At 66.2% G+C, this 55,958-nt stretch carries 58 protein-coding genes and 1 other RNA gene (2 of these 59 running past the window's edge); 26 read left to right on the top strand and 33 right to left on the bottom strand.

Features of this window, described 5'->3' with window-relative positions:
• The 5 genes from smc to KHN93_RS08470 form a co-directional block, all read right to left on the bottom strand.
• On the bottom strand, positions 1-2,957 hold the 5' portion of the coding sequence (gene smc, locus KHN93_RS08490) for a chromosome segregation protein SMC (RefSeq protein WP_104559178.1). 547 nt of this gene lie to the left of the window's left edge; the window shows 2,957 of its 3,504 coding nt (coding positions 1-2,957); the start codon lies at positions 2,955-2,957; its stop codon lies beyond the left edge, outside the window.
• A 206-nt stretch (positions 2,958-3,163) separates the two neighbouring features.
• Positions 3,164-3,613 carry a 50S ribosomal protein L9 gene (gene rplI, locus KHN93_RS08485; protein ID WP_016904199.1) on the bottom strand — a complete coding sequence of 150 codons (450 nt, stop codon included), beginning with the start codon at positions 3,611-3,613 and terminating at the stop codon, positions 3,164-3,166.
• A gap of 270 nt (positions 3,614-3,883) precedes the next feature.
• The gene (rpsR, locus tag KHN93_RS08480; RefSeq protein WP_005991243.1) at positions 3,884-4,114 is read right to left on the bottom strand and encodes a 30S ribosomal protein S18; all 231 of its coding nucleotides are present in this window, start codon (positions 4,112-4,114) and stop codon (positions 3,884-3,886) included.
• A gap of 11 nt (positions 4,115-4,125) precedes the next feature.
• Positions 4,126-4,560, bottom strand: a complete 435-nt coding sequence (gene rpsF / locus KHN93_RS08475; protein WP_006451585.1) for a 30S ribosomal protein S6 — start codon at positions 4,558-4,560, stop codon at positions 4,126-4,128.
• A 260-nt stretch (positions 4,561-4,820) separates the two neighbouring features.
• Positions 4,821-5,159, bottom strand: a complete 339-nt coding sequence (locus KHN93_RS08470) for a HesB/IscA family protein (RefSeq protein ID WP_016904198.1) — start codon at positions 5,157-5,159, stop codon at positions 4,821-4,823.
• 207 nt (positions 5,160-5,366) lie between these two features.
• Here KHN93_RS08470 and asnS point away from each other — a divergent pair, with 207 nt between their 5' ends.
• Genes asnS through KHN93_RS08445 form a run of 5 tightly spaced genes read left to right on the top strand, consistent with a single transcriptional unit; the run spans position 5,367 to position 8,279 of the window.
• Positions 5,367-6,761 (top strand): asparagine--tRNA ligase, encoded by a 1,395-nt coding sequence (gene asnS / locus KHN93_RS08465; protein WP_039511777.1) that lies wholly within the window; start codon positions 5,367-5,369, stop codon positions 6,759-6,761.
• A gap of 1 nt (position 6,762) precedes the next feature.
• Complete coding sequence (locus tag KHN93_RS08460; protein WP_104594749.1) at positions 6,763-7,017, top strand: hypothetical protein; 255 nt, start codon at positions 6,763-6,765, stop codon at positions 7,015-7,017.
• Positions 7,014-7,319, top strand: coding sequence for a hypothetical protein (locus KHN93_RS08455; RefSeq protein WP_047125582.1), 306 nt, complete (start codon positions 7,014-7,016; stop codon positions 7,317-7,319). The genes KHN93_RS08460 and KHN93_RS08455 overlap by 4 nt, the downstream gene beginning before the upstream one ends.
• Positions 7,316-7,642: a hypothetical protein gene (locus KHN93_RS08450; RefSeq protein ID WP_024939855.1), complete on the top strand. Its 327-nt coding sequence runs from the start codon at positions 7,316-7,318 to the stop codon at positions 7,640-7,642. Before KHN93_RS08455 ends, KHN93_RS08450 begins: the two co-directional genes overlap by 4 nt.
• 1 nt (position 7,643) lies before the next feature.
• Positions 7,644-8,279 carry an FMN-binding negative transcriptional regulator gene (locus KHN93_RS08445; RefSeq protein WP_184352675.1) on the top strand — a complete coding sequence of 212 codons (636 nt, stop codon included), beginning with the start codon at positions 7,644-7,646 and terminating at the stop codon, positions 8,277-8,279.
• 116 nt (positions 8,280-8,395) lie between these two features.
• Here the strand turns inward: KHN93_RS08445 and KHN93_RS08440 are convergent, their stop codons facing one another.
• The 8 genes from KHN93_RS08440 to KHN93_RS08405 form a co-directional block, all read right to left on the bottom strand.
• Positions 8,396-9,109 (bottom strand): LuxR C-terminal-related transcriptional regulator, encoded by a 714-nt coding sequence (locus KHN93_RS08440; protein WP_051750062.1) that lies wholly within the window; start codon positions 9,107-9,109, stop codon positions 8,396-8,398.
• Positions 9,110-9,484: 375 nt separating this feature from the next.
• Positions 9,485-10,354: a hypothetical protein gene (locus KHN93_RS08435; RefSeq protein ID WP_212579621.1), complete on the bottom strand. Its 870-nt coding sequence runs from the start codon at positions 10,352-10,354 to the stop codon at positions 9,485-9,487.
• A 168-nt stretch (positions 10,355-10,522) separates the two neighbouring features.
• A complete protein-coding gene (locus KHN93_RS08430) occupies positions 10,523-11,266 on the bottom strand; it encodes a hypothetical protein (protein ID WP_212579386.1) in 744 nt (247 codons plus the stop codon).
• Between the two features lie 219 nt (positions 11,267-11,485).
• Positions 11,486-11,959, bottom strand: a complete 474-nt coding sequence (locus tag KHN93_RS08425; RefSeq protein ID WP_212579385.1) for a hypothetical protein — start codon at positions 11,957-11,959, stop codon at positions 11,486-11,488.
• On the bottom strand, positions 11,960-12,220 hold the full coding sequence (locus tag KHN93_RS08420) for a hypothetical protein (RefSeq protein ID WP_212579384.1): 261 nt from the start codon (positions 12,218-12,220) through the stop codon (positions 11,960-11,962).
• 47 nt (positions 12,221-12,267) lie between these two features.
• A complete protein-coding gene (locus KHN93_RS08415; RefSeq protein ID WP_039511773.1) occupies positions 12,268-12,888 on the bottom strand; it encodes a DUF2589 domain-containing protein in 621 nt (206 codons plus the stop codon).
• Positions 12,889-12,938: 50 nt separating this feature from the next.
• A complete protein-coding gene (locus KHN93_RS08410) occupies positions 12,939-13,469 on the bottom strand; it encodes a DUF2589 domain-containing protein (RefSeq protein WP_039520615.1) in 531 nt (176 codons plus the stop codon).
• Positions 13,470-13,511: 42 nt separating this feature from the next.
• Entirely contained in the window at positions 13,512-14,048 is a 537-nt protein-coding gene (locus KHN93_RS08405) for a glycoside hydrolase family 108 protein (RefSeq protein WP_047124985.1), read from the bottom strand.
• A 155-nt stretch (positions 14,049-14,203) separates the two neighbouring features.
• Here KHN93_RS08405 and can point away from each other — a divergent pair, with 155 nt between their 5' ends.
• From can to KHN93_RS08365, 8 genes are all read left to right on the top strand, one after another.
• A complete protein-coding gene (gene can, locus KHN93_RS08400) occupies positions 14,204-14,866 on the top strand; it encodes a carbonate dehydratase (protein ID WP_016902447.1) in 663 nt (220 codons plus the stop codon).
• 85 nt (positions 14,867-14,951) lie between these two features.
• The gene (locus KHN93_RS08395) at positions 14,952-15,482 is read left to right on the top strand and encodes a 3-hydroxyanthranilate 3,4-dioxygenase (RefSeq protein ID WP_024939857.1); all 531 of its coding nucleotides are present in this window, start codon (positions 14,952-14,954) and stop codon (positions 15,480-15,482) included.
• Between the two features lie 199 nt (positions 15,483-15,681).
• On the top strand, positions 15,682-17,823 hold the full coding sequence (locus tag KHN93_RS08390; protein ID WP_212579383.1) for an FUSC family protein: 2,142 nt from the start codon (positions 15,682-15,684) through the stop codon (positions 17,821-17,823).
• A 34-nt stretch (positions 17,824-17,857) separates the two neighbouring features.
• Positions 17,858-19,129 (top strand): kynureninase, encoded by a 1,272-nt coding sequence (gene kynU / locus KHN93_RS08385; RefSeq protein WP_039520603.1) that lies wholly within the window; start codon positions 17,858-17,860, stop codon positions 19,127-19,129.
• Positions 19,130-19,301: 172 nt separating this feature from the next.
• A complete protein-coding gene (locus KHN93_RS08380; protein WP_104570515.1) occupies positions 19,302-20,669 on the top strand; it encodes an FAD-dependent oxidoreductase in 1,368 nt (455 codons plus the stop codon).
• 106 nt (positions 20,670-20,775) lie between these two features.
• Positions 20,776-22,221 (top strand): exodeoxyribonuclease I, encoded by a 1,446-nt coding sequence (gene sbcB, locus KHN93_RS08375; protein WP_039527995.1) that lies wholly within the window; start codon positions 20,776-20,778, stop codon positions 22,219-22,221.
• Positions 22,218-22,904, top strand: coding sequence for a DUF2461 domain-containing protein (locus tag KHN93_RS08370; protein WP_024940671.1), 687 nt, complete (start codon positions 22,218-22,220; stop codon positions 22,902-22,904). Before sbcB ends, KHN93_RS08370 begins: the two co-directional genes overlap by 4 nt.
• A 124-nt stretch (positions 22,905-23,028) precedes the next feature.
• Positions 23,029-23,595 carry a DUF2939 domain-containing protein gene (locus KHN93_RS08365; protein WP_039527997.1) on the top strand — a complete coding sequence of 189 codons (567 nt, stop codon included), beginning with the start codon at positions 23,029-23,031 and terminating at the stop codon, positions 23,593-23,595.
• 67 nt (positions 23,596-23,662) lie between these two features.
• Here KHN93_RS08365 and KHN93_RS08360 read toward each other — a convergent pair whose 3' ends face one another.
• From KHN93_RS08360 to KHN93_RS08315, 10 genes are all read right to left on the bottom strand, one after another.
• Positions 23,663-24,406 (bottom strand): spermine/spermidine synthase domain-containing protein, encoded by a 744-nt coding sequence (locus KHN93_RS08360; protein ID WP_212579382.1) that lies wholly within the window; start codon positions 24,404-24,406, stop codon positions 23,663-23,665.
• Entirely contained in the window at positions 24,403-25,368 is a 966-nt protein-coding gene (locus KHN93_RS08355; RefSeq protein ID WP_024940674.1) for a 5'-nucleotidase, read from the bottom strand. Before KHN93_RS08355 ends, KHN93_RS08360 begins: the two co-directional genes overlap by 4 nt.
• A gap of 175 nt (positions 25,369-25,543) precedes the next feature.
• Positions 25,544-26,320, bottom strand: coding sequence for an NAD kinase (locus tag KHN93_RS08350; RefSeq protein ID WP_016902458.1), 777 nt, complete (start codon positions 26,318-26,320; stop codon positions 25,544-25,546).
• Positions 26,321-26,519: 199 nt separating this feature from the next.
• Positions 26,520-28,655, bottom strand: a complete 2,136-nt coding sequence (rlmKL, locus tag KHN93_RS08345) for a bifunctional 23S rRNA (guanine(2069)-N(7))-methyltransferase RlmK/23S rRNA (guanine(2445)-N(2))-methyltransferase RlmL (protein WP_212579381.1) — start codon at positions 28,653-28,655, stop codon at positions 26,520-26,522.
• Positions 28,652-28,843, bottom strand: a complete 192-nt coding sequence (locus tag KHN93_RS08340; RefSeq protein WP_080591332.1) for a hypothetical protein — start codon at positions 28,841-28,843, stop codon at positions 28,652-28,654. The genes rlmKL and KHN93_RS08340 overlap by 4 nt, the downstream gene beginning before the upstream one ends.
• A complete protein-coding gene (locus KHN93_RS08335) occupies positions 28,822-30,435 on the bottom strand; it encodes an ABC-F family ATP-binding cassette domain-containing protein (protein ID WP_212579380.1) in 1,614 nt (537 codons plus the stop codon). The genes KHN93_RS08340 and KHN93_RS08335 overlap by 22 nt, the downstream gene beginning before the upstream one ends.
• A gap of 413 nt (positions 30,436-30,848) precedes the next feature.
• A complete protein-coding gene (locus tag KHN93_RS08330) occupies positions 30,849-31,805 on the bottom strand; it encodes an SAM-dependent methyltransferase (RefSeq protein ID WP_212579379.1) in 957 nt (318 codons plus the stop codon).
• A gap of 160 nt (positions 31,806-31,965) precedes the next feature.
• A complete protein-coding gene (locus KHN93_RS08325; protein ID WP_024940677.1) occupies positions 31,966-32,472 on the bottom strand; it encodes a GNAT family N-acetyltransferase in 507 nt (168 codons plus the stop codon).
• 40 nt (positions 32,473-32,512) lie between these two features.
• Positions 32,513-33,040 carry an alpha/beta hydrolase gene (locus tag KHN93_RS08320; RefSeq protein ID WP_039520578.1) on the bottom strand — a complete coding sequence of 176 codons (528 nt, stop codon included), beginning with the start codon at positions 33,038-33,040 and terminating at the stop codon, positions 32,513-32,515.
• Positions 33,037-33,528 carry an MOSC domain-containing protein gene (locus tag KHN93_RS08315; protein WP_212579378.1) on the bottom strand — a complete coding sequence of 164 codons (492 nt, stop codon included), beginning with the start codon at positions 33,526-33,528 and terminating at the stop codon, positions 33,037-33,039. Before KHN93_RS08315 ends, KHN93_RS08320 begins: the two co-directional genes overlap by 4 nt.
• Before the next feature lie 23 nt (positions 33,529-33,551).
• On the opposite strand from KHN93_RS08315, the gene KHN93_RS08310 reads away from it, so the two are divergent.
• Positions 33,552-34,127, top strand: a complete 576-nt coding sequence (locus KHN93_RS08310; protein WP_212579377.1) for an N-acetylmuramoyl-L-alanine amidase — start codon at positions 33,552-33,554, stop codon at positions 34,125-34,127.
• A 53-nt stretch (positions 34,128-34,180) separates the two neighbouring features.
• Here the strand turns inward: KHN93_RS08310 and KHN93_RS08305 are convergent, their stop codons facing one another.
• The 4 genes from KHN93_RS08305 to KHN93_RS08290 form a co-directional block, all read right to left on the bottom strand.
• Positions 34,181-35,134: a DUF1684 domain-containing protein gene (locus tag KHN93_RS08305; RefSeq protein ID WP_167704182.1), complete on the bottom strand. Its 954-nt coding sequence runs from the start codon at positions 35,132-35,134 to the stop codon at positions 34,181-34,183.
• An 88-nt stretch (positions 35,135-35,222) separates the two neighbouring features.
• Positions 35,223-36,095 (bottom strand): sulfurtransferase, encoded by an 873-nt coding sequence (locus KHN93_RS08300; protein WP_212579376.1) that lies wholly within the window; start codon positions 36,093-36,095, stop codon positions 35,223-35,225.
• Complete coding sequence (locus KHN93_RS08295) at positions 36,092-36,889, bottom strand: CoA pyrophosphatase (protein WP_104594765.1); 798 nt, start codon at positions 36,887-36,889, stop codon at positions 36,092-36,094. The genes KHN93_RS08300 and KHN93_RS08295 overlap by 4 nt, the downstream gene beginning before the upstream one ends.
• A gap of 118 nt (positions 36,890-37,007) precedes the next feature.
• Positions 37,008-37,706 (bottom strand): FKBP-type peptidyl-prolyl cis-trans isomerase N-terminal domain-containing protein, encoded by a 699-nt coding sequence (locus KHN93_RS08290; RefSeq protein ID WP_016902469.1) that lies wholly within the window; start codon positions 37,704-37,706, stop codon positions 37,008-37,010.
• A 163-nt stretch (positions 37,707-37,869) separates the two neighbouring features.
• On the opposite strand from KHN93_RS08290, the gene KHN93_RS08285 reads away from it, so the two are divergent.
• Genes KHN93_RS08285 through nth form a run of 3 tightly spaced genes read left to right on the top strand, consistent with a single transcriptional unit; the run spans position 37,870 to position 39,750 of the window.
• Complete coding sequence (locus KHN93_RS08285; RefSeq protein ID WP_054592283.1) at positions 37,870-38,652, top strand: enoyl-CoA hydratase-related protein; 783 nt, start codon at positions 37,870-37,872, stop codon at positions 38,650-38,652.
• A 10-nt stretch (positions 38,653-38,662) separates the two neighbouring features.
• Complete coding sequence (locus tag KHN93_RS08280) at positions 38,663-39,043, top strand: hypothetical protein (protein WP_212579375.1); 381 nt, start codon at positions 38,663-38,665, stop codon at positions 39,041-39,043.
• Positions 39,040-39,750: an endonuclease III gene (gene nth, locus KHN93_RS08275; protein ID WP_115510846.1), complete on the top strand. Its 711-nt coding sequence runs from the start codon at positions 39,040-39,042 to the stop codon at positions 39,748-39,750. Before KHN93_RS08280 ends, nth begins: the two co-directional genes overlap by 4 nt.
• 207 nt (positions 39,751-39,957) lie before the next feature.
• Here the strand turns inward: nth and KHN93_RS08270 are convergent, their stop codons facing one another.
• From KHN93_RS08270 to KHN93_RS08260, 3 genes are all read right to left on the bottom strand, one after another.
• On the bottom strand, positions 39,958-41,526 hold the full coding sequence (locus tag KHN93_RS08270) for a SulP family inorganic anion transporter (RefSeq protein WP_039520556.1): 1,569 nt from the start codon (positions 41,524-41,526) through the stop codon (positions 39,958-39,960).
• An 11-nt stretch (positions 41,527-41,537) separates the two neighbouring features.
• The gene (locus KHN93_RS08265) at positions 41,538-42,218 is read right to left on the bottom strand and encodes a carbonic anhydrase (RefSeq protein ID WP_016902474.1); all 681 of its coding nucleotides are present in this window, start codon (positions 42,216-42,218) and stop codon (positions 41,538-41,540) included.
• Between the two features lie 113 nt (positions 42,219-42,331).
• Positions 42,332-42,652 carry a hypothetical protein gene (locus KHN93_RS08260; RefSeq protein ID WP_212579620.1) on the bottom strand — a complete coding sequence of 107 codons (321 nt, stop codon included), beginning with the start codon at positions 42,650-42,652 and terminating at the stop codon, positions 42,332-42,334.
• Between the two features lie 336 nt (positions 42,653-42,988).
• Between KHN93_RS08260 and KHN93_RS08255 the strand changes: the two genes are divergently transcribed.
• The 9 genes from KHN93_RS08255 to rnt all read left to right on the top strand — a co-directional run bounded on the left by KHN93_RS08255 (position 42,989) and on the right by rnt (position 51,684).
• Positions 42,989-44,239 (top strand): OprO/OprP family phosphate-selective porin, encoded by a 1,251-nt coding sequence (locus tag KHN93_RS08255; protein ID WP_039511734.1) that lies wholly within the window; start codon positions 42,989-42,991, stop codon positions 44,237-44,239.
• A gap of 197 nt (positions 44,240-44,436) precedes the next feature.
• Positions 44,437-45,456 (top strand): phosphate ABC transporter substrate-binding protein PstS, encoded by a 1,020-nt coding sequence (pstS, locus tag KHN93_RS08250; RefSeq protein ID WP_039520551.1) that lies wholly within the window; start codon positions 44,437-44,439, stop codon positions 45,454-45,456.
• A 187-nt stretch (positions 45,457-45,643) separates the two neighbouring features.
• Positions 45,644-46,735 carry a phosphate ABC transporter substrate-binding protein PstS gene (gene pstS / locus KHN93_RS08245; protein WP_016902478.1) on the top strand — a complete coding sequence of 364 codons (1,092 nt, stop codon included), beginning with the start codon at positions 45,644-45,646 and terminating at the stop codon, positions 46,733-46,735.
• A 112-nt stretch (positions 46,736-46,847) separates the two neighbouring features.
• Positions 46,848-47,822, top strand: coding sequence for a phosphate ABC transporter permease subunit PstC (gene pstC / locus KHN93_RS08240; RefSeq protein WP_006450306.1), 975 nt, complete (start codon positions 46,848-46,850; stop codon positions 47,820-47,822).
• The gene (gene pstA, locus KHN93_RS08235) at positions 47,822-48,685 is read left to right on the top strand and encodes a phosphate ABC transporter permease PstA (protein WP_039511726.1); all 864 of its coding nucleotides are present in this window, start codon (positions 47,822-47,824) and stop codon (positions 48,683-48,685) included. Before pstC ends, pstA begins: the two co-directional genes overlap by 1 nt.
• 22 nt (positions 48,686-48,707) lie before the next feature.
• A complete protein-coding gene (gene pstB, locus KHN93_RS08230; protein WP_016902480.1) occupies positions 48,708-49,538 on the top strand; it encodes a phosphate ABC transporter ATP-binding protein PstB in 831 nt (276 codons plus the stop codon).
• A gap of 128 nt (positions 49,539-49,666) precedes the next feature.
• Positions 49,667-50,377, top strand: coding sequence for a phosphate signaling complex protein PhoU (phoU, locus tag KHN93_RS08225; protein WP_005994733.1), 711 nt, complete (start codon positions 49,667-49,669; stop codon positions 50,375-50,377).
• 123 nt (positions 50,378-50,500) lie between these two features.
• Positions 50,501-50,899, top strand: coding sequence for an RcnB family protein (locus tag KHN93_RS08220; RefSeq protein ID WP_104559149.1), 399 nt, complete (start codon positions 50,501-50,503; stop codon positions 50,897-50,899).
• A gap of 137 nt (positions 50,900-51,036) precedes the next feature.
• The gene (gene rnt, locus KHN93_RS08215; protein WP_102252196.1) at positions 51,037-51,684 is read left to right on the top strand and encodes a ribonuclease T; all 648 of its coding nucleotides are present in this window, start codon (positions 51,037-51,039) and stop codon (positions 51,682-51,684) included.
• A 206-nt stretch (positions 51,685-51,890) separates the two neighbouring features.
• Here rnt and KHN93_RS08210 read toward each other — a convergent pair whose 3' ends face one another.
• The 3 genes from KHN93_RS08210 to rlmB all read right to left on the bottom strand — a co-directional run.
• A complete protein-coding gene (locus KHN93_RS08210) occupies positions 51,891-54,923 on the bottom strand; it encodes a ligand-binding sensor domain-containing diguanylate cyclase (RefSeq protein WP_104559148.1) in 3,033 nt (1,010 codons plus the stop codon).
• Positions 54,924-55,183: 260 nt separating this feature from the next.
• Positions 55,184-55,259, bottom strand: a non-coding RNA gene (locus KHN93_RS08205) — sX9 sRNA.
• A gap of 67 nt (positions 55,260-55,326) precedes the next feature.
• On the bottom strand, positions 55,327-55,958 hold the 3' portion of the coding sequence (gene rlmB, locus KHN93_RS08200) for a 23S rRNA (guanosine(2251)-2'-O)-methyltransferase RlmB (RefSeq protein ID WP_024940443.1). 121 nt of this gene lie beyond the right edge of the window; the window shows 632 of its 753 coding nt (coding positions 122-753); the start codon falls outside the window, past its right edge — the gene reads right to left on this strand; its stop codon occupies positions 55,327-55,329.

Genomic DNA, 55,958 nt, shown 5'->3' with positions numbered 1-55,958 from the left:
GCGTCCAGATATTCCGAGCGCTGCGCCGCTTCGCCGTACTCCTGGATCGCGGCCAGGTTGACCGGTTCCAGCCGCCGCATGCGGCCGTCGATCTGGCCAACTGCGGCTTCCCACTCGGCCACGTTCGCGGCTTCCGGCAATCCATTGACGACGTCCTCGAGCACGAAGCCGGCTTTCACCACGGCGGCCTCCAGTTGCTCTGCGCTGAGCACCAGCGCCTGCTGGTCGAGCTTGCGCTGCGAGATGCGCTCGCGCTGGGCCAGCGCCTGTTCGTCTCGCTGCTGGCGAGTCTGCTCGTAGCTGCGCAGCTCGCCATCGATGCTCTCCAGCATGGTGCGCGCTTCGCTCAGCACGCGCTCGGTGCGCACACGCTCGCTCAACGCGGCCTGGTGCTCGTGCTCCAGCGTTTCCACCGGCGAGTCGCCGTCGCTGAGCTGGGCGACCAGGTCCTCCAGGCGCGTATCGAGCTGGCCGCGCTGGCTGTCCATGCGTTCCAGCGTCTGGCTCAGCGAGGTGATCTGGGTACGTTGCGATTCCAGCGTCAGTGCCAATGCATGCATCGCATCGCGCACGCCACGTGCGGCATCGCGGGCCTGATCGCGCGCATCGGTGAGCTGACGGCGTTCGTTCTCCAGCGCCTCGCGAGTGCCTTGCAGGTCGCCCATCAGGGTCACCGCGTCTTCGAGCTTTGCGCGCGCCTCGCGTGCCTGTTCGCGGCTGGTGTCCAGCGTTTCCAGCAGCTGCGACAATTCGTTTTCGATGCGTTCGATGCGCGTGCGCGCGGCATCGACCTTGCCCTGCTGACTCTGCAGCTGACCGGCCAGTTCGGACACGCTGCGGTGCGCCATATACAACTGGCGCTGCGCATCTTCGCGTTGCTGTTCGGCCGCCAGCAATTGCTCGCGGAAGCTGCCCAGGCGCTGCTCGAGTTCGGCCTCGCGCTCCTGCAGCGTTTCGATCTGCGCACGCAGCTCCTGAATCTCGCGCTCGCGCAGCAAGGCGCCCTGTTTGGCGGCACCGGAGCGCGACACCCGCACCCAGCCCTCGCCCAGTCGCTCGCCGCTGCGGGTGATGACCGAATCGCCTTCGGGCAGGCTGCGCTGCAGCGTACGCGCGGCCCCCAGATCCTCGGCCGCGTGCAGGCGCGCGAGCAGGCGACGGATCGCGATCGGCCCCTGCACCTTGGCCGCCAGCGAGGTCGGCGCGAAGCTCGCGTTGTCGCTGGCACCGGACACCAGCGCGATGCGACCCTCGCCCAATTCGCCCAGCGCATCGACCAGTTGCTCCGGCGCATCCACCAGCACGCCTTCGATCAACTGCCCCAACGCGCCTTCCACCGCGTTTTCCCAGCCGCTTTCGACCGTGATGCGCTCGCCGACACGTGCGGCAGAATCCAGCCCGCGTGACTTCAGCCACGCCACTGCGGCGCCCTGCTCCTGGCCGAGTGCGGCCTGCTGCAGGGTTTCCAGCGACGACAGCCGGCCACGCGCAGCCTGCGCCTGCTTGCGCACGTCGGCCAGTTCGCCCTGGCTGGCGCGCTGTTGTTCCTGTAGCCCGCCGAGCGCGTGCTTGCGCGCTTCGACCTGCTCGGTCAGCCCGTCCAGCGAAGTCTTCTGGGTTTCGTGGCGCAGCTCGATCTGCTCGAACGCCTCGGCCAGCGCATCCAGGTCCAGCCCCGCGCGCTCATTGACCAGCGCTTCGCGGCGGCGCTCGGCCTCCAGCGACTGGCGATCGAGATAATCGACGCGCGTGCGCTCCACTTCGCCGGCACGCGAGGCTTCGCCGGTGTCGCGGTTATGGGTTTCCCAGCGCTGCTGCCAGTCGGCCAGGCGCGCTTCGGCCTCGCGTAGCGACTCCTGGCGGAATTCGTGGTCTTCGCGCAGCTGTTCCAGTTGCGGTTCGGCAGCGTCCACCGCCTCGCGCAACACCGCCAGCCTGGCCGAATCGCCGCTGATGTGCTGGGTCAGCTCCTGCAACTGGCTCTGCGCCTCGTCGCGCGCCTTGTGCAGGCGATGCGAGAGCTCGCGCTGATGCTGGATCTGCTGCTCGATGCGCGCCAGCGCGCCACCAACCTGATAGACATCGGCCTGCGCCTTGGCCACCGCTTCGGCGGCTTCCTCGCGACGCGCGCGCCCGGTTTCGATCCGCGCCTCGGCATCGCGCTGTTCGGCGATCAATTGCTGCAGCCGGGTCTCTTCCTGATTCAGTTTTTCGCGCAGGCCCTGCAACCGGCCATCCAGGCCGCGGTATTCCAGCGCCTTCCACTCGGCGTCCTTGATCCGGCGCTCTTCCTGCAAGGCCTGATACTGCTCGGCCTGGCGCGCCTGGCGCTGCAGATGCGCCAGTTGCTTGGTGATCTCTTCGCGCAGGTCGCCGAGGCGATCGAGGTTCTCGCGGGTATGCCGGATGCGCGTTTCGGTTTCCTTGCGGCGCTCCTTGTACTTGGAAATGCCGGCGGCTTCTTCCAGATACACGCGCAGGTCTTCCGGGCGCGCCTCGATGATCTGGCTGATCATGCCCTGCTCGATGATCGAGTAGCTGCGCGGCCCCAGGCCGGTGCCCAGGAACAGGTCGGTGATGTCGCGGCGCCGGCACTTGGTGCCGTTGAGGTAGTAGGCGCTGTTGCCGTCGCGACTGACCAGGCGCTTGACCGAGATCTCGTTGAACGAGGCGAACTCGCCGCTGATGGTGTGATCGGAATTGTCGAAGATCAGCTCCACCGTCGCCTGCGACACCGGCTTGCGCGCCGAGGAGCCGGAGAAGATCACGTCGGTCAGCGAGTCGCCACGCAGGCGGCTGGCCGAACTTTCGCCCATCACCCAGCGCACCGCATCGATGATGTTGGACTTGCCGCAGCCGTTGGGACCGACGATGCCGGTCATGTTGGTGGGCAGGTGCAACGTGGTCGGGTCGACGAACGACTTGAAACCGGACAGTTTGATCGTGGACAGGCGCATGGGACTGAAGGTTCCGGGCACCGCACGGGCGAGGCCGGCAGGCGCTTTTCCTGTGAAGCCGCCCCTAAGCCCTTGATCCACAAGATCTATGGGCCGTGGAACCGGCAATGGAGCATGAGTATAGCGGCCCTGGCATCGCTGGCGTGGCCGCAGAAAGACGAAGGGCGCCTAACCAGGCGCCCTTCGGGTACAGCGTGCAGCGTGGATCAGGCGTCGGATTCGACGATGACCTTGACCGAGGTTTCCACATCGGCGTGCAGGTGCAGCACAACGTCGTACTCGCCGACATTGCGGAATGCGCCTTCGCCCAGGATCACTTCGCTCTTTTCCAGCGGCAGGCCGGCGGCGGTGAACGCCTCGGCGATGTCGCGCGGACCGACCGAGCCGTACAGCTTGCCTTCGGTCGACGCATGCGCGCCGATGGTGACGCTGGCGCCTTCGAACTTGCCGGCGCGGCTCTGTGCATCGGCCAGGATGGTGTTGGCCTTGGCTTCGTAATCGGCACGCTTGGCTTCAAACGCTTCGACGTTGGCAGCGGTGGCCGGAACGGCCTTGCCCTGCGGCACGAGGAAGTTGCGGCCGTAACCCGGCTTGACGCTGACCTTGTCGCCCAGGCCGCCGAGGTTGGTCACTTTCTGCAGAAGAATCAGATCCATGGTGGTGCTCCGTTATTCGTTAGCGCCGGCGCTTTGGCCGACGCAACGTTTGCTGTCCGAATAGGAGAAGCCGGGAATCGGGATTGGGGAATCGGGAATCGTAAGAGCCCGACCGGCACCGCACCTTTAATTACCGGACTTCTATCAAGTCAAGAGCCCGCATAGTGATGTGCGGGCCGTTGTGAGGACTCACATGCGGCCGCATGGCCTATTGCGAGAACTCACTTCATTCGTGCGGACCGCTTTGAGCGCCCCGCAACTAACGACTGATTAAACGTCGTGATTGTCCGTGTACGGGATCAGCGCCAGGAAACGCGAGCGCTTGACGGCCGTGGCCAGCTGACGCTGGTACTTGGACTTGGTGCCGGTCACGCGGCTCGGCACGATCTTGCCGTTCTCGGTGAGGTACTGACGCAGGGTGTTGAGATCCTTGTAATCGATCTCTTTCACGCCCTCGGCGGTGAACTTGCAGAACTTGCGACGACGGAAGAACTTAGACATGACAGCGCTCCTTAAGCGGCTTCGGCGTTGTCGCCGTCGGTATCTGTGGCGGCAGGTGCAGCATCGCCCTCATCGTCATCACGACGACGACGCTCGCTACGCTCGGGCTTGTCGCCCTTCTCGTCCTTGCTCTTCATGATCAGCGACTGCTCGGTGTCCGGGCCGTCGCGCTTGACGACCAAGTGACGCAGCACCGCATCGTTGAAGCGGAAGCTTTCCACCAGCTCGCTCAGCACGGCCTGGTCGACTTCGATGTTGAGCAGCACGTAGTGCGCCTTCACCAGGTTCTGGATCGGGTAGGCCAGCTGACGGCGGCCCCAGTCTTCCAGACGGTGGATGGTGCCGTTACCGCCCTCGATCAGCGACTTGTAGCGCTCGATCATGGCCGGGACCTGCTCGCTCTGATCCGGGTGGACCAGGAACACGACTTCGTAATGACGACTCATGTTGTATTACCTTTCGGATGTGGCCACGTGGGCCGGACAGCTCCCCGGTGACCCGCGCAAGGCGGCCGGTGGAGCAAGGATTCCCGCCCGGAACCGGGCAGGAAGCAGGAAAGTATGGCAGTTCAGGCGCTTAGCCGCAACCGGGCCGAGCCAGCGGCCAAGCCTAGGAACGTGACATCTGCGCGGCGACTGCTTGAGCCCCTCTCCCGCCGGGGCGATAAGGCACCGCTTGCGCGCCACTGGCGCGCGCACCAGCGAGCTCAGCGATGCTCGGCTTCGGTCGTAAAGCTCTCCCCGCAGCCGCACTCGGCAGTCGCATTGGGATTGCGGAAGGTGAAGGTCTCGCTCAGGCCGTGCTTGCCGAAATCGATGCAGGTGCCATCGACCAGCGGCAGGCTGACCGGGTCGACGAAGATGCGCACGCCCTCCTGCTCGAACACCGCGTCGTCGTCACGTTTCTCGCGCGCCAGGTCGGTGACATGGCCCCAGCCCGAGCAACCGGTCTTGGTCACGCCAAAGCGCAGACCCAGCGTCCCCGGGGTCTGCTGCACGAAACGCTGCACGCGCTCCAGCGCGGCGGGGGTGAGGCTGATGGCCATGGGGGGTGCTCCGGAAACGATGGGGGCAAGTATAGCGAGGCTGCAATCACGGGGGCTGCAGCCGCTGCGACGACGTGTTCCCCAAATGGGGCCATGTCCGGCCTTGGACAAGCGCAACCACCCGCAAGCGGTTCAGATGCTCGCGCCAGCGCGCCCGCAGCCAGTAAACTCGCAGACCATTCAAAGTCGCTACGGCGAGGACAAGTCATGACGGTGGTCAGCGTTGAACATGCGCTTGCGGGAAAACTCCCGGAAGGCGGCGAAGTCACGGTACGGGGGTGGGTGCGCACGCTGCGCGGATCTGCCGGACTGGCCTTCATCAACGTGACCGATGGCTCCTGCTTCGCTCCGATCCAGGTGGTGGCCAACGATACCCTGCCCAACTTCGACGAGATCAAGCGCCTGACCAGCGGTTGCTCGCTGATCGCCAAGGGCGTGCTGGTGAAGTCGCAGGGCAAGGGTCAGTCGTTCGAGATCCAGGCCAGCGGCGTGGAGATCGTCGGCTGGGTCGAAGACCCGCTGACCTACCCGATCCAGCCCAAGCCGATGTCGCCGGAGTTCCTGCGCGAAGTGGCGCACCTGCGCCCGCGCACCAACCTGTTCGGCGCGGTCACCCGCATCCGCAACTGCCTGGCGCAGGCGGTGCACCGCTTCTTCCACCAGAACGGCTTCAACTGGATCAGCACCCCGATCATCACCACCTCCGACGCCGAAGGCGCCGGGCAGATGTTCCGCGTCTCCACGCTGGACATGGTCAACCTGCCGCGCGATGCCAGCGGCGCGGTGGATTTCAGCCGCGACTTCTTCGGCAAGGAAACCTTCCTGACCGTGTCCGGCCAGCTCAACGTGGAGGCCTACTGCCTGGCGTTGAGCAAGGTCTACACCTTCGGCCCGACCTTCCGCGCCGAGAACAGCCACACCACGCGCCATCTGGCCGAATTCTGGATGATCGAGCCGGAAATCGCCTTCGCCGATCTGGCCGAAGACGCGCGCCTGGCCGAGCAGTTCCTCAAGTACCTGTTCCGCGCGGTGCTCGATGAGCGTGGCGACGACCTGGCATTCCTGGCCGAGCGCGTGGACAAGAACGCGATCGCCAAACTCGAGGCCTTCATCAATGCCCCGTTCGAGCAGATCGACTACACCGAGGCGGTGAAGCTGCTGCAGAACTCGGGCAAGAAGTTCGACTTCCCGGTCGAGTGGGGCCTGGACCTGCAGACCGAGCACGAGCGCTGGCTGACCGAGGAACATATCGGCCGCCCGGTGGTGGTGACCAACTACCCCGAGCACATCAAGGCCTTCTACATGCGCCTGAACGACGACGGCAAGACCGTCGCGGCGATGGACGTGCTGGCGCCGGGCATCGGCGAGATCATCGGCGGCAGCCAGCGCGAAGAGCGCCTGGATGTGCTGGATGCACGCATGGCGCAGTTCGGCCTGGACCAGGAGCACTACAGCTGGTACCGCGATTTCCGTCGCTACGGCTCGGTGCCGCATGCCGGCTTCGGCTTGGGGTTCGAGCGCCTGGTGGTTTACGTGTGCGGGCTGAGCAACATCCGCGACGCCATCCCCTACCCGCGCGCGCCGGGCAGCGCCGAGTTCTGATGTGAGCCTGCTGGCCGCCGCCACGCTACAGTTGCTGGCCTTCGCGGCGGCGTTGCTGGGCGCCGGCATCGCCGGGGTGCGCGGCGTCCGGCTGGCGCAGCTGGCAGCCGCACATCCGGGTGCCAGCGCGTGGTGGCAGGGTGACACGGCACGCAGGTCGATCATCCACGCCGTGCGTCCGTTATGGTGGACCATCGCTGCGCTGGTGATCGGCGCAGCACTTCCCCAACTCGCACTGATGCTGGCGGGCACATGACCCTGTTCTTCGCACTGTGTTTTGTCGGTGTGGCGGTTGCCGGCCTCACCGCCTTGCTGATCTTCTGGCCGCTGACGCTGGTGCACCTGCGCGACCGTCATCCCGAGGCGCTGGCCAGCTTCGGCGAGCCGGCCTTCATCAGTCCTGCGGCGCTGCGCTGGTTGCTGGCGCGGCGCTACCGCAGCCATCGCGACAGTGCGCTGTCCGGCCTGGCCACGCCGGCCTGGCTGTCGCTGCTGACCATCTTCTTCGGCCTGGGCATGGCAGCCCTGCTCGGCCTGCTTTCCAAGGTAATGCCATGAATACACCGCAAGACACCGCACACGACGACCACGATTCGTGGTGGCTGGCCACGATCGGCCGCACGCTGATCTGGGCGCGCCTGCGCGTCAAGCAGGCCGGTACCGCCGAAGTCCTGGACAGCGACGGCAAGATCCTGCCCTACGACAGCGAAGACAGCGCCCGCGCGGCCTTGTTCGATGCCGAATTCGTCGCGCTCGACGGACTGGACGAAGAAGACGCGCTGATGCGTGGCTTCTCGCTCGACGAAGTGTCGCCGCCGCGCGGCGACGACGATGCGGACCTGCGCGAACGCATGGTGCTGACCCTGGGCGGTCGCGCCTGACATGTACACCCCGCGCGCGTTCGCGCAGACCGATCTGGCACTGCTGGACTGGCTGATCGCGCGCGACCCGTTCGTCACCCTGATCAGCCACGGCGAGGACGGACAGCCGGCGATCTCGCATCTGCCGGTGCTGTACCGACGCGATGACCAGGCAGTTGTCATCGAAGGCCACTGGGCGCGCCCCAATCCGCAGGCACGCAGCCCCGGCGATGCGGTACTGGTGGTGCAGGGTCCGCACGCCTATGTGTCGCCCAGCTGGTATCCGGACAAGGAAGCGGCCGCACGCGTGCCGACCTGGAACTACGCCGTGGCGCATCTGCATGGACGCTGCGAGCAGGTGAGCGATGAGGCGGCGCTGGGCGAGCTGATCGGTCGCATGAGCACCCACTTCGAACAAAGTGTCGGCAGTGACTGGCTGTTCGAGATGGAACGCGACAGCCACCGCCGCCAGTTACGCGGCCTGGTCGGCTTCCGCTTCGTTCCCAGCCGCATCGAGCTGACCTTCAAGCTCAGCCAGAATCATCCCGCCGTCAATCAGCGCAGCGTCAGCCAGTTCCTGGCGCAGCAACCCGACCAAGCCTCGAACGCGATCGCAGCGTTGATGCAGGCGGCAATGAATGCCGATACGACGCGCTGAGACGGCCTCAGTCGCGCATTGGAAAGACGGATCACCACAGGGTTGGGACGCGTCGGCCACATTGCCGGCCGACGCCGGCGTGCCTGGCACCCTATTTCCCCGAAGACTGGTGCAACTCAGCCAGCACGGCGCGATCGCTGCGGCACAAGCGCTTCAGAGGGATCGCTGCCACAGCCGGATGCGGGATCAAGTGGAGAAAGTCCTTGCGCGATTGCATAGCGGGTGAGCTGGGCAATACTTTGAATATTGAGTTTCAACATGCAGTTTTCGCGATGCGTGCCCACCGTTTTCACGCTCAAGTGCAAGCGCGTGGCGATCTGCCTGGTCGACAGGCCTTCGGAGTAGAGCTGCACGATTTCGCGCTCACGTGAGGTCAGCCGGGTATACGCAGAATCGTCTTTGGCGGCTCGACGCAGTCCTGCGATCAACGAACGCGACATCTGCGGACTGATATAGATCTGATCCTGACCAACGAGTTGAATCGCACGCAGCAACTCGGCGAAGGTACTGGTTCGCGCCAGATAGGCTTTTGCGCCAGCTTCGAAGACCGCGCTGGCACGCATGCAGGCGTCGGACGGAGCAATGCAGATTGCCCGGCTGCCGGGACTGCGTTGAATCAAACGTCGCGTCAGATCGATGCCATTGAGGCCAGGGAGCAGGACATCCACCAGGACGATATCCGGCTGCTCTCTGGCAGCGATCTGCAGACACGCCAGTCCGTCTTCGGCATGCCCCACCACTTCGAAACCCGGAACCTTTTGCAGCAAAGCGACCATGCCTTCCACGAGGATGGTGCGATCAGCAGCGACGACGATACGTGTCTTCATCATTCCCTCGGTTACACGAATGGGGACCGCGATGTGCAGCGGCATTCGAGCGGCGCGCTGCAGCGAATCGACAGATGCTCGGCAGGAGCACTTGAGCGAGCTTGTCATACGCTCACCTCGGCACCATCGGTTCTGGACTGATTTGGCGACCGTCAAATGCTGGTTCGCACAACGGTGTAGATGTCGGTGCGACGCAATGACGGGTAGGTTTGCCTGAGGTGTGTTACGCACGTTGAACCGGAGCCGAAGCGGACTGTGCCGCTCCGGACCAACACACACCACCACCTACTGCTCGGCACGCTGTGCTAGACATCGTTTCTGCATAAGACTGCCGATAAAAAACGAACGCGGTTCTAGCTGCAGCTCAACCGCGAAAGCTTACGAGTCGCCGGACATCATCTGCCTGGCAAGGCTGGTCAGTTGCTGACGCACCTGGTCCAAACGCGGGTCCGCTTCCAACTCGCGCTGCAGATCCAGCAGACCTGCGGCAAGTTCGCCACGCGCGCGTATACCTTCAGACTCGACCGATGCGCGCTGAGACTGGATCGCTGCAGCGGCGTGTTGGTTGGAATCGCCGCGTACGACCGTTTCCATGACATCGACCATGCGTTGCAGCAGGCGATAGACGGCACTTGCCGAAAATCCACCCATCATCGCCAATGCGGGTTTTCCGAACGCGCCCAGGCTACTTTCGGCAAACAGATCCTCCGGCAGCAACTCCACCAATATCAGACCGGCGATGAGGCCCAGAATCATGCGCGCGGCATAGGAAGAATCGAATCGCGGATCGTACGTCGCGTCGGCGACGTAACGATGGGCCTGGAACAGGGCGGAAAACGCTGCGCCAAGCCCGGCACAGGCCAGGATGAACATCACATTCCAGCCCAGCGTGCTGCCCGAGGAGTCGAGAAATCCCAGCGCGATGTTCTGCTCGTTGACAAGGCTGGACATCGCCAGCCCGACCACTGAGGCAAGACAGCCGACCGAGCTTAAGGTCAAGGTGCGGATCAGCGGAATTGGACCGAGCCAGCGCAAAAATCCACCGCGTAAGCGCTCCCGCTCGATCAGCACCACCGCTTGCGGCGTTGCGGGTTGGATCGCGCGAACCAGCTGTCGGTGCAGAGCGGCCAATTCGCGCGCGCCAGCTTCGCCATGCAGGGAGGTGCCAGGCGTCACCCGTAATTCCGCCAACCGGCCAGGCAGATCGGGGGACATCGCCAACCCCTGCTTTAGCGCATACGACACCATGGCCCGACATTCGAGCTCCAGCTGTTCAAGCACGCTGGAGAAGACCGGCCCGGTGAATCCTGCCGGCGAGACGGACTGGGCCACCGCGCGTCGCCGCAGGCCGACGCGCATCCTGGTTCGCTTCCACATAAGTGATTCCCAACATGCAGGCGCGCGTCCAGCCCGACCTCAGGGCATCCGTTCGAACAGCGTCGTATCGCGCTGACCTTTCACAACAAGAGCAAGCTCTGCGCTGCCATCGTCGCGAATCCGCAGGCTGGCTTGGCCATCGCTGAGCTGGCGGCAATAGCCTCTATCGTTGGCCCCGACCCAGGCATTCAACGCGCCTGCCGCACGCCCGGCATAACGCAATTCCACCTGGCAGTCGCGGGGGGCGCCATAGCGCAGGCGACCGAGCACGTCTCCCGGGCGGACGGTGGTCGCCACGATCTCCAGCTGGGCGGAAATCAGGCCCGCCCCGCGCCAACGCCCAGCTTCGGCCAAACCTGCGCTGCTCTGATCCAAGGCAACGACCAACGGCGAATCGCGGCCGGGCAGCGTGAGTTGCATGCCGGACGTCGCCCCCTCCGTCACCTCAAGCTGGGCGCGGCCACCGGCTAGCGCATCGCAAAACCTGCCGCCATTGCGAGACAGCAGCGCGTAACCGTCCGGCTGCGCTCGTAGCTCCAGCGCACAATTGAAAGGAGGTCCAAACCGCACGTCCGCCGTTTGGGTGCCGTCGGCTCCCACCGCGCGCCCGCTCAGGCGGACATAAACCGGGCCAGCACCGCCGCTGGCGGACAGGATTCCGCGCCAGTCACCTGTCGGAGTGCTACCAGCCGGAGCGGCCTGTACTGCAGTCAACGAAAGACACAAGGCCAGTGCTGAGGTGATGCGGAGAACGTGACGTCGATGATGAGGTTGGGTAGACATGAGAAAGCTCCGATAAGAAGTTGGACAGGATGGAAAGATCGATCAAGCTGCTGCTCAGCACACCGGCTGCAGTAATTACCAGAACTGCAACCAAGCAGATGATGAAGATGGACCGCCGCCGGCACCGAGACCGCCGGCAGAGATCCGCATGCAGGGCCGCCACATCGGTTCCCAGCCGCTCGGCGAGCGCGCGGGCATCGGCATCTGACAGCAGCAACCTCACGGCACCGCTCCGGGATCGGAAGATGGCACGTCCACGAACGGATGAAGCGTCCATTCCTTCAGCGCGATGCCATCTAACCAAAGCACGCCACGCGGACGCTCGCTGCCTTGATAGCCGATTTTCAGCGCGTGGCTTGGCGCACGGCTGCGTGGCGGCGCGATACGCAGCGCCAGTCCGGGAGCGCCGTCGCTCTGCGTGACCGGCTCTATTTGCACGTGCAGCGTCAACGAAAACTCGTTGATTTGCGATAGCCGCAGCGCACGCAATTGGCAGACCGGAATGGACAGCAGGGTCTCCATTTCGCCCTGGGCCGTTCCGTCATCATCCATGCAGCGAACCTGCATGCTGCAGGCGGCCACCGCGGCATCCACCAGTGCGGCGTGGTGCTGGCGGCATCGCTGTTGCGCTTGTCGGACGGCCTGGTCGAGCAGCTCCACGAAGGCGTCCAGGGAATAGCTCGCGTGTGCCATCTACGGCTCCGTCAGCCAGATCGGCTTGCGCTTGAACCCAACGTGGTAGCACAACCATTGCAGCACCACCTGATGCTCGCCCAGCTGCACAATGGTGAAGCTCTTCTCGATCCCGAGAATCGTTCCCCTGGGCGCTTCGCTGAGGCAGCGATTGAGCAGATGCTGCGCGGCCTCGACCTGCTCAGCGGTCTGCATCTTTGCCGGGTTGTCGCTGCCGACGACGATGCGCTTGATGTAGCTCACTTCTGACAAATCGATCATCGGCAACGACTCGGGTGATAGAAAGGTGTAGGACTCAACAGCGACGCTTACGGCACCGGCACAGGCGCAGTGACTTTACGTGGCGCTGCGGCGGTCTGCAGGATGTCGAGCACGCGCGACAGCCCTTCGGGGGTGCCGCGATCTTCGGCGTGCAATGCGACGTGATACTTGGCCGAATTATCGGAAGAGCGCGTGTTTTCCTTGTGGCTGGACACCGACCCCTGCACGTTGACCTTGGCCTTGAACACGCCCCAGCCGACGCTTGCCTCCAAATCCACCTTGAGGCTCTTGTCTTCGGCTTCCTTTTCCGAAAACGAGGATTTGACTTCCATGTCGAAGGTCACGTCCACGGTCTGAATGCTCAAATTGGGAACGTTGACCAAGGTCAGCAGCGGCACGACGATCTCGACTTCCTCCTCGGCCATCCCGGTACCGCTGGGGTCTTCGACCGGGCGTTTGAACTTGAACTGCGCGGTCCGCGTACCGCCGTTTCCGTTAGGATCGGCAGCAGGGTCGGTCGGCGGCAGAAAACCGATGACCTTGATGAAGTCGGCGGTGGCACGGGCCAGCATGACCTGCGCATCGCAGGCTGCACGCAACGGGGCGCCGATCAGGTCCGCCATCGGCAGGCCCTTGAATTGGTCGGACATATTGACAATATCGCTCATGGTGTTCTCCTGAAGAGTGGTTGTTTAAAAAAAATCGATGACGGCGGGGATCAATCGCCCTTGACCGTCTTGAACACGCCTTGCGACTGCGCAAGGCGATTGATGAGACGTGCCACGCCTTCGGTCGGCTCGCTGCCTTCCACGCGTAACACGACATGCACCGCACTGTGCCGCGCACTTTTTGCATTGGAGCCGAGGTCGATGCCGATCTGGCCGGGCAGCGCTGGCGGCTTGGGATGCCAGTCATCGACGGCGGCGGGAACCGCCAGCGACGCCGGCAACGCGGCTTCGTCCAGTTCGCTGAGCTCGCCGAGTTGTGCATCGAAGCTGATCTCTACGTCCTTGATGCGCAGGACGTTGGACGACACCAGCGGCAACAGCGGTGCGCGATACAGGTCTTCATCGTTCTCGCCCGCTTCCGGGTGCTGCGACGGCAAGCGGATCAGAACGCTTCTGGGACGATTGTCCTCGTCAAAGAACGCGCCCAGGTTAGCCATCTGGTGCTGTTCGATCCGGTCCTGGGCGTCGATAACTGCCCCGGCCAGCGCTTCGATCAGATCATTGAGGGAGATTTGCGCCATGTTGGGCTCGTTGGTCGGAGATGTCGCGGGGACGGTGACGGCTCAGGCCGCGCTGGGAAAGCTATCCACGCGTGCCAGCCACCCCTTGAGAAACTTGCCAAGCGCCGGTCGCGCGGCGACCAGTCGCTGGTAGTAGTCCTTGCGGCCGACCTTGTAGCGTGCATACAGGTCTTGCTGGTTGCTGGATGCCAGGGCGGCGAAGGTCGCCGGTCCCATCCGTCCGTCCACCACCAGCGCGCCGCCGGTCTGGGCATTGAGCACGGTCTGCAGCAGCTTGATCGCGTTGCCGCCGGCGTTGACATAGAAATCGAACAAGATGTTGGCCAACGGCTGCAGTGCGATCTGGTCGGCGCGTAGCCGGTCCCAGTACTGCGTCTTGTAAATGACCCCGGCCTGGGCATCGGTCAATGCACGCAGGTTCGCCAAGCTGGGCTCCACGCCCAGCAAGTTCTGGGCGCAGGCCTTGAAGGTCAGCAGCGTGATGCCCTTGTTGGTGGCACCGCCCGGATCGGCGGGGTCGTTGACGAAGCCGCCCTCGTGCTTGAGCAGGGTCGGAAAAAACATGTTGAAGTCAGCCATCGGCGCCACCTGTTGAATTGATCGGTGGCGCCAGTTTCCGCATCGGTGCAATGGCGGGACATCGGCCCTTCACCGATACTACGAAGCCTGAAAGCTGATTCATCCCGGGCCCCGACAGGGGCCACCAACACTGCGTTTTCTGGAATACTGCGCGCATGAACGAGCTCAACCATTTGCTTGAAAACAACCGTGCCTGGTCCGAGCGCATCCGCCGCGAGGACCCGGAATTCTTCTCCAAGCTGTCCACCCAGCAGACGCCCGAGTACCTGTGGATCGGCTGCTCGGACTCGCGCGTGCCGGCCAACCAGATCATCGACATGGCCCCGGGCGAGGTGTTCGTCCACCGCAACATCGCCAACGTGGTGGTGCATACCGACCTGAACTGCCTGTCGGTGATCCAGTTCGCCGTCGACGTGCTCAAGGTCAAGCACATCCTGGTGGTCGGCCATTACGGCTGCGGCGGCGTGTTTGCCAGCCTGACCCAGAAGCGCATGGGCCTGGTCGACAACTGGATCCGCCATGTCACCGATGTGGCCGACAAGCACGAGGCCTGCCTGCACGATGCGGGCGACCTGCCGGTGCAGCACGCGCGCCTGTGCGAGCTCAACGTGCTCGAGCAGGTGGTCAATGTCTGCCGCACCACCATCGTGCGCGACGCCTGGGACCGTGGCCAGGCACTGCAGGTGCATGGCTGGGTCTACAGCCTGCGCGACGGACGTGCACACGACCTGGGCATGTCGATCGACCGCCCGGAGCTGCTGCAGGAACGTTACGACGCCGCACTGGCGCGCATCCAGGCCGATCACGCCGAACGCTGAGCGGCACCCGCATGCCATCCAGCCGCGGCGCCCATCGGCGCCGTCGGTTGGCTATGCTGGACGTCTTCTTTGCCGAGGAACGTCGATGCTGGTCCCGCCGATCAACCTGCAAGCCTGGATCGAGCAACACCGCCACCTGCTCAAGCCGCCGGTGGGCAACAAGTGCATCCAGCAGGACGGCTTCATCATCATGATCGTCGGTGGGCCGAATGCGCGCACCGACTATCACTACGACGAAGGCCCGGAGTGGTTCTTCCAGCTCGAAGGCGAGATGGTACTGAAGGTGCAGGACGAAGGCGTGGCACGCGACATCCCGATCCGCGCCGGCGAGATCTTCCTGCTGCCGCCGAAGGTGCCGCATTCGCCGCAACGCGCGGCTGGCTCGATCGGCCTGGTGATCGAACGCGAGCGCTTGCCCAACGAGCAGGACGGCCTGCAGTGGTATTGCCCGCAGTGCAATCACAAACTGTACGAGGCGATGTTTCCGCTGCAGGACATCGAAACCGATTTTCCGCCGGTGTTCGATCATTTCTACCGTTCGCTCGCGCTGCGCACCTGCAGCCAATGCGGGCATCTGCACCCTGCGCCGGAGCGCTATGCCACTGTCGAGGCATGAGTGGGCGATGGCCCAGCCAATTCCAGGCACGCGTCGCACAGGTCTTCGAGCGCATTCGCTCGGCGGCGGCCATCGGCGCGCCGCCGCGCCCTCGCAATGCCGCGCAACGCAATGATGATGCAGCTGTGCGCAGCGCGCCGTGTGTCGAGCGTGTGCACGCGCCGCAGCTGCGCTGTGCGCCCGCGTTGAACCCCATGCCATGCTGCGCACTCTGATCGACCTCAAGCCGCGCGACGTGCCATTGCGCGTAGCGTTGCGCAACACCGCCGCGGTGGTGCTGCCGCTGGCCGTCGGCGTGGCCACCGGGCATGTCGCCGCCGGTCTGGCCGTGTGTACCGGCGCGCTCAACACCATGTTCACCGACCAGCCCGGCCCGTACCGTGCGCGCCTGCAGCGCATGCTGATGGCCGCGCTGGCAGCAGGCCTGGCCGCGTTGCTCGGCATCTGGGTCGGCCACAACACGCCGGCATTGGTGATCGCCGGGTTGCTGCTCGGCCTTGGCGGCGGCTTGCTGGTGGCACTTGGCCCGGTGGCAGCGCGGGTGGGGCTGACCAGCATGATCCTGCTGGTGGTCAGCGCCGACATGCGCCTGCCGGTGCAGCAGGCCGCGGGCGTGGCGGCATTGATCTTCGCCGGCGGCCTGCTCCAGGTAGTGCTGGCACTGGCGGCCTGGCCATTGCAACGCTATCGCCCGGAGCGCTTCGCGCTGGCCGACCTGATGCGTCAACTGGCCGGCATCGCACGCCAGCGTCCGGAAGCCAGCGCCCCGCCGCCGGCCACCCAGGAAGTGCTCGATGCGATGGTGATGCTGCATGGCGAGCATCGCTCGCGCGCGATCGCCGTGCAGAGCTTCCGCATCATCGCCGAGCTGTGCGAGCGCGTGCGGCTGGAGCTGCTGTCGCTGGCCGATGTCGATACCCGCCTGACCGACTCGCAGGCGCGCCCGGCGATCGAGCGCGTGCTCGAACGCAGCGCCATCGTGCTGGAACAGCTCGCGCATGCGATGACGGTGGGCGAAGACCCGCTCGCCGCCAATGCCTCGATGACCGGTTTCGACGATCTGGTCGCCGCACTGGCGCAGTTCCAGCACGACAACGCCGATACCCGCGAGCGGCGGCTGGTGCGGGTGGCGGTGGCGCGCGCGCAAGGCCTGGGCGGCCAGCTGCGCGCCCTGATCCGCAACGCGCATTGGGCCAGCAGCCGTGGCGAGATCCAGGCGCAGCTGGCCGAAGCGCGCCTGCCGGCGGCGCTGCGGCCCGCAGCGACGTGGGCCACGCTGCGCGCGAACCTGGATCTGTCCTCGGTGGCCTTCCGGCATGCCTTGCGCTGCGGCGTGTGCCTGGCGCTGGCGATCGCCTTCCAGCGCTGGCAGCAGATCCCGCACGGCTTCTGGATTCCGATGACCACCGCCATCGTGCTCAAGCCGGATTTCGGCGGCACTTTCAGCTTCGGCGCCTTGCGCGTGGCCGGCACCTTCGTCGGCCTGCTGGTGGCGACCTTGCTGGCGCACCTGGCGATGGACGGCGCCAGCGTCCGCCTGGCGTTGCTGGCGCTGTTCTGCCTGGGCTTTCGCCTGCTGACGCAGGTGAATTACGGCATCGGCGTGGCGTTTCTGACCGGCATGCTGGTACTGCTGCTGTCCTTCGAAGGCGTGGCACCGGGCGAGGCCATCGGCGCACGGCTGCAGGCCACGGTCGCCGGCAGCGCCTGGGCATTGATCGCCTACGCGGTGTGGCCCACGCGCGAGCGCCGGCATATCCGCGCCTCGCTGGCGCAGCTGCTGAGCGCCTATCGCGATCATCTGCGCAATCTGCTGCTCGGCAGGATGGAGGATCTGGGCGATACCCGCGCTGCTGCACGCGTGGCGCGCACCAACGCGCAGGCCTCGATCGAACGGCTGCGCGGCGAGCCACGCAGCCGACGCAATCTGCATGAGCTCAAACTCGCCGAATCCTTGCTGGCCAACGGCAACCGGCTGATCCGCGCCACCCTGTCGCTGGAGGCGGTGCTGCGCGACGGTCACCCCCTGCCTGCGCTGGAAGCGCTGCCCGCCTTCGCGCAACAGGCCGACCAGGCGCTGTCCGAGCTGATCGCCTGCCTGGTCGACGGCGGCATTCCCGCCGCAGCCACCTTGCGCGGCGCCGAGCGCCAGCTGTCCGATGCGCTAGCAGCCCTGCCCGACGGCTCGCCCGCCACCGCCGCACTGGCCGACACCATCGACCGCATCACCGACAGCATCGGCACCTTGACGCATCTACTGCGCCCTGCCCGGCCAGCCTCGACCACCGCGGCAGCCGAGGCAGCGGCCGCGCATGACGGCGCACACGGTGCCGGCGGGTAAACTGCGTCACTGACCTGCGTTGCGAGCCGTGATCATGACCGACCTGCTGTCCCGCGCCCATGCCGTTGCCCTGGACGCCGCCGACCCGCTGCGCCACCTTCGCGATGACTTCGTGTTCCCGCAGCATGCCGGCCAGGACCAGACCTATTTCGTCGGCAATTCGCTGGGCCTGCAGCCGCGCGGCGCGCGCGCGATGGTGGCCGAGGTGCTCGACCAGTGGGGCGCGCTCGCGGTGGAAGGCCATTTCACCGGTCCCACCCAGTGGCTGACCTATCACCAACTGGTGCGCGATGGCCTGGCGCGCGTGGTCGGCGCGCAGCCCGGCGAGGTGGTCGCGATGAACACGCTGAGCGTCAACCTGCATCTGATGATGGCCAGCTTCTACCGGCCCACGCCCGAGCGTGGCGCCATCCTGATCGAAGCCGGCGCGTTTCCGTCCGACCGCCATGCGGTGGAATCGCAACTGCGCCTGCATGGGCTGGATCCGGCCACGCAGCTGATCGAAGTGGAAGCCGACCAACCCAATGGCACGGTCTCGATGGCGGCGATCGCCGATGCCATCGCACGGCACGGTCCGCGGCTGGCGCTGGTGCTGTGGCCCGGCATCCAGTACCGCACCGGCCAGGCCTTCGAGCTGGGCGAAATCGCGCGGCTGGCACGCGCGCAGGGCGCGATGGTGGGTTTCGACCTGGCGCATGCGGTCGGCAATATCGCGTTGACGCTGCACGACGACGGCGCGGATTTTGCGGTGTGGTGCCACTACAAATATCTCAACGCCGGCCCCGGCGCGGTGGGTGGCTGTTTCGTGCACGCACGCCATGCCAACAGCGACCTGCCGCGCATGGCCGGTTGGTGGGGACACGAGCAGCAGAGCCGCTTCCGCATGGAGCCGCAGTTCGTGCCCTCGCCTGGCGCCGAAGGCTGGCAGCTGAGCAATCCGCCGGTGCTGGCACTGGCGCCGCTGCGTGCGTCGCTGGAGCTGTTCGATCAGGCCGGCATGCCGGCGCTGCGTGCCAAGTCCGAACAACTCACCGGGCACCTGGAACAGCTGATCCACGCCCGCGTGCCGCAGGTGCTGCAGATCGTCACCCCGGCCGCGCCGGCGCAACGCGGCTGCCAGCTGTCGTTGCGGGTGGCCGGTGGCCGCGCGCAGGGGCGCTCGCTGTTCGAGTACCTGCAGTCGGTCGGCGTGCTCGGCGACTGGCGCGAGCCGGACGTGATCCGCATCGCACCGGTGCCGCTGTACAACCGCTTCAGCGATCTGCATCGGTTGGTCGAACAGGTGGAAACCTGGGCCAGCGCCTGAGCACACGCGGCACAGACTGTGCCATCGACCAGATCGGTGCGTGGGCCGGAACCGGCACACGCGCACGTACACTCCGAACCCGCACCTGGCTGATCGCGGCAGGTGACGTTGCCAGCCATCCCTGTTCTCCCCCTTCGCCGGCACTTGCGTCCGGCCGCTGCCGGATACCGCATTGAGCGCAGTCTCTCCCCGTTCCCTGACCTTGATCGGCGCTGGCCTGGCCGGTTGCCTGCTGGCCATCCTGTTGTCGCGCCGCGGCTGGCAGGTCACCGTCTACGAGCGCCGCGGCGATCCGCGCATCAAGGGCTACGAGTCCGGCCGCTCGATCAACCTGGCGCTGGCCGAGCGCGGCCGCCATGCGCTACGCCAGGCCGGTGCCGAAGACGCGGTGATGGCCAAGGCGGTGATGATGCGCGGGCGCATGGTGCATCCGTTGATCGGCGAACCGCAGCTGCAACGCTACGGGCGCGACGACAGCGAAGTGATCTGGTCGATCCACCGCGCCGCGTTGAATGTTGCACTGCTGGATCTGGCCGAACAGGCTGGCGCGCGCGTGCATTTTTATCGGCGCCTGCACACGGTGGACTTCGATGCCGGCTATGCGCGCTTCATCGACGACCGCGACGACCAGCCGCACGAAATCCACTTCCAGAGCCTGATTGGCAGCGATGGCGCCGGCTCGGCGTTGCGCGCGGCGATGCAGCGCAAGTCGCCGCTGGGCGAGCGCACCGAATTCCTCGATCACTCCTACAAGGAGCTGGAAATCCCGCCGCTGCCCGGTGGCGGTTTTCGCATCGAAGGCAATGCGCTGCACATCTGGCCGCGCGGGCGCTACATGTGCATCGCGCTGCCCAACGACGGCGGCACCTTCACCGTCACGCTATTCCTGCCCAACGCCGGCGAACCCAGCTTTGCCACCACGCGCACCGGCGACGAAGCGCTGGCCCTGTTCGCGCGTGATTTTCCCGATGCCCTGCCGCTGATCCCGCAGCTCAAGGAGCATTGGGAAGAGCATCCGCCCGGCCTGCTCGGCACCCTCACCCTGGACCGCTGGCACCTGGGCGGCCGCGCACTGCTGATCGGCGACGCTGCGCACGCGATGGTGCCGTTCCACGGCCAGGGCATGAACTGCGCGTTCGAAGATTGCGTGGCGCTGGCAGAGCAGCTGGATGCACACGAGGATCTGGAAACCGCGTTTGCCGCGTTCCAGGCCGCACGCCGTGACGACGCCGCAGCGATCCAGCAGATGGCGCTGGAGAATTACCTGGAAATGCGCGACCGCGTTGACGATCCCGATTTCCTGCTGCAACGCGCGCTCGAACAGCAACTGCAGGCGCGCTGGCCCACCCGCTTCGTGCCGCATTACACGATGGTGACCTTCCTGCGCACGCGCTACTCGATCGCCCTGGCGCGCAGCGAGATCCAGCGCCAGATCCTGGTCGAGGCCACGCGCGGGCACAGCGACCTGTCGCGCATCGACTGGGCCGCGCTGGAAGCGGTCGTGCATGCGCGCCTGCAGCCGCTGGAAGGCGCGCACTGATCCACTCGCACAGGCCGGCGTCAGCAGGCGTAGGCGCGGATAAGAGATACTAGGCAGCACTGGCGGCGCCCTGCGCAGTGCGCCGCGGATCTGGATTTCATACGGCATGCCTGACAGCTTTCTCTTCTACGACCTGGAAACCTTCGGCCAGGATCCACGCCGCACACGCATCGCACAGTTCGCCGCGGTGCGTACCGATGCGCAACTGCGCGTGATCGAAGAGCCGATCAGTTTCTACGTGCAGCCGGCCGACGATCTGCTGCCCTCGCCGTACGCGACCATGGTCACCGGCATCACCCCGCAACACGCACTGCGCGAAGGCGTGAGCGAGGCCGAAGCGTTCGCGCGCATCTCTGAGCAGATGAGCCGGCCGCAGACCTGCACGCTGGGCTACAACTCGATCCGCTTCGACGACGAGTTCGTGCGCTGCGGGCTGTTCCGCAATTTCTACGACCCGTACGAGCGCGAGTGGCGCGGCGGCAATTCGCGCTGGGACCTGCTCGACGTATTGCGGCTGGTGCATGCGCTGCGCCCGGACGGCATCGTCTGGCCGCAGCGCGAAGACGGCGCCACCTCGTTCAAGCTCGAACACCTGGCCGATGCCAACGCAGTGCGCGAAGGCGACGCGCACGAGGCGCTGTCGGACGTGTACGCCACCATTGGCATGGCGCGCAGGTTCCAGCAGCATCAGCCCAAGTTGTGGGACTACGCGCTGCGCCTGCGCGACAAGCGCTTTGCGGCGACGCTGCTGGACGTCATCGCGATGCAACCGGTGCTGCATATCTCGCAGCGCTATCCCGCCTCGCGCATGTGCGCCGCCGCGGTGCTGCCGTTGACGCGCCATCCGCGCATCGACAGCCGCGTGATCGTGTTCGATCTGGATGGCGACCCTGAAGTGCTGTTGCGCCTGAGCCCCGACGAGATCGCCGACCGGCTGTATATCCGCGCCGCCGACCTGCCCGAGGGCGAGCAGCGCATTCCGCTCAAGGAAGTGCACTTGAACAAGTCGCCGGCGCTGGTGGCCTGGCAGCATCTGCGCGCAGCGGATTTCCAGCGCCTGGGCATCGACCACGACGCGGTGCTGGCCAAGGCTGCACGCCTGCGCGAGCTCGGCCCTGAGCTGGCCGAAAAAGTGCGCCAGGTGTACGGCAACGAGCGCGCTGCGGCGCCGGCGGTCAACGATGCCGATGCCTCGCTCTACGACGGCTTCCTGGCCGAAGGCGACAAGCGCCTGCTGGCGCAGGTGCGCGCCAGTGCGCCGGCCGACCTGGGCGCGCTGGAGTCGCGCTTTCGCGACCCGCGCCTGGTCGAGTTGCTGTTCCGCTACCGCGCGCGCAACTGGCCGCAGACGCTGTCGTTCGAAGAGCAGGAACGCTGGAATGTCTATCGCCGTCAACGCCTGCTCGAAGACCGTGGCCTGGGCGAGCTCACGCTCGATCAGTTCCATGCGCAGATCGCGGATTTACGGCTTGCTCACCCCGACGATGCTACCAAGCAGTCCCTGCTCGATCAGCTCGCCGCCTGGGGTTTGGACCTCCAACGCACGCTATGACCACCTATTTTTCCGACGCCAGTTTCAAGTTCCTGCGCGCCCTGGCGCGCCACAACGACAAGACCTGGTTCAACGACCACCGGCATCAGTACGAGGCGCATGTGCGCCAGCCGTTCCTGCAGCTCATCACCGACCTGCAGCCGGCCCTGGCCGAGGTCAGCGAGCACTATCGCGCCGATCCCAAGACCCAGGGCGGCTCGCTGTTTCGCATCTACCGCGATGCGCGTTTTTCCAACGACAAATCGCCGTACAAGAACTGGCAGGGCGCGCGCCTGTTCCATGAGCGCCGCCGCCAGGTGCCGGCGCCGTCGTTCTATATCCATCTGCAGCCGGGCGAGAGCTTCGTCGGTGCCGGGCTGTGGCATCCGGAGCCGGACACCCAGCGCAAGCTGCGCCAGTTCATCTTCGACAATCCTGCCAACTGGAAAGCGGCCGCCTACGAACCCAGACTGCGCCGCAAGTTCGCGCTGGACGACAGCGAGAAACTGGTGCGTGCACCGCGCGGCTTTCCCAACGAGTTCGAGTTCATCGACGATCTCAAGCATCGCAACTGGGCGTATCTGCGTCATCTCGACGATGCCGTCATGACCGGCCCGCGCCTGCGTCAGACCATCGAGGCCGACTTGGTGGTGCTGGCGCCGTTCGTCGACTATCTGTGCGCTGCGCTGGATCTGGAATTTTGATGGATCGCGCGGCGCCGACAGCCATCGACGCGGCGCCGGCGACCGGCACACCGAAGCGATCTCTCGCTGCGCGGTGCCATGCATCGATGCGTCTTGCGCCAACCACCGCCATGGACTGCACACCATGAACAAACGCTGGTTGCTGTTGCCTGGACTGGCCGTGCTGCTGCTTGTCAGCTATGTGGTTGCAGGCCCGTACCTGGCCATTCGCGGCATCAGCCAGGCCGTCGCCAATCGCGACGCCGCGCAGCTGGAACGCCATGTGGATTTCCCCAGCCTGCGGGTCAACCTCAAGGCGCAGCTGGACGATTACCTGGTTCGCCAGGCCGGCAGCCGCATGCAATCGAGCCTGCTCGGCGGGTTCGCCCTGCAGCTCGCCAGCGGTATCAGCGGTGCCGGCGTGGACACGCTGGTGACGCCGCTGGGCATCGGCGCGCTGCTGCAAGGCCATAGCGTGTGGAATCGCGTCACCGGCGACACCGTCAGCCCGGACACCTACGCGGCCCCGGCGCCGGCGCGTCCGCTGCAAGGCGCCGAGCGGCGCTTCGAATCCACCCGCCGCTTCACCGCCACTACCCGCACCGCGACCGGCGCGCCGGTGGTGTTCGTGCTGACCCGCCAAGGGCTGCGCTGGCGGCTGACCGATATCCAGTTACCGCTGGCAGATGCGGAAACTCCGCTGCCCCCATAAGCGCGCGCCTGCGAACGATGTGGAGGTTTTCTGCCTCGCAGGCTGACGCCGCGCGCCCGACAGCGGCTCACGAAAACCGCCAGGCCCGCTCCATCCACGCTGCCTGCAGCCGCAGCATCGACGGCCGCAGTTGCCGGCGCGCCGGCCACGGCAACGTCGCCAGCGCCTGCTCCGCAGTGCCCGGCGTGCGTTTGCCGTTCCAGGCGTACAGCAGCTGGTTACGCGGATCCGGCTCGGGCAACAGCAGCACCCGCCCATCGAATACCTCGCGCAGCGTGGCCAGATGCCCGGCCAGCGGCACCTGGAACAGGTTCAGCGCCAGCACACCGCCGGGCGTCAGCGCAGCGCGGCAATCGGCGTAGAACTCGGGGGTGCACAACGCCGGTGGGATGCCATCGGCATCGTAGGCATCCAGCAGCAACAGGTCGTAGCGCCCGGCACGCGTACCGATCCATTGCGCACCGTCGCCATGCGTAACCTCAAGCCGCGCATCGTCGCGCGGCACGCCAAACGCATCGCGCAACGCCAGCACCCGCGCATCGGCGTCCACCGCCTCGATGCGCGTGCTGCGCAGATACCGGTGGCAGAACTTGGCCTGCGCGCCGCCGCCGAAGCCGATCAGGCCGATGCGTTCGGGCCGCGGCTGCAGCCATAGCGCCGCCAGCATGCCGCGCGTATACGGCAGCATCAGCCGGTACGGCGCCCAGCGCGACATGCGGGTCTGCACGGTGTCGTCGGCGAAGTACAACTCCAGCTGGCGCCAGCTGGAGCGCAGCGCGGCGCGTCCGGCCGGCTTCGGTGCCTCGCTCACCTGCCCGGCGGATCGTTGGCCACGCCATGCGGTACGTGGCCGGCCGCCACGTGCTGGTGCTGGCGCGCACTGTCGATGTTGTGCTGCGAGTCGTCGAAGAAGATGTCCGCGCCAAACGCCTCCAGGAACGGCCCCTTGTGGCGCCCACCGAGGAACAGCGCCTCGTCCAGACGCACGCCCCACTCACGCAGGGTGCGGATCACCCGCTCGTGCGCCGGCGCCGAGCGCGCGGTGACCAGCGCGGTGCGGATCGGCGAGGCCTCGCCCGGCGGGAATGCCGCCTGCAGCGTATGCAGCGCCGACAGGAAGTTGCGGAACGGCCCCACCGACAACGGCTCGCGCGCACGTTCGCGCTCGTGGCGCCCGAATGCCTCCACGCCCTGCTCGCGCGAGATGCGTTCGCTCTCGTCGCCGAAGATCACCGCATCGCCGTCGAAGGCGATGCGCAGCTGCGTCGACAGGCGGCTTTCGTCGTTGTCCACGATCGCCGCGGCGGCCTCGGCGCGTTCGCCCGGCGCGCGCGGCATGATGGTCGCCGCCGCAATGCCATGGGTGAGCGCACGCCGTACCGACTCCGGGTTGGCCGACAGGAACAGGTCGGTGCCGAACGGCTTCACGTACGGCCAGGTCGGCTGACCCGAGGTGAAGGTCGCCCGCACGATGCCCAGGTTGTAGTGCTGGATCGAATTGAAGATGCGCAGCCCGGTGTCGGCGGAATTGCGCGACAGCAGGATCACTTCCACACGCGGGGTTTCTTCGGGCACATCGTGGTTGAGCGCCAGCAGCTTGCGCACCACCGGAAAGGCGACGCCCGGCTCCAGGATGTCGTCCTCATGCTCGCGCTGGAACGCCGAATACGCCTCCACGCCATCGGCCTCGAACAGCGCATGGCCTTCTTCGAGATCGAACAGCGCGCGCGAGGTCACTGCGACGGTCAGGAGTCTTGGGGAATTATCAGCCATTGGGGTGCCGGGAATGGGGAATCGGGATTGGGGAATGGGTCGGAGCAACAACGAATTTTCTGGGATTTGAGATGGTTACTTGCACTGCATCGTACCTTGGGCACGCGCAGGCTCGGCTGCACGTCGCGCTGCTGCCGTTGCCAATCCCGAATCCCCACTCCCCAATCCCCGCTCCTCAAACCGCAAACTGTTCGCTGAAGATGCGTTCTTCCAGATTGTGTTCGGGATCGAACAGCAGCGTCACCTGGCGCTGGGTGGATTCGCGGATGGTCACTTCGACCACGTCGCGGATCTCGTGCGAGTCGGCGGTGACGCTGACTGGGCGCTTGTACGGGTCCAGCACGCGGAAGCACACTTCGGTATCGGCCTTGAGGATCGCGCCACGCCAGCGGCGCGGGCGATACGGGGCGATCGGCGTCAGCGCCAGGGTGTGCGAGCCCAGCGGCAGGATCGGCCCGTGCGCGGAATAGTTGTAGGCGGTGCTGCCGGCTGGCGTAGCGACCATGACACCATCGCCGATCAGCTCGGCGATGCGGGTCTGGCCATTGAGATCCACGCTCAGGTGCGCGGCCTGGCGGGTCTGGCGCAGCAGCGAGACCTCGTTGTAGGCCAGCGACACCGTGCTGGCACCGGACTCGGTCTGCACCTGCATTTCCAGCGGGCGCAGATGCGCCGGTTCGGCACGTTGCAGACGCGCGAGCAGGTCGTCCTCGTCGTCGCGGTACTGGTTCATCAAGAACCCGACCGAGCCCAGCTTCATGCCGAACACCGGCTTGCTGGCAGCGCCGTGCCGGTGCAGGGTCTGCAGCATGAAGCCGTCCCCGCCCAGTGCGCAGACGATGTCGGCGGTGTCCAGCGCGTGATCGCCATAGCGCTGCACAAGACGCGCGCGCGCGGTCACCGCCGGCTCGGCGTGACTGGCGAGAAAGGCAATCCGGGGTGGTGCGGTCATCGTTGACTCCAGAGCATGCGAATCAGCATACCGCAGCGCTGTGGTGGGCTTGTTGGCTGGCCGCCCCGCCCTCGCCTGCGCGGACGCGCCTGCGCGATCGGGCGCCACCGGTGACACGGCGCGCGTCAGCGCAACGGGCGCGGCAATCCCGCTTGCGTAATGCGCGTGCTGCCCGGCCAGGCGTCACCGGGCCACTTCCTCAGGCGGTCAACCGCCAGGCGCGATGGATGCGCGCATGCCGCTCGAAATCCGGGTCGATGGTGCGCGGGCTGATTTCCTCGCACTGCGCAAACTCGGCCACCAGTTCTTCGTCCAGCTTGAAGCGGCGGAAGTTGTTGGAGAAATACAGCACCCCACCCGGCGCCAGGCGCGCCACTGCCGCGCGCAACAGCCGCACATGCTCGCGCTGGATGTCGAAGTCTTCGGCGCGTGCGGAGTTGGAGAAGGTCGGCGGGTCGCAGAAGATCACGTCGAAATGCGCGCGCTCGGCTTCCAGCCAGGCCAGCGCGTCGGCCTGTACCAGCTTGTGCTTGCTGCCGGCCTGGCCGTTCAGGGCCAGGTTGTCGGCGCACCACTGCAGATAGGTACCGGACAGGTCCACGCTGGTGGTCGAGCTCGCGCCGGCCACCGCCGCTTCCACGCTGGCCACGCCGGTGTAGCAGAACAGGTTGAGGAAGCGCCGCCCCTTCGATTGCGTGGCCATGGTGCCGCGCAACGGGCGATGATCCAGGAACAGACCGGTGTCCAGGTAATCGAACAGATTCACCCGAAGCAGCGCGCCATGCTCGCGCACGTTGATGAACTCGTTGCGCTGCTCGAAGCGGCCGTACTTGCTGCCGCCCTTGCCGCGCTCGCGCGATTTGAGCGCCACGCGTTCGCCCGGCACCTCGAACACCTCGCGTGCGGCGGCCAGCAGTTCGCCCAGACGGCGGCGCACGTCGGCTTCCGGAATCGTCGCCGGCGCCGCGTATTCCTGCACATGCAGAAACACGCGGCGATCGCCATCGGCTTGCTGGTACACGTCGATGGCGGCGGAGTATTCCGGCAGATCGGCGTCGTAGACACGGAAGCATTCGATGCCTTCGCGTGCGCGCCACTTCTTGAACTTCTGCAGGTTCTTGCGCAGGCGGTTGGCGACCATCTGCGCGCCTTCGCTGAGCGCGGTCGGCGCCGCCAGCGGGGTGCGCCGCGGCACCGCGATCGGGTCGCAGACGATCAACGCGCACTTGATCGCGCCATTGAACAGCTGGTATTTCTTGCCCGCGCGCAGGCCGGTGGCATACGCCAGCTCGGCGTTGCCGCACAGCAGGCTGGCCCGCCATTGCGGCACCGCACGCTGCAGGGTATCGCCCAGGCGGCGATACAGCGCCGCATCGGCGGCCAGACGTTCGTCGTAAGGCGGATTGCACACCACCACGCCGGTGGCCTGCGGCGGGGTCTGCAGGTCGCCCACCTCGCGCACGCCGAACCAGATCGCCTCGGCCACGCCGGCCACTTGCGCATTTTCTTTCGCGGCGCGGATCGCATGCGGGTCCATGTCGCTGCCGTGGATCACCTGCCGGAGCGCGGCGCGGCCGAGACTGTCGCGCTCGCGCGCTTCGCCCACCAGTTGCTGCCAGCCCTCGCGGTCGAAGCCGCGCCAGCGGCTGGGGAGATCGCTGCCATAGCGCTGCAGGCCGGGCGCCACGTCGGCGGCCATCAGCGCGCCTTCGATCAGCAAGGTGCCGCTGCCGCACATCGGATCCAGCAGGCCGCCGCCATCGGCGTAGGCGCGCGGCCAACCGGCGCGCAGCAACACCGCCGCGGCCAGATTCTCCTTGAGCGGCGCATCGTTCTGCGCCATGCGCCAACCGCGCCGGTGCAGCGGGCCGCCGCCCAGATCCACCGAGATGGTGGCGCGGCCCTTGCGCAGCGACAGGTTCAAACGCAGATCCGGGCTGTCCACGTCCACCGACGGGCGTTCCAGGCCCTGCCGGCGCATGGTGTCGACCACCGCGTCCTTGATCCGCTGCGCCGCGTAACGGGCATGCGTGATCGCGGTACCGGAGACATGCGCGTCCACCGACAGCGTGTGGCCGACGGACAGGTGCTCGTCCCACGGCAATTCGGCCACCCCGGCATACAGCGCGTCCTCATCCGGGCAATCGAATTCGCTCAGCGGCCACAACACGCGGCTGGCCAGGCGCGACCACAGCACGGCGCGCTGCGCGTCGCGCAGGTCGCCTTCGACGTTGACGCCGGAGATGGTGGCGGTGGCCTTGCTGGCACCGAGCGACAGCAGCTCGTCGGCAAGCAGGTATTCCAGGCCCTTGGCACAGGATGCGAAGAATTTCACGTAGGCAGGTATCGATGGAGACGCTGGCCGTGGGGGCGAGCGTGGGAGCAGGACGCTGGGCCGGCGCCCGGGAGGGCAAAGCCGTGGCCGCCGCGGACGGGGCGCAAATGGTCGGCCATCGGAGCCGGCTTTACCAGCCCGCCGGCCGGATCGCCCGCCGCGCGGTTCACCACGGCGCCAGCCGCCACTGCGGCTGCGCAGTCTCCAGGCGCTGCTGCAGGCCCAGCCGCTGCAGGAAGGCGGCATCGTGCGAGGCGACGATCAGCGCCCCCTGGTAGCTGCGCAGCAGCGCCTCGATCGCCTCCACCGCGGCCAGGTCCAGGTGGTTGGTCGGCTCGTCCAGCAACAGCAGTTGCGCCGGCTGCGCCCGGTACAGCGCACAGGCCAGTGCCACCTTGAGCCGTTGGCCGCCGCTGAGCTGGCCGGTGGGCAGGTCGGCACGCTGCTGGTCCAGCCCCAGCAGCGCCAGGCGCAGCCGCTGTGCGTGGGCTGGCGCGTCCGGATCTGCATCCTGCAGCTGCGCAGCGGCCGAGCGCGCCGGATCCAGCAGGCCCAGGTGCTGATCCAGATACGCCACCGGCACATGCACCTGGCAACGCCCCGCGCTGGGTTGCAGGCGCCCGGCCAGCAGCTGCAGCAACGACGACTTGCCACTGCCGTTAGGGCCGACCAGGCCGATCCGCGGCTGCCCATGCAGCAGCAGATCCACCTGCCGCCCGCCCAGCCGTCCGTCGGCCAGCTCCACCTGCTGCAGCGTGGCCAGCTGCCGCGATGCGCCGGCGGGCGATGTCGGCGCCAGGAGCGCGATCGTGGGGTCGTCCTGCACCAGCGCTGCGGCCTGCACCACCGCCTCGCTCAACCGCGCCTGTTCGGCCTGGCGTTGCTGTTGCAGCCGTCCCGCGCTGACCTCGCTGCGCTGCTTCTGCGCGCCGAGCAGGATCGCGGCCTGGTTGGCCTGCCCTGCGGCACGCGCGCCGCGTGCCTGGCGTTGCTGTTGACGCTGCTGCTGTTCGCGCAGCGCCTGCTCACCGCGTGCACGCGCCTGTTTGCGCTGGGCCAGCAACGCGCTGGCCGCCTGCTGTTCGATGGCGCGCTGCTGCGCATAGAACGTGTAATTGCCGCCGTAGCTGCGCAGCCCCTGCGCGGACAATTCAACAATGCGCTGCATCGCATCGAGCAGGCCGCGGTCGTGGCTGATCACCAGCAAGCCACCGCTCCACGCCAGCAACTGATCCATCAGCCGCTGGCGTTGCGGGCCATCCAGGTGATTGCTGGGCTCGTCCAGAATCAACAGGTCCGACCGGGTCAGAAACGCACCGGCCAGTGCCACGCGCGTCGCTTCGCCGCCGCTGAGCTGCGCGGCCGGTGCACGCGGGTCGCGCCCACCCAGGCCTTGCCGTTCGAGTTCTGCGGCAAATTGCGCATGGGCGGTCCAGCGCTCGCCGACCAGTTCAAAATCGGCGGGCGCAACGCTGCCGGCGGCGATACGGTCCAGCGCATCCAGCAGCGGCGCAACACCGGCCAGTTCGGCAATGCTCTGCCCCGGCGCCACGCGCACGCGCTGCGGCAGGTAATGCACGCTGCCGTTGCGCACGTAACGCCCTGCGCTGGGCAGCACCTCGCCGGCCAGCAGGCGCGCAAGCACGCTCTTGCCCACGCCATTGCGCCCGACCAGGCCGGTGGCGCGTTGGTCGATGTGGATGGACAGATCGGAAAATAGCGGGCTGCCATCGGGCAGCACATACGCAACGCTTTCCAGCGTCAGCGACGGACAGGTCATACGGGTCTCCATTGCATGCCAGCACACGCACCGATCCAGCCGGACCGGCAGCGGGTAAGGCCGTCATCACGACGGCGGCATCAATGGCGCATTGGACCAATCCTCAGACAGTGGGCAACGCGGCAAAGTGTAGGTCAGCCTGCGACGCAAGCCAAATTCCGGACACCGCGGCAGGATTGACCGCGTTCAAGCGCAGCATGGTGAGCACCCACCCTTGCAGACATGCTCAAGCTACTGGCGGCCGGCACCCTGCTGGTTGTCAGGCGCCCTCAAAAATAACGCGGCAAGTGCTCGCCGAAGGCCAGTACCCGCAGCCCGCACACTTAACACGCAGCACGAAACTCGCCCGCCAGGCCTACGTCAACCTGCATAGCGGCGCATACGACGCGGCCGATGCCTTCGCCCCCCCCCACTCAGCGGGCCGCAGGTCTCCGGGCGACCACCGTAGGAAAGATGCTGGCGCGATCATCGATGAAGCGGAGATCGGTGAACCCGGCGCTTTCCAGCTGTGCGCGGGTCTGCGCGTGGGTGCGGAACGAGGCCCAACGCGCCTGGACGATCTCGGCGAACACCAGGTTCTGCAGCGTCAGCGCCTCGGGATCGATGTGTTCCAGCTTCCACGGCGACTCGGCAGACAGCGTCGGCGGCGGTGTCAGGAAACTTGCGACCAGCACGCCACCTGGCGCCAGCCTTTGAAAAAATGCGCGATACAGCGCAATCACGCGCACCTCGTCCGGCTCATAGATGTTCAAGCCATTGCTGGTCAGCACATCCAAGTGATCGTCGGCACCAGGCGTCCATGCGTCCTGGAGACGAAGCGAAAGCTGCCCCTCCAGCCCGCGCGCACGTGCGAGGTGCAGCGCCCCTTCCAGCGCCTGCGGGTCCAGGTCGATACCGATCAGGCGCACGTCCGGACATTCCCGGTAGTCCAGCAGCAACAGCTCGCCCATCCATCCGCAGGGCACCGATGCCAGCGTCATGCCTGGCCGCAGCAGCTCCTGCAGCTGCTGCTGGAAGATGCCGAAGCGTTCGCGGGTCGCCAGCACCGCAGGTGCCTCTTCGAAGATATGCCGTTCCATCGCCGACATCGACTCGTTCGGCTGCGCATCGGCGCGATACGTCACCAGCCGATGGGTCCAGTAGGCATTCAACCCGCGATGCCTGAGCAGAAACCGCCCGAACTCGGTGGCCCAGAGCGCATCGACCAGACCGAGCAGACGCTGGACCACCGCATCGGGCCGGTTACCGCTCTGGCGCAGACGCAATGTGAGCGATGCCAGCAACGCAGCATCGTCCTGGTCATCGCTGCCGTGGGAAATCAGCCGGCCCGCCTGCGCGGCCTGGCCCAGGTCTTCGTCATCACGTTGCATCGTCCACCTCGACAGGAGCGCGCCAATCGCAGCGCTCGCCATGCTGCGATCACTCCCGGCGCGACGGTGTCTCTACAGCGATGGAAGATGCGGCCGAGCGAACTGCCACCGCACGCAAGGCCTGGCGTGGATCACGCCAGGCGGTCGCCAGCGGCTGCACTCAACCCAGCCCGAAGGCCGGGTGATAGGCGACATCGGCCAGCGGCAGCAGCCGGTCGCCGAACGCCAGCGCCTGCAGCTCGGACGCTGGGACGCCGGGCAACACCAGCCCCGGCTCCACCGCAAAGCCCAGACGCCGGAAAAACGCCGGCTCGCCCAATGCCAGGCAACCGGCAGCGCCACGCTCGCGCAAGCTGCCCAGCGCCGCCTGCACCAGGCGTGTGCCCAGTCCCTGGCGCTGATGCCCCGGCCCGATCGCCAGCGGCCCCAATGCGTACCAGCCAGGCGAATCGTCCGACAGCGACACCGGCGACACCGCCAGGTGCCCGACCACATACCCGTCGTGGTCGGCCACCAGCGACAGCGCCAGCGCGCCGTCGTTGCGCAAGGCGGCGATCACGTGCTGCTCGTCGTGGCGGCTATGTTCGTCGCGCATGAACGCGACCATCGTCAGCAGTTCGATCGCCGCAGCATCGCCATCGCTGGCTTCGCGAATCAGCACGTTCATCGCAGGCCCCGCAGCACGCACACCTTCAACCGGTTGCGCATCACAGGCTCTGCAACAGTTCGGCGAAGGCGCGCGCCGACGCATCCACATGCGACGCCAGCCGGTGTTCGTCGTCGACCAGCAGCAAGCGCGCATGCCGCGCCTGCGCCCAGGCGATCACCTCACCGGCCGGAATCAATTCATCGCGCCAGGCATGCACGATGGAAATCGGCACGCGCGCCGCATCCAGTGCCGGCAACGGCCCCATCCGGGTCGGCGGCACCATCAGGAACAGCCCGCGCGTGGGCACCTGCAACGACACCTGCGCGGCGATGTACGAGCCCAGGCTGGAACCGACCAGCACCAGCGGGCCCTTGTCGGCCGCCGCCCGCGCGATCTCCAGCAGGCGTTGCAGCCGGCCCTGCACGTCGCCGAGCGAACTGACCTCGCGGCGTGCGTCCAGATCGGTGTAGTCCGGGCGCTCGTGGGTCCAGCCCAGCTGCTCGGCGACATCGGCCAGGGCGGTGACCTTGAGCGCATCCGGGCCGCTTTCGAAGCCGTGCGACAGGATGCAGTGACCGCGGCTCATAACGCCTGCACCGTATCGCCGATGCGCAGCACGCCGCCACGCAGGATGCGCGCGCACAAGCCGCCATGGCCGCGCATTGCGTTGTAGCCGCCCGCGCCAAGTGCGTCTTCCATGCGCGAGCACGGATCGCAGGGGTCGGTGCCTTCCAGCTCGACATCGCCGATGCGGAAGCGCCGCCCCTTCAAGGCGATCAGCGGGATACCGGACACCACCAGATTGCGGCGCAAGGTGGCCGGCGCAATTGCTGTATGACCGGCCAGCGCTGCGATCACCGGCAGATGTTCGGCCTGGATCAGGGTCACGCCACGCTTGCCGCTGCCGCCCTTGTAGCGGTCGCCGACCAGGCCGATGCCGGTGGTGGCCTGCGCCGCGTCCACCGCGATCATGTCCACGTCGCGCGCCGGGCGCACGCCGATCCAGGTCACCTGGCCGGTCTGCGGCAGGGTTGCCATCAATTTGCCCAAAGGGCTGTCGGGATTCAAAGCCATCGTCGAATGCTAGCATCCGCCCCATGTCCGATGCCGTCCTGCCGTCGCCACCGATCACCTACGCGCCGTTGCCCTACGAATCGCGGCTGGCGCGACGCGCGCTCACGCAGATCGACATGGTGGTCATCCATTGCACCGAATTGCCCGACATGGCGATGGCGCGCGAATACGGCGAACGCGTGCTCTACGACAGCGGCACCGGCAACAGCGGGCATTACTACATCGACCGCAACGGCAGCATCCAGCAATACGTTGCGCTGGAGCGCGTCGCGCATCACGTGCGCGGCCACAACCCGCATACGCTGGGCATCGAACTGGTCAACAGTGGCCGTTATCCGCACTGGCTGGACTCGCGCCATCAGTGCATGAGCGAGCCATATCCGCCGGCGCAGATCAATGCGCTGATCACGCTGCTGCAATGGCTGCAACAGCAATTGCCGTCGATACGCCGCATCGCCGGCCACCAGGCACTGGACACCACCCAGGAAGCGGCCAGCGACGACCCGTCGCGCAAGATCCAGCGCAAGCTCGACCCCGGCCCGCTGTTTCCGTGGCCGCAGATCGAAGCGGCGATCAGCTGGTCGCATACGCCGCGCTAGCAGCGGTGCCCACGGCACCATCGGCCCCGCATGTCCCTTAGCTGGTGCAGCACTCAGCGATCTGCGGCGCGGTAGGTCTTCTCGCCTGCATTCACCGCCAGATCCAGGCGATTTTCCGGCGATGCGATCGGGCAAACCACATGCGGCGTCAGCGCGCAGGGCGGATTTTCGGCCAGATTGAAGTCGAGCACGAGCCGGCCATCGTGGGGCGGCGCGGTGTAGAGATAACGCGCGCCGCCATAACTTTCCTTGCCGCTGGTGCGATCGGCGAACAGGAAGAACAGGCCCTGCCCGTCGTCGCTGACGATCGGCTGCAAGCGGTATTGCTGGCCATTGCGTGAGAACACCGCCTCGCCCGGCACCTCGACGGTGAGCGGTGTGCCGATCGACGTCAGCAATGTGGTCGTGCGCGGGGTGGGATACGCCTGCCAGCGCGCCTGGATGCGCCAGTGCGGATCGGTCGGAAAATATTCCAGCCCGGCGAAATGGCTCAGCAACGGCGCTGACGGGTCGCGGAAACGCCAGCCGAACAAGCTGCCGGTCTGCACCAGATAGAACTGCCGCCCTTCCACATCCAGGCGATCGCCCCGCTGCCCTGCGCGCTCCGGCTCCAGGCGGACGCGATCGACGCGCTGCCCGTTCAAGTACACCGGTACATTGGCGGCGGCGTCGAAGTGCACGCGGCCGTCGCCATCCAGCGTCAGCTGCCCCAGTTGCGCAGGACCGGCCGGCAATACCAGATCGCTGCGCGGATCGCTGCCCACCTGGTAACGGCCTGCACGCACACGCCCGGAGCCGGTGTAGCTCAGCCAACCGTCGGGCGCACGCAAGCGCTGCAAGCGCTCGGCGCGTGCACGTTCGAGTTCGACCTGATACACCGCATGGCGGTCGCTCTGTCCGCGACCGGCAATGCGCGCACCGTTGGCGTCGGCGGTCGACCCCGCCGAACAGGCAGCCATCGACAGCATCGCGACGCACAGCGCGCCGACCTGCAACTGCAACCGCATGAGTCACCCAGCACTGCGAGAAACTGCGCTCCGCGCAGCGAACCTGCGTCCCCACAGGTCACCGTTCCTGCCGCCATTGTGCCTGCAATCAGGGGCCGGTCGCGACCGGGCGTGTCGCATCCTGCAACCAACCGCTCCAGGAGCCGGCGTAAACACGCGCGCCCGACAAGCCGGCCACTTCCAGCGCCAGCAGCAGATGGCAGGCGGTCACGCCCGAGCCGCACATCACCACTGCCTGCTCAGGACGATACGCGCCCAGCAGCGCTGACAACTCGCTGCGCAGTTCCTCGGCCGGCTTGAAACGACCATCGCGCAGGCTCACACCCAGCGGACGACTCACCGCGCCGGGCACATGCCCGGCCACCGGATCGACCGGCTCCACCTCGCCGCGAAACCGCTCGGCGGCGCGCGCATCCAGCAACCAGCCCGGCGCCTGATCCAGCTGCGCCAGGATCTGCCCGGCCTCGACCACGGCATCGCCATCGAAGCTGCCCGGGTACGCCGCGCCATCGTGCAGTGCCGGCGGCTCTGTGCTTTCCGGCAACCCCGCCGCGCGCCAGGCGGCCAGCCCGCCATCGAGCACCGCCACGCGGCGATGCCCCAGCAACCGCAGCATCCACCATGCCCGCGCCGCGGCCATGCTGCCGTCGGCGGCGTCGTAGATCACCACCTGGCTGTCGGGGTCGATCCCCCACTCGCCCAGCCGCCTGGCAAATGCCGCGCTGGCCGGCAGCGGATGCCGCCCTTGCGCCGGCTGCGACAGATCGGCCAAATCCTCGTCGAGATCGGCGTAGTGCGCGCCTGGCAGATGCCCCTGTGCATAGGCCTTGCGCGCTGCATCCGGGTCGGGCGCAGTCGGTGGCGCAGCGCGCGCGTCCAGCAGTCGCAACTGCGGATGCGGCAATGCCGCGGCCAGCGTGGCGCTGTCGACCAGCGTGGTCCAGTGGGGTTCCGCAATCATGCAACCTGCTCCAGACGACGACGAAGATTGAGAAGAATGGCCGCGGTGGCGCCCCAGATGCGGTGGCCGGGCCAGTCGTATTCCAGCACGCGGCGTGGCCGGCCGCGAAACTCCAGCTCCACGCTGCGCAGATTGTCGGGGTCCATCAGATAGGCCAACGGCACCTCGAACACCTCGGCCACTTCATCCGGCTGCGGCACCGCCACAAACGCCGGGTCGATCACCGCCACCACCGGGATGACGCGAAACCCGCTCACGGTCAGAAACGGATCCAGATATCCCAGCGCATGCACCTGGCCGGCACCGAGCGCGATTTCCTCGCAGCTCTCGCGCAAGGCCGCAGCGGCCGCATCCGCATCCGACGGCTCGACCCGGCCACCGGGAAAACTGACCTGTCCGGCATGGTGACGCAGGCTGTCGGTGCGCCGGGTCAGCAGCACCATGGTGCCCTGCGCGCGCGGCACCAGACCGCACAGCACCGCGGCCTCCGCAGACGCGCCGCCTTCGGTCAGGTCGATCAATTCGGCATGATTCCAGCCCGGCCCGTCGGGAGCGGTGTCCAGCGCATACAACGCACGCTGCAGCTGCGCGCATTCGGGCAGCCGCGCCGCCAACGCGCGCGCGGGCAGAACCGTGTGCAGATATTCCTGACGTTCGCCGTCGCTCATGCTCATCCAGCGTGCAATTTCATCCAGGCTGCGCAGGCAGCCGACACAGTGCGCCTGCGCGTCCAACGAACATACACCGATACACGGGCTGGGCAGGCCAGTGCGGTTCGAATCCGTGTCGCTCATCGCTGGCTCCCGCCGCACCGCATCCTCACGCCGTCCGTCCATCCTGTCGCGCATTCGGTGGACCCAAACGACAACGCCGGCCTGGTGGCCGGCGTTGTCACAGCAACAGCAAACGCAATTACTTGACGCTGACCAGCTTGATCTCGAACTGCACGGCCACGTTCGGCGGGAACGGGGTACGCGGGTCGGCACCGTAGGCCTTCTCCGGCGGCAGGGTCACTTCCCACTTCGAGCCGGCCGGCATCTGCAGCAGCGTGTCGCGCATGGCCTGCATTTCGACTTCGCTGACCTTGATGGCCGGGATCTGCTGCGCCGGACGCGCCTTCTCGCGGTCGCCGAACGGGAACGGACCGGCCACTTCCAGCTGCACAGTGCTGGCCTGGGTCGGCTTGGCGCCCTTGCCGGCTTCGATCACGCGGTACTGCACGCCGCTCGGCAGCGTCTGCACGCCAGCGGTGCCCTTGTTCTTGGCCAGGAACTGGTCGCTCTTGGTCTTGTTGGCCGCAGCGGCCTTGTCGTATTCGGCCTTGGCCTGCTGGGCACGGCCCTGCTCACGCTTCTGGAACGCTTCGACAGCCGGCTTCAGCTGGTCGGCGGTGATCGCCGGCTGCTTCTTGGCATAGGCGTCCTGCAGACCCTTTACCACCGAGTTGATGTCGAGCTGCTCGCCGCGGCCGGTGAGCTCGGCAAGGTTGTTGCCGTAGTCATAGCCGAAGTAGTAGCTCAACTTGCCCTTCTCGGACGTCGTGTCCTGGGCCAGTGCATTGCCCGTCAGGGCCAGGGCCGCCACAGCGACCGCGATAGAACGCAACTTCATCAAACAATTCTCCAGGGTGATGGCACAGGACGGGTCTGCCGCCTGAGATGACGCGCTAGGATAGCGGCCGCGATAGCGAACCGCTACTTATCACGAAAGCTATGACCAGCAAGGCTTTCGGAAGTTCCGTATTTACTAATTTTTTACGTTCGTAAGGATTTCCATGTCCAATCACGTCATTCTGATCGCCGACCACGCCAGTGTACGGACGATCACGGTCAATCGACCGGACAAACTGAACGCCTTGAACCAGGAAACGCTGCAGGCGCTGGATCACGCCTTCGCCGAAGCTGCGAGCGCGGACGACATCCGCGTGGTGATACTGACCGGCGCAGGCCCCAAGGCGTTTGTCGCCGGCGCGGACATCGCCGAAATGCGCGATCTGTCGGCGATGCAGGGCCGCGAGTTCTCGCTGCTCGGCCAGCAGCTGATGCGCCGGATCGAGCGCATGCCCAAGCCGGTGATCGCCATGGTCAATGGCTTTGCACTTGGCGGCGGGCTGGAGCTGGCAATGGCCTGCCATCTGCGCATCGCCGCATCCAGCGCGCGCCTGGGGCAGCCGGAAATCAATCTCGGCCTGATCCCCGGCTTCGGCGGCACGCAACGGCTGTTGCGTCTGACCGGGCGAGCGGCAGCGCTGGAACTGTGCCTGCTCGGCCTGCCGATCGATGCCGCGCGCGCGTTCCAGTTGGGTCTGGTCAATCGCGTGGTCGAGCCGGAGGCACTGCAGGATGAAACCCTCGCCCTGGCACAACGCCTGGCCGCCGCCGCACCGCTCGCGCTGCGCGGCATCCTGGATGCGGTGGTGTTCGGTGGCGAATGCGCCATCGAAGAAGGCCTGCAGCTGGAAACCGCGCAATTTGCGCTGTTGTTCGCTAGCGACGACATGCGCGAAGGCACCGGCGCCTTTCTCGAAAAACGCCCCGCGCACTTTCTCAATCGCTGATCGGCCTGCCATGACGTTCGACCTCACACCGGCACCACGTCCACTGGCCCTGCAGCTGTTCGACTGCGTCCACGCCGACGATCTCGATCGTGCGTTGGCACTGGGCCTGATGGAGTACCGGCCCGATCCACGCGACGACCTGCTGGATCCGGCCTGCCCGCAGCTGAGCGCGGTGCTGCTGGCCGCACAACAACGGCTGCGCGATGCCTGGGCCGCACGCGACCGCTACCGTGCACGCGCCGCGCGCCTGCAACGTCGCGCCGCCGAACGCGATGCACGCCGGACGCCGGCACCGGCGCCCAGCCAACCGGCGGCCGCCGCATTACCGCCGCTGGCTGCAGCCATCCTGGCGCGCGCCAAGGCCAAGGCCGCTGGTGGAGCACAGCCATGAACACAATCCACGTCACCGCGCCGGCACGGCGCGGCAGCAACATGCGCAAGCCCGAAATACAGGAGATGTTTGCGCGCCTGCGCGAGCTCAATCCGCACCCGACCACCGAGCTGGAATACACCACGCCGTTCGAGTTGCTGATCGCAGTGCTGCTGTCGGCACAAGCCACCGATGTCGGCGTCAACAAGGCCACCCGCAAGCTGTATCCGGTGGCCAATACCCCGCGCGACATTCTCGATCTGGGCGAAGAAGGCCTGAAGCGCTACATCGCCACGATTGGCCTATTCAACGCCAAGGCCAAGAACGTTATCGCCACCTGCAGGATCCTGCTGGAGCAATACGGCGGCGAGGTGCCGCACGATCGCGCTGCACTGGAGGCCTTACCCGGCGTCGGCCGCAAGACCGCCAACGTCGTGCTCAACACCGCGTTCGGCGAGCCCACAATGGCGGTGGACACGCATATCTTCCGCGTCGCCAACCGCACCGGTCTTGCGCCGGGCAAGGACGTGCGCGCGGTCGAGGACAACCTGGTCAAGGTCATTCCTGCCGAATTCCTGCACGACGCACACCACTGGCTCATCCTGCACGGCCGCTACGTCTGCAAGGCACGCAAACCCGATTGCCCAGGCTGCGTGATCCACGACCTATGCCGCTACCGCGACAAGACCCCCGCACCCGCCGAAAAGCCGACAACGCCAAAAGGCTAACCAGCCGTCACGGCAACCAACCCGCAAAACCAACGCCAAGCAATCACGCCGGCAAAGCCTGCGTGTGCTTTTACGAATCCCAAATCCCGACTCCCCAATCCCCGCCCCAAAAAAAATCGCGACCGGGATGATGCGTCTTGCGGCGCCATGCATCACCCGGTCACGATAGATGTCACCCGGCGCGAGCGCCGGGCGTCTGCAGCAGGTCTACGCCGCCTTGGCTTGCTCCACGCGCTGTTCGACCAGCGCGCTTTCCACCGTCGGCTGGCCTTCCACGCGTCGATCCAGCTCGTTCCAGTCCACCACCAGCTCGCAGCCGCGCGAGGCCGCATTCCGGCTCCAGTCGCGCAGCAACTCGATGCAGGCGTGGTCGACGTGATGCAGCTTGGCCACGTCCAGATGCAGTGCGGTGTTCGGCGGTACGCTTTCCAGCGTACGCGCCATCGCCGGCACCTTCAGGAAGGTCGCCGAACCCTGCAGGGTCAGATGCATCTCGTCCTTCTTGTGCTCGTGCTCACGCACGTCCACCTTCAGGCGCGAAGAATGCAGGGCCAGACGGAACAACGACAGGCCGAAGCCGATCAGCACGCCGGTCAGCAGGTCGGTCGCCACGATCGCGAAGGTGGTCGCCAGGTAGATCGCCGCGGTGCCGCGACCATAGGTCGCCAGTTCCTTGACCTGCCCGATCTTGATCATCTTCACGCCGGTGTAGACCAGAATGCCGGCCAGACACGCCACCGGCGTCATCCGCAACAGCCACGGCAGCAGCATCGCGAACACCAGCAACCAGCCGCCATGCAGCACCGTGGACATGCGCGTGGCCGCACCGGCCTGCACATTGGCCGCGCTACGCACGATCACGCCGGTCATCGGCAATGCGCCCAGGAAGCCGCACAGCATATTGCCCACGCCCTGCGCCGCCAGCTCACGGTCGTACTGCGTACGCGCGCCCTGATGCATGCGATCCACCGCCGCCGCCGACAGCAAGGTCTCTGCGCTGGCGATGAAGGCAAAGGTCACCGCCGACACCAGCAAGGTCGCATTGAACACGCCGAAGATGTCCGCCACGCTGGGGATGCTGATCGCCGAGAACAGATTTGTCGGCACGTCGACCTTGTTGACGTTCAGGCCCTGCAACTGCACCGTCGCCGTGACCACCACCACCGCGATCAACGCACCCGGCAGAAAGCGCAGACGCTGCGGACGCAGCTTGTCCCAGGCCAGGATGATGCCGATGGTGGCCAGGCCCACGAACAACGCGGTGCGGCCGGTCCCTTCGGTGATCGCCTGCCACACCACGGCCGGCAATGCAGCGAAGTTTTCCAAACCGCGCGCCTTGGGAGCGGCGTCCATCAGCACATGCGCCTGCGAGGCCACGATCAGGATGCCGATGCCCGACAACATGCCGGCCACCACGGCCGGCGACGTCATCCGGAACCACACGCCTGCGCGGCACAGACCAGCGATCAACTGAATCGCACCGGCCAGCAGGATCACCGGACCGAGGGCGGCAATGCCGTGCTCACGAACCAGTTCGAACACCAACACAGCCAGGCCGGCGGCCGGTCCGCTCACCTGCAGAGGAGAGCCCGCCAGGAAGCCGACGACCAGCCCACCGATGATGCCGGTGATCAGGCCTGCGGCCGGCGGCATGCCGGAAGCGATCGCAATGCCCATACACAACGGGAGCGCGACGAGGAAGACCACGACAGACGACAACAAATCACGTCCGAACAGTCCCTGGCGGAAATATCCGCCGATACCTGATGTGTTCATGATGTGCTCCGTCAGGCGAGTTCAGCGCGCACGACTTGCTGCAGTCGCGGACGTGGGGTGGCTTCGGGGGTGTTGTCCGCCAACAACGGACGGAAGCCACCCTTCTCGGCATCGAAGGCGCGGATCTCGCCATGGGCGATGTCATAGATCCAGCCATGGATGCGCAAGGTACCGGCCGCCAGACGCGCGGCGACCACCGGCTGCGTACGCAGATGGTCCAGCTGCGAGACCACGTTCTCTTCGGTCATGCAGCTCAGCGCTTCCTGGCTGTGCGGATCGTGTCCGTGATGGGCAGTGACGTGACGCGCTGCATCGGTGTGCTTGAGCCAGGCCGCCACGGACGGCACGTCTTCCAGCGATTCCGGCTTGAGCACCGCCTTCATTGCGCCGCAGTCGGTATGACCGCAGATCACGATATGCCGCACGCCCAGCACGGCGATGGCGTATTCGATCGCCGCAACCACGCCGCTGACATGCTGGGAGTAAGGCGGCACCACATTGCCGATATTGCGATAGACGAACAATTCGCCCGGCTGTGCGGAGAAGATCAGCTCCGGCATGACACGCGAATCGGCGCAGGTGATGAACAACGTATGCGGACTCTGGCCACCGGCCAATTCCTGAAAGCGCGCACTCTGGCGCGGATACACTTCCTTACGGAAATGACGAAAACCTTCTAGCAAACTTTCCATGGGAGATACCTCTAGGCAACGAATGGCCATCCGCGGCGCAAACCGCGAAGTGCAAAGACGAACAAATCAAAGGAAGCCGGTGCGCTGCACCGGTTGACGCGACTAACGAAGGATCAGGCGCGCACTGCGTTAGGAGGACGCAGTTGCGGGATCAGGTCGCGTTTTTGAGTTGCCGGCGCGTAATGCGCGTACCAGGAGGGGAAATAACGTGCGACCACCGGCCATGCCTGGGAGAGCAAGGGGATATCGTCTGCAGAATGGGTATCGACCTGGGTCTGTGCGTCCCCATCGCCCTGCACATCATCGGCTGCGTCACGTTCTTCGCCAGCATCCGCCATTACCGCCACGCCGTCGCCCACAAGCGCATCGTGGATGCGGCTGTGCGCATCGGCCGCCGACCACGCAGTAAGCGCGAGCAGGCAGACCAACAGCAATTGGAGGAATCGAGGAAACATGGCCTCGAAACTAACAATTTAGAACGCGCCTGTGCAAGTGGTGCGACGCACAAAGCGCTTGATAGGCCACAGTTCCACCTGGTTGGTTCAGGTCGCAATAAGCTTGAGCTCGCTGAAACGGTGAACCGCGCCACTGTCACATCTGTCATACGACGCGGACCGTTCAGACTCATGACACACACTGACAAAAAACAAACACGCGTAAATCTTTGTCTTTGTTGAAAAAAATCAGATTGCAACGCGATCTGAAGTTGTCACATTAACGCAACTTTCACGCCATAGCCTGCGCTCACTTTCTCAGGTCGCAAGGCACATATGAAACTTTCTCCCACCCTGCTTGGCTCCGCCCTGCTGCTGGCGCTGGCCGCACCCGCCGCGCACGCCGAAATCGCCATCGACGTGATCGGCGGCTCGGAGATGTCGCTCGAAGGCCTGGTCCAGGCCGACGGCAACTGGTTCCACAACGATGTGCAGGACCTCAATGGCCCGATCGGTGCCAATGGCGACAATTCCGAGTTCAGCATCCGCCGTGCCGAGCTGGTGCTCAAGGGCAAGGGCCCGGGCAATTTCGAATGGGTGGCCGGTTACGACCCGAGCGTGCTGAAGGAAGTCACCATCCGCGGCACCACCATCCGCAGCACCGGGCGTTTCCTCGACAACAACATCAAGTACAAGTTCGCCGGCAACGCCAACAACTACCTGCAGGTCGGCCAGTTCAAGCAGCCCAACAGCCTGGAAGAGCTGTCCAGCACCAAGAACAACGACTTCGTCTCCAAGGCCGCAGTGACCAACACCTACGGCATCTCGCGCCGGCTGGGCGTGGCCTACGGCATGGGCGACAACGACTGGAGCATCACCGCCAGTGCGTTCGGCCGCGAACTGACCCGCAACCAGGCACACGGCAGCGGCTACGGCGCGCGCGGCACCTGGGCGCCGATCAACGAGAGCGGCAACGTGCTGCACTTCGGCCTGAGCTACCTGGGTTACGACACCGACGACGACACCCTGCGCCTGCGCGCACGCCCGGACGCCGACCTGACCACGGTGCGCCTGATCGACAGCGGCGCCATCACCAACGTGGACAGCGTGGGTGTGGCCGGAGCCGAGGCGATGTGGATCACCGGCCCGTTCAAGCTGCAGAGCGAGTTCTTCCAGGAAAACGCCAAGCGCATCGGCAACAACGCCAACGATTACAAGAGTGACGGCTGGTACGTCAGCGGCGTCTGGAACATCACCGGCGAGACCTGGGGCTACAAGGCCGGCGTGCCGACCACCCCGCTGCCGAACGCGCCGGCCTCGGGGATGTGGCAGCTGGCGGTGCGCTACGACACCCTGGACCTCAACGACGGCCACCTGGTCTCCAACGGCACCACGCCGTTCGTGGACGGCGTGCTGGGCGGCAAGATGGACGTGTGGACGGTCGGTGCCAACTGGTACTGGCGCTCCAACTTCAAGTTCGCACTCGACTACGCGAAGGTGGAAAGCACCCGTTACAACAGCGCCACGCGTGGCCTGGTCGACGACAACCCGTCGATCATCGAGGCACGTGCGCAGTTCTACTGGTAAGTGCGCGCTGGATCGGCCGCCGTGCTGCGCTCCCGTGAGCGCGCCACGGCGGCAACCATCGTGATCCGACCCGGCAACGCGCCCCGCCGCAACGCCGTCATCTGCATGTCATCTCCCGGACACCGCGCGGTCATGCCCCTGCCCTGCAATGGCACGACCGCGGGACGTCCTCATCCCTTCGCTACAGGAGCTGTTCCGTGATCCACTCTCTGAAGACCCGTCTGGCCGTCGGCGTGCTCACCGCCTCGCTGGCCTTGTGCGCCCAGGCCGCCGATGTCACCGGCGCCGGTGCGTCGTTCATCTACCCGGTGATGTCCAAGTGGTCGGCCGACTACAACGCGGCCACCAAGAAGCAGGTCAACTATCAATCGATCGGTTCGGGCGGCGGCATTGCCCAGATCAAGGCAGCCAGCGTGGATTTCGGCTCGTCCGATGCGCCGCTCAAGCCGGAAGAACTGGCCGCGGCCGGCCTGGCGCAATTCCCGTCGGTGATCGGCGGCGTGGTGCCGGTGGTCAACGTGCCCGGCGTGGCGGCAGGCGCGCTGAAGCTGGACGGCAAGACCCTGGGCGACATCTTCCTGGGCAAGGTCAGCACCTGGAACGACCCGGCGATCGCCGCGCTCAACCCGGGCGTGAAGCTGCCCGACGGCAAGATCACCGTGGTGCATCGCTCCGACGGTTCGGGCACCAGCTTCAACTTCACCAACTACCTGTCAAAGGTCAACCCGGACTGGAAGGGCAAGGTCGGCGAAGGCACCGCGGTGCAGTGGCCGACCGGCATCGGCGGCAAGGGCAACGAAGGCGTGGCCGCGTACGTGAAGCAGATCAAGGGCGGCATCGGCTACGTCGAGCTGTCGTATGCGCTGCAGAACAAGATGGCCTACACCGCGATGAAGAACGCCGCCGGCAAGTTCGTGCAGCCGTCCGACGAGACCTTTGCCGCCGCCGCCAACAGCGCCGACTGGGGCAACAGCAAGGACTTCTACCTGGTGATGACCAACGCCTCCGGCGACAACGCCTGGCCGATCACTGCCACCAACTTCATCCTGGTGCAGAAGAAGCCCAAGAACGCGGCCGGCCTCAAGAACACGCTGGAGTTCTTCCGCTGGGTCTACAGCAAGGGCGATGCGCAGGCCAAGCAGCTGGACTACGTGCCGCTGCCGGACAGCCTGGTAACCCAGATCGAAGGCTACTGGGCCAAGAACCTGCCCAAGTAACGCCAGCCACAGCGACAGGAACGACGCCGTCTCTCTCCCCGGCGTCGGCACCGGGACGCGGCCCCCACGGGGTCGCGTCTTTTTTGTGATGCCTTCGCCAAAAGGCACTGTCATGCACGTGTAACAAAAACATCATTTCATAGCGTGGTCTGCCGGGTCCCCCGGCCAACCCAGCCTCGGAGCTTCCATGAAACTGCAGTCGGCCAGCCTGACCGCCCTGTCCCTCACCATCGCCCTCGCCCTGGCCGCTTGCTCGCCCGGCAAGGATGCGCAGTCTGGCGACACCGCCAAGGGTGCCACCGCCGCAGGTGCCACCGCTGGCGACAGCAAGAGTGCCGAGATCTCCGGCGCCGGTGCCTCCTTCATCTATCCGCTGGTCTCCAAGTGGTCGGCCGACTACAACGCCGCCACCGGCAACAAGGTGAACTACCAGTCGATCGGCTCCGGCGGCGGTATCGCGCAGATCAAGGCCGGCACGGTGGACTTCGGTTCGACCGACAAGCCGCTGGACAGCGCCGAACTGCAGCAGGCCGGCCTGGGCCAGTTCCCGTCGGCGATCGGCGGCGTGGTGCCGGTGGTGAACCTGGAAGGCATCGCACCGGGCAAGCTGCGCCTGACCGGCGCGCTGCTGGGCGACATCTTCCTGGGCAAGGTCACGATGTGGAACGACGCGGCGATCGTCGCGGCCAATCCGGGCGTAACCCTGCCGGCGACCAAGATCAACCTGGTGCATCGCTCCGACGGTTCGGGCACCACCTTCAACTTCTCCAACTACCTGTCCAAGGTCAGCCCGGAGTGGAAGAGCAAGGTCGGCGAAGGCACCTCGGTGCAGTGGCCGGGTGGCGTCGGCGGCAAGGGCAACGAAGGCGTGGCCTCGTACGTGCAGCAGATCAAGGGTTCGATCGGTTATGTCGAACTGGCCTACGCCCTGCAGAACAAGATGCCCTACGCCTCGCTGCAGAATGCGGCAGGCCAGTGGGTGGAGCCGAATGCGGAAAGCTTCGCCGCCGCTGCCGCCAGCGCCGACTGGGCCAACGCCAAGGATTTCAACCTGGTGATCACCAACGCACCGGGCGAGAAGGCCTGGCCGATCACCGCGACCAACTTCATGCTGATGCACAAGCAGCCCAAGGATGCGGCGCGCAGCAAGGCGACGCTGGACTTCTTCAAGTGGGCGCTGGACAACGGCCAGGCCCAGGCCAGCGAACTGCATTACGTGCCGCTGCCGCCGGAACTGGTCAAGCAGATCCAGGCCTACTGGGCCAGCGAGTTCAAGTGATGCCCTGCACCCGCTGTCATGGCGGGCTGCGCTGCGGTGAGGTGCCTGCGGGCGCCTCGCCGTTCCTGCTGTCTCACGCTCCCGCCAGTGCGCGGGTGACGAGTCCAATCGAATGAATGCCACCGCCATTCCCGAAGCGATGACCGCCCCGCGCGGCCGCGACCTGCGCGATGCACGTGCCGATCGCCTGTTCAAGCTTGCGCTGGCCGCCACGGTCGTCTTCGTCCTGTTGGCGCTCGGCAGCGCCGCGCTGTCGATGCTGTGGGGCGGACGCCATGCCTTGCAGATGCAGGGCCTGAGCTTTTTCTATTCCGCCGACTGGAATCCGGTGGAAAACAAATACGGCGCGCTGGCGCCGATCTACGGCACCCTGGTCACCGCATTGATTGCGATGGTGATTGCGGTGCCGGTGAGCTTCGGTATCGCGTTCTTCCTCACCGAGGTGGCGCCGCGCTGGCTGCGCGGCCCGGTCGGCACCGCCATCGAACTGCTGGCCGGCATCCCGTCGATCATCTACGGCATGTGGGGCCTGTTCGTGTTGGTGCCGGTGATGACCGAGCACGTGACGCCCTGGCTCAACGATCACCTGGGCACGCTGCCGTTGATCGGCCCGTTGTTCCAGGGCCCGCCGTTGGGAATCGGGTTGCTGACCGCAGGCTTCGTGCTGGCGATCATGGTGATTCCGTTCATCTCCTCGGTGATGCGCGAGGTGTTCCTGACCGTGCCGACGCGCCTGAAGGAATCGGCGTACGCGCTGGGGTCGACCAAGTGGGAAGTCAGCTGGGACATCGTGCTGCCCTACACCCGCTCTGCGGTGATCGGCGGCGTGTTCCTGGGCCTGGGCCGTGCGCTGGGCGAAACCATGGCAGTGGCGTTCGTGGTCGGCAACACGGTGCGGCTGTCGCCGTCGCTGCTGGAGCCCGGTACCACCATCGCCGCGCTGATCGCCAATGACTTCGGCGAGGCCACCGAAACCTATCGCTCGGCATTGCTGCTGCTGGGCTTTGTCTTGTTCATCGTGACCTTTATCGTGCTGGCGATTGCGCGCTTCATGCTGATGCAGCTGTCGCGTCGGGAGGGCAACTGATGTCCTCGGTCTCGCAATCGTTGTACAACCGCCGCCGCGTGACCAACGCGATCGCACTGTTGCTGTCCTGCGTCACCGCGGTATTCGGCCTGTTCTTCCTGGCCTGGATCCTGTGGACCTTGTTGTCCAAGGGCGTGCCGGGCATCGACGTCAACCTGTTTACCAAGATGACACCGCCGCCGATGCAGGAAGGCGGCCTGCTCAATGCCTTCTTCGGCAGTGCGGTGATGTGCGGCCTGGCGCTGGCGATCGGCACGCCACTGGGCATTGCCGCCGGCACCTGGCTGGCCGAATACGGCAATGCACGCAAGGCCGGGTTGGTGGTGCGCTTCGTCAACGACATCTTGTTGTCGGCACCGTCGATCGTGCTGGGGTTGTTCGTCTACACGCTGTACGTGATGCAGACCGGCGGGCGCTTCTCCGCGTTTGCCGGCGCGCTGTCGCTGGCCTTCATCGTGCTGCCGGTGGTGGTGCGCACCACCGATGAAATGCTGCGCCTGGTGCCGGCGCAGATGCGCGAAGCGGCGTTGTCGCTGGGCATCCCGCAGTGGAAGGTCACCGTGCAGGTGCTGTATCGCGCCGCCTCGGCCGGCATCCTCACCGGCATCCTGCTGGCCCTGGCCCGCATCAGCGGCGAGACCGCACCGTTGCTGTTCACCGCCTTCGGCAATCAGTACTGGAACAGCAACGTGTTCCAGCCGATGGCCAGCGTGCCGGTGATCATGAATCAGTTCGCCGGCAGCCCCTACGAGACCTGGCAGACCCTGGCCTGGTCCGGCGCGCTGGTGCTGACCGTGTTCGTGCTGCTGGTGAGCCTGGGCGCGCGCGCCCTGCTATTGCGCAACAAGATTTCCAATGACTGACCTCTCCCTCCGGACACCCGACATGAACGATCTCCAAAACGCCATGCCGATGCATCGCATCGCCGTTCCGGCCGCCAAGGGAGCACCGGCCGCGCAGGCGCCGGTGAAAGTGGCCGCACGCAATCTGGATTTCTATTACGACAAGTACCACGCGCTCAAGGGCATCAACATCGAGATTCCGGAAAAGCGCGTCACTGCGCTGATCGGGCCATCGGGTTGCGGCAAGTCGACCCTGCTGCGCATCTTCAACCGCATCTATGCGCTGTATCCGAAGATGGAAGCGCGCGGCGAAGTGCTGCTGGACAACGAAAACATCCTGTCGCCGAAGTACCCGATGAACCGGCTGCGCAGCAAGGTCGGCATGGTGTTCCAGAAGCCGGTGCCGTTTCCGATGACGATCTTCGAAAACGTCGCCTACGGCATCCGCCACCACGAAAAACTGTCCAAGGCCGACATGCAGAACCGTGTCGAGCAGGCGCTGCGCCAGGGCGCGCTGTGGGACGAGGTCAAGGACAAGCTGGGGCAAAGCGCGCTGGGCCTGTCCGGCGGCCAGCAGCAGCGGCTGTGCATCGCACGCGCGGTGGCGCTGCGCCCGGACGTGTTGCTGCTGGACGAACCGACCTCGGCGCTGGATCCGATTTCCACCAGCCGTATCGAGCAACTGGTGGAAGAACTCAAGCGCGAATACACCATCGTGATCGTGACCCACAACATGCAGCAGGCGGCGCGCGTCTCCGACTACACCGCCTTCATGTACCTGGGCGACCTGATCGAGCATGACCGCACCGAAACGATTTTCTCCCAGCCGTCCAAGCAGCAGACCGAGGACTACATCACCGGCCGTTTCGGTTGATGTAAGGCGGGCCATCGCAACGCCGCATTGACGCAGCTCCGCCTCACTGCCCGGCACGACATTTGCATCACTCGCGATGTCGCCAGGGTTACGGCGGACATCCACCACCGCCACGAATCGAGATCACGATGAACCAGCACCTCAACGACCATATCGTCAAAAGCTACGACGAGGAGCAGCACCGTCTTGTCGCCGAGATCGTGCGCATGGGCGACACGGCGGTGGCGCAGCTGGAAGCCGCACTGGATGTGGTGGAGCGTCGCGACGACAACGCCGCGCATCGCATCGTGGTCAACGACGAGGCGATCGATGCGCTGGAGCATGCGATCAGCCACGACGTGATGCGGCTGGCGTTGCGTGGGCCGATGGCGCGCGACCTGCGCGAGATCCTGGCCGGCCTGCGCATTCCGGCCGATATCGAACGCATCGGCGATTACGCGGCCAATGTCGCCAAGCGCTCGATCGCGCTCAATTCCGCACCGCCGCTGCCGCAGACGGTGGGACTGCGTGCGCTCGGCCAGATGGCCGCCGATGCCGTGCGCGAAGCGGTGCAGGCGTACCGCAACAAGGATGCCGATGCGGCCATCCGCGTACGCGATGAAGATGCACGCCTGGATGCGCAATACACCGCGCTGTTCCGCGAGCTGCTGACCTACATGATGGAAGACCCGCGCAACATCACTCCGTGCACGCACCTGCTGTTCATGGCCAAGAACCTGGAGCGCATTGGCGACCACGCCACTAACATCGCCGAGAACGTGTGGTTCCTGGTCCACGGCGAACAGCCGCTGCCCCCGCGCCTGAAGCGCGACGACACCAGCACTACCGGCGTCATCTGATCGTCAATGTGTGCCGGCGGCATTTGCCGGCACAGGCCGCAACGCCTTATTTCATTACGTATTCAGCTCCAAATGCCTACGGTGAACTCGCACAGGCTGTTCCTGTGACGCAGGAGTAGGCAGATGAAACGCATCATCGGATCCCTCATGGTTGTGTCGCTGTTGACGTCCGGCGCAGCGTTCGCCACGCCGCAACAGCATGACGACCGCGACCGCGGCGAGCAGCACCACGACGCGCGTGGTCCGGATCGCCGCGACGATCATCGCGACGGCAGACACGATGACAAGCGTGACCACCGCCCCAGCGCGCACAACGACGACCACCGCAACGATCGTCGCGGCCCGCCGTATCGGCGTGGCGAGCGCCTGGCACCGGACCACCGCGGCATACGGGTGACCGACTACCGCAAGCATCACTTGAACACGCCGCAGCGCGGGCACGAGTGGCGCCGCGTGGACAACAACTACGTGCTGATTGCGGTGGCCACCGGGCTGATCGCAAGCGTGGTCGCCGCCCGCTGACGCCAGCGGTGTAGCACAGCTTCCGGGCCCGATCCGTGGCAACACGGGTCGGGCTTTTGTTTGCCGGATCGCCGCTCAGTACACGCGGGCAGGCCCCCAGCTGCCACGATCGGGCCGGCCGTGCGACCTGCTAGGCTATGCCGATGAACGAACCGGTCGACCTGCAGCCTGCCCCCTCCTTCCTGCCCATGTCGCGGCGCTTCCGCGGCTACCTGCCCGTGGTGGTGGATGTGGAAACGGGAGGATTCGACTGGAACAAGCACGCCCTGCTGGAAATTGCCTGCGTGCCGATCGAAATGGATGCCGACGGGCGGTTTTTCCCCGGCGACACCGCCAGTGCCCATCTGGTGCCGGCGCCAGGACTGGAGATCGACCCGAAGTCGCTGGAGATCACCGGCATCGTGCTCGACCACCCGTTCCGCTTCGCCAAGCAGGAAAAGGACGCGCTGGACCATGTGTTCGCACCGGTGCGTGCGGCAGTGAAGAAATACGGCTGCCAGCGCGCGATCCTGGTGGGGCATAACGCGCATTTCGACCTGAACTTCCTCAACGCCGCGGTTGCGCGTGTGGGCCACAAACGCAATCCGTTCCATCCATTCAGCGTATTCGACACCGTCACCCTGGCCGGCGTGGCGTACGGGCAGACCGTGCTGGCGCGCGCGGCACAAGCCGCAGGCCTGGAGTGGAATGCTGCCGATGCGCATAGCGCGGTCTACGACACCGAGCAGACCGCGCGACTGTTCTGCACGATCGCCAATGCCTGGCCGGGGCCTGGCGCGGGCTGATCGAGCCGGGAATCGGGAATCGGGATTGGGGAATCGTTAAAGCAGCGGGGCTCCCTGCTTGAGACATCAGCAGTTGGCGGCGCCACTGCGTGTGCCCTTACCCTCCTCCGTTCTTCGGGCACCTTCTCCCGCAGGAGAAGGAAAGCGCTAGGCACCTTGGCTCTGCGATTCTCGATTCTCGATTCCCGACTCCCCAATCCCAGCACCTAACCCACACAGATGCGATCGCGCCCCGCGCTCTTGGCCTGGTACAGCGCCTGGTCGGCGCGCTGCATCAGCGATGAGCCGGTGTCGTCGTCGCGCAACTTGGCCACGCCGGCACTGAAGGTCACCTGCAGGCCTTCCACGCCGCCCCAGCCGTGGCGCGCGTGAAACAGCTCGCGGATGCGCTGGCACAGCGCCTGCGCATCCTCCAGCGTCGTGTCGGCCAGCAGCAGTGCGAACTCTTCGCCGCCCAGGCGTGCCGGCAGGTCCGACGCGCGCGCGGCGGCGGTCAGCAGCACGCCGACTTCGTGCAGCACCGCATCGCCACTGGCATGCGAATAGTGGTCGTTGATGCGCTTGAAATGATCGATATCCAGAATCGCCAGCACCAGCGGGCGCGCGCTGCGGCGGGCGCGGCTGATGTCGCGCGCCAGCGCCTCGTCGAAATGCCGGCGATTGGGCAGCCCGGTCAGGGCGTCCTCGTGCGCCTGGCGCTCGAACACATCCGACTTGATGCGCAGCCGCGTCAGCAACTCGCTCTTTTCCTGGTTGGCCTGCAGCAAGCGCTGTGCCTGCAGTTGCAGATCTTCGGTGCGTTTGCGCACCAGCTCGGCCAGGCGCGCGTTATGGGTCTTGTAGCGGCGCAACAGGAATCGGTACACCAGCGCCAGCAATAAAATCGCACCCAGTACTGCGGCAAGACGCACGTCCTGGCGCTGCCACCACAGCGGCAGCACCTCGAACGCCCACACCGCCTCGTGCGGACTCCAGGCACCGCCCGGGTGACGGGCCGCCACATGCAAACGGTAGCGCCCCGGCGGCAGGCCGATGAATTCCACGCTGCGTTGCCGGCCACGCTCGGTCCAGTCGTTGTCCAAGCCTTCCAGCCGCGTGCGGTATTCGATCCGCTCCGGCAGCAGAAAACTCATGCCGACGTAGGACACATTCAGGCGATGCCCGCCCGGCAGGCGTGCCTGCTGCCGCCATGTCAGCGGACGTGCGTCCTGCTGCACGCTCTCGATCACCGCAGGCGGCGCGCGCCGCTCGCGAAAGCGCTGCAGGCGCGCCGGGTCGACCGTGCTCACGCCGCCGGCGGTGACCACCCAGATCGAACCATCGGCACGCGCGATCATGCTCGGCCCGGAGCTGCCGTTGGCCTGCGCGTTGCCCATGCCGTCGATCTCGCCATAGCGTTCGATGACCAGCCGGCCGCGTCCATCGGCAACCGCGTTGAGCTGCGTGAGTTGCGTGCGCAACACGCCGCGATTGCTGCTGATCCAGGCATTGCCGAACCGGTCGCCGACCAGCTGGAACACCGTATCGACCGGCATGCCCTGCTCCAGCCCCACGCGTGCGAGCCTGCCGTTGCGCACCCGGTACAGGCCGCGATCGGTCGAGATCCAGACAGCGTCACCGATGCGCTGAAAACCGAACACGCTCCGCGCGCCGCCCAGCGCTTCCAGATTCAATTGCTGCAGTTTTCCCTCGCGCAGTACCGCCGCGCCGTCGACCGAGCCGATCCACAGCGCACCATCGATGCTGGCCAGCGCGGTCACCACGCCATCGGGCAGGCCGTCGACGGCCAGGGGCACCCGCTTGCCGTTCACCAGCTTCACCACGCCGCGCTGCGTGGCCAGCCACACCACGCCGGAGTCGTCGATCACGATGGCGCGGATATGCCCGCTGGGAATGCCCTCGGCGTCGCCGTAATGCCGCAGCAGGCGTCCGTCGCGCAGCACGAAGACGCCATCGGCATAGGTGCCCACCCAAAGATCGCCGTGCCGATCCAGCGCCAGGCTGAGCACCGAGAGCTTGCGCCCGGATGGCGTGGCCACCGCCACCGGCACGATGCGTCCGTCCGGCAGCATGCGATCCAGGCCGGCAGTGCTGGCGATCCACAGGCTGCCGTCGCGGTCTTCCAGCACCGCGCGGGCGTAGTCGCCGCTCAGCCCATCGCGTTGGCTATAACTGCTGAACAGGGTTTCGCGCAGCCGAAACAGCCCGCCGTTGGCGCCGACCCAGATGCTGCCTTCGGCATCCTCGCGCAGGCTGACGATGCGCCCGGTCGGCAGGCTGCGACCAGCCGGCAGATGCTCCACTCCATGACTGCCGATGCGCAGCAGCCCCTGATTTTCGCTGCCCAGCCACAGGTCGCCATGGTGGTCCTGCAGCATCGCGGTGAAATGGCCCTGCCCAGGCACCCGCCGCACCAGCTCCGCAGTCTCGCCCCGCAGCCGATACAGCTGCTCGCCGGCGACAACCCACAGGGTGCCGTCCGGCGCGCGGTATGGCCACGCCAGCCCCGGCGGCAGGCCGAACGCGGCCGGAGCGCGATGCATGCGCCCGTCCGGTTCGCGATAGATCAGGCCATCCAGCGTGCCGATCAGCAGCCGGCCCTGGTCGTCGAACGCCATGCGCGGAAAGCTGCTCTGCAGCGGCACCCCATCGCGCGGCGGAAAATACTCGAAGCGCCCATTCGGCCACAGGCAGCCCAGCCCGTGGCCCTCGAACAGCAGCCACATGCGGCCGTGCGCATCCATGGTCATTGCATGGATCAGCGCCTGCGGCCACTGTCCCTGCCGCTGCCAGTGCCGCCACTGTCCGTCGCTGCCGTGCCGCACCAGATTGCCGCGCGCATCGCTGAGCCACAGCGCCCCGTCGTGGTCGACGTACAAGGCGCCGACGCCATTGTCGGGCAGGCCGGGACGCGTGCTGCGGTCGATGATCCCGAATTCCAGGCCGTTGTAACGCACCAGGCCTTCCCAGGTGGCGAACCACAGGTAGCCATTGCGGGTCTGGGCGATATCGCGCAAGGAGTTGTGCGGCAGGCCGTTACGCGAGCTCCAGCTGTCGATCGCGTAGTCGCGCAGTGGTGCCGTGCCGGCCGGTGCAGCCAGTGCCGCGAGCGAGCACAGCGCCAGCAGCATGCAGACAACGGCACCGAGCCAGCGCTGCGGCCGCTTGTCTCCCCGTGCCGACGCCTTGGCATCGCATCCGTTCTCGCCCGTCGACCAGGCCCCCGCCCCATCTCTCATCAGACATAACACGCCGTTCGCTGGCGATATGGTAGGCAAAAACGGGCACGCGCGCCGGTCAATCGTCGTACGCCTTGGTCAACGTCATGCGCGGCGGGCCACCTGCGCGCCCGGCACTGCAGCGGCAAGCGCACCAGCGCCATGGTTTGCGCAGATCGGCCACTGCGTGGGTGCGCGGATCGAACCGCGCCGCACGCGCGATCTCGCCGTGCCGATCGACGTGCGCGGTTCGCCATTGGCACGCACGTGCGATGCAGAGTGGGTGGCAACACAGGGCGAACAGTCGCCAGCTGGATGCGGACGACGTGCAGCAAGCGCAGTGCACGGGTGGTGCATGCCGAGTCGGGGCATCGGCCGCGCCCGCGCCCACCTGGCGGTGAGCGCAGTCGTTTCGGTCGCCGCCTCAGGCGCCCAGGCGCTGGCGTACCGCTTCGAACAGGGTCACACCGGCGGCCACCGACACGTTGAGGCTTTCGATATCGCCCGGCATCGGGATCTTGACCAGGCCATCGCAATGCTCGCGGGTGAGACGACGCAGGCCGTCGGCTTCGCCACCGAGCACCAGCCCGACGTTGCCGCGCAGGTCCACGCTGTACAGCGACGCCTCGGCTTCGCCGGCCAGGCCATACAGCCACACGCCCTGCTTCTGCAGATCGCGCAGGCAACGCGCCAGATTGGTCACCGCGACCACCGGAATACGGTCGGCCGCACCGGCCGAGGTCTTGCGCACGGTCGCGTTGACCGTGGCCGACTTGTCCTTGGGAATGACCACCGCAGTGACGCCGGCCGCGGCCGCGCTGCGCAGGCATGCACCGAGATTGTGCGGGTCCTGCACGCCATCAAGGATCAGCAGCAAGGCACGTCCCTCGGCTGCGGTCACCAGCGCTTCGAGCTCGTTTTCGGCCCACAGCCGCGCTGCGGCATAGCGGGCGACCACGCCCTGGTGGCGCACCTGTCCACCGACGCCATCGAGTGCCTGGGTGTTGACCCGGCGCACGTCGATGCCCTTGCGGCGGGCCTGCTCTTCGATTTCGA

This window comes from Xanthomonas arboricola pv. juglandis, assembly GCF_905367715.1.
Lineage (GTDB): Bacteria > Pseudomonadota > Gammaproteobacteria > Xanthomonadales > Xanthomonadaceae > Xanthomonas > Xanthomonas arboricola.
This window is presented reverse-complemented; position numbering and strand designations above follow the sequence as displayed.

Bases quoted from the DNA above. Each gene is read 5' to 3' on its own strand.
- pstA (WP_039511726.1), top strand. From the start codon at position 47,822: ATGTCCTCGGTCTCGCAATCGTTGTACAACCGCCGCCGCGTGACCAAC.
- phoU (WP_005994733.1), top strand. From the start codon at position 49,667: ATGAACCAGCACCTCAACGACCATATCGTCAAAAGCTACGACGAGGAG.
- KHN93_RS08320 (WP_039520578.1), bottom strand. From the start codon at position 33,040: ATGAGCCGCGGTCACTGCATCCTGTCGCACGGCTTCGAAAGCGGCCCG.
- KHN93_RS08295 (WP_104594765.1), bottom strand. From the start codon at position 36,889: ATGAGCGACACGGATTCGAACCGCACTGGCCTGCCCAGCCCGTGTATC.
- rpsF (WP_006451585.1), bottom strand. From the start codon at position 4,560: ATGAGTCGTCATTACGAAGTCGTGTTCCTGGTCCACCCGGATCAGAGC.
- KHN93_RS08325 (WP_024940677.1), bottom strand. From the start codon at position 32,472: ATGAACGTGCTGATTCGCGAAGCCAGCGATGGCGATGCTGCGGCGATC.
- KHN93_RS08470 (WP_016904198.1), bottom strand. From the start codon at position 5,159: ATGGCCATCAGCCTCACCCCCGCCGCGCTGGAGCGCGTGCAGCGTTTC.
- KHN93_RS08430 (WP_212579386.1), bottom strand. From the start codon at position 11,266: ATGTCTACCCAACCTCATCATCGACGTCACGTTCTCCGCATCACCTCA.
- KHN93_RS08300 (WP_212579376.1), bottom strand. From the start codon at position 36,095: ATGATTGCGGAACCCCACTGGACCACGCTGGTCGACAGCGCCACGCTG.
- rnt (WP_102252196.1), top strand. From the start codon at position 51,037: ATGCCGATGAACGAACCGGTCGACCTGCAGCCTGCCCCCTCCTTCCTG.
- sbcB (WP_039527995.1), top strand. From the start codon at position 20,776: ATGCCTGACAGCTTTCTCTTCTACGACCTGGAAACCTTCGGCCAGGAT.
- asnS (WP_039511777.1), top strand. From the start codon at position 5,367: ATGACGGTGGTCAGCGTTGAACATGCGCTTGCGGGAAAACTCCCGGAA.
- KHN93_RS08415 (WP_039511773.1), bottom strand. From the start codon at position 12,888: ATGAGCGATATTGTCAATATGTCCGACCAATTCAAGGGCCTGCCGATG.
- KHN93_RS08290 (WP_016902469.1), bottom strand. From the start codon at position 37,706: ATGAAGTTGCGTTCTATCGCGGTCGCTGTGGCGGCCCTGGCCCTGACG.
- KHN93_RS08390 (WP_212579383.1), top strand. From the start codon at position 15,682: ATGCTGCGCACTCTGATCGACCTCAAGCCGCGCGACGTGCCATTGCGC.
- KHN93_RS08355 (WP_024940674.1), bottom strand. From the start codon at position 25,368: ATGGCTGATAATTCCCCAAGACTCCTGACCGTCGCAGTGACCTCGCGC.
- KHN93_RS08350 (WP_016902458.1), bottom strand. From the start codon at position 26,320: ATGACCGCACCACCCCGGATTGCCTTTCTCGCCAGTCACGCCGAGCCG.
- KHN93_RS08310 (WP_212579377.1), top strand. From the start codon at position 33,552: ATGTCCGATGCCGTCCTGCCGTCGCCACCGATCACCTACGCGCCGTTG.
- KHN93_RS08285 (WP_054592283.1), top strand. From the start codon at position 37,870: ATGTCCAATCACGTCATTCTGATCGCCGACCACGCCAGTGTACGGACG.
- KHN93_RS08420 (WP_212579384.1), bottom strand. From the start codon at position 12,220: ATGATCGATTTGTCAGAAGTGAGCTACATCAAGCGCATCGTCGTCGGC.
- rplI (WP_016904199.1), bottom strand. From the start codon at position 3,613: ATGGATCTGATTCTTCTGCAGAAAGTGACCAACCTCGGCGGCCTGGGC.
- KHN93_RS08335 (WP_212579380.1), bottom strand. From the start codon at position 30,435: ATGACCTGTCCGTCGCTGACGCTGGAAAGCGTTGCGTATGTGCTGCCC.
- KHN93_RS08370 (WP_024940671.1), top strand. From the start codon at position 22,218: ATGACCACCTATTTTTCCGACGCCAGTTTCAAGTTCCTGCGCGCCCTG.
- KHN93_RS08455 (WP_047125582.1), top strand. From the start codon at position 7,014: ATGACCCTGTTCTTCGCACTGTGTTTTGTCGGTGTGGCGGTTGCCGGC.
- can (WP_016902447.1), top strand. From the start codon at position 14,204: ATGAACGAGCTCAACCATTTGCTTGAAAACAACCGTGCCTGGTCCGAG.
- KHN93_RS08255 (WP_039511734.1), top strand. From the start codon at position 42,989: ATGAAACTTTCTCCCACCCTGCTTGGCTCCGCCCTGCTGCTGGCGCTG.
- pstB (WP_016902480.1), top strand. From the start codon at position 48,708: ATGAACGATCTCCAAAACGCCATGCCGATGCATCGCATCGCCGTTCCG.
- kynU (WP_039520603.1), top strand. From the start codon at position 17,858: ATGACCGACCTGCTGTCCCGCGCCCATGCCGTTGCCCTGGACGCCGCC.
- KHN93_RS08280 (WP_212579375.1), top strand. From the start codon at position 38,663: ATGACGTTCGACCTCACACCGGCACCACGTCCACTGGCCCTGCAGCTG.
- KHN93_RS08265 (WP_016902474.1), bottom strand. From the start codon at position 42,218: ATGGAAAGTTTGCTAGAAGGTTTTCGTCATTTCCGTAAGGAAGTGTAT.
- KHN93_RS08445 (WP_184352675.1), top strand. From the start codon at position 7,644: ATGTACACCCCGCGCGCGTTCGCGCAGACCGATCTGGCACTGCTGGAC.
- KHN93_RS08405 (WP_047124985.1), bottom strand. From the start codon at position 14,048: ATGGCTGACTTCAACATGTTTTTTCCGACCCTGCTCAAGCACGAGGGC.
- rpsR (WP_005991243.1), bottom strand. From the start codon at position 4,114: ATGTCTAAGTTCTTCCGTCGTCGCAAGTTCTGCAAGTTCACCGCCGAG.
- KHN93_RS08270 (WP_039520556.1), bottom strand. From the start codon at position 41,526: ATGAACACATCAGGTATCGGCGGATATTTCCGCCAGGGACTGTTCGGA.
- KHN93_RS08365 (WP_039527997.1), top strand. From the start codon at position 23,029: ATGAACAAACGCTGGTTGCTGTTGCCTGGACTGGCCGTGCTGCTGCTT.
- KHN93_RS08395 (WP_024939857.1), top strand. From the start codon at position 14,952: ATGCTGGTCCCGCCGATCAACCTGCAAGCCTGGATCGAGCAACACCGC.
- KHN93_RS08330 (WP_212579379.1), bottom strand. From the start codon at position 31,805: ATGCAACGTGATGACGAAGACCTGGGCCAGGCCGCGCAGGCGGGCCGG.
- KHN93_RS08440 (WP_051750062.1), bottom strand. From the start codon at position 9,109: ATGATGAAGACACGTATCGTCGTCGCTGCTGATCGCACCATCCTCGTG.
- pstS (WP_016902478.1), top strand. From the start codon at position 45,644: ATGAAACTGCAGTCGGCCAGCCTGACCGCCCTGTCCCTCACCATCGCC.
- KHN93_RS08210 (WP_104559148.1), bottom strand. From the start codon at position 54,923: ATGAGAGATGGGGCGGGGGCCTGGTCGACGGGCGAGAACGGATGCGAT.
- KHN93_RS08425 (WP_212579385.1), bottom strand. From the start codon at position 11,959: ATGGCACACGCGAGCTATTCCCTGGACGCCTTCGTGGAGCTGCTCGAC.
- KHN93_RS08410 (WP_039520615.1), bottom strand. From the start codon at position 13,469: ATGGCGCAAATCTCCCTCAATGATCTGATCGAAGCGCTGGCCGGGGCA.
- pstC (WP_006450306.1), top strand. From the start codon at position 46,848: ATGAATGCCACCGCCATTCCCGAAGCGATGACCGCCCCGCGCGGCCGC.
- KHN93_RS08435 (WP_212579621.1), bottom strand. From the start codon at position 10,354: ATGGTGTCGTATGCGCTAAAGCAGGGGTTGGCGATGTCCCCCGATCTG.
- KHN93_RS08315 (WP_212579378.1), bottom strand. From the start codon at position 33,528: ATGGCTTTGAATCCCGACAGCCCTTTGGGCAAATTGATGGCAACCCTG.
- nth (WP_115510846.1), top strand. From the start codon at position 39,040: ATGAACACAATCCACGTCACCGCGCCGGCACGGCGCGGCAGCAACATG.
- KHN93_RS08220 (WP_104559149.1), top strand. From the start codon at position 50,501: ATGAAACGCATCATCGGATCCCTCATGGTTGTGTCGCTGTTGACGTCC.
- KHN93_RS08305 (WP_167704182.1), bottom strand. From the start codon at position 35,134: ATGCGGTTGCAGTTGCAGGTCGGCGCGCTGTGCGTCGCGATGCTGTCG.
- KHN93_RS08450 (WP_024939855.1), top strand. From the start codon at position 7,316: ATGAATACACCGCAAGACACCGCACACGACGACCACGATTCGTGGTGG.